General features: G+C 64.9%; 50 protein-coding genes, 1 tRNA gene and 1 pseudogene (2 of these 52 only partly in view). 27 read left to right on the forward strand and 25 right to left on the reverse strand.

The window, feature by feature from the left end:
• Together ACQR1H_RS16180 and ACQR1H_RS16185 are read left to right on the forward strand one after the other, a co-directional pair.
• Positions 1-260, forward strand: partial view of an aminotransferase gene (locus tag ACQR1H_RS16180; protein ID WP_434907836.1) — the end only. It extends 904 nt beyond the left edge of the window; 260 of the gene's 1,164 nt are visible here — the last part of the coding sequence; its start codon lies off the left edge, out of view; its stop codon occupies positions 258-260.
• 12 nt (positions 261-272) lie between these two features.
• Positions 273-1,379 carry a polyamine ABC transporter substrate-binding protein gene (locus ACQR1H_RS16185; protein WP_434907837.1) on the forward strand — a complete coding sequence of 369 codons (1,107 nt, stop codon included), beginning with the start codon at positions 273-275 and terminating at the stop codon, positions 1,377-1,379.
• A 102-nt stretch (positions 1,380-1,481) separates the two neighbouring features.
• Here ACQR1H_RS16185 and ACQR1H_RS16190 read toward each other — a convergent pair whose 3' ends face one another.
• From ACQR1H_RS16190 to ACQR1H_RS16220, 7 genes are all read right to left on the reverse strand, one after another.
• Entirely contained in the window at positions 1,482-1,859 is a 378-nt protein-coding gene (locus ACQR1H_RS16190) for a VOC family protein (protein WP_315803104.1), read from the reverse strand.
• Between the two features lie 158 nt (positions 1,860-2,017).
• Positions 2,018-2,950 carry a lipid A biosynthesis lauroyl acyltransferase gene (locus ACQR1H_RS16195; RefSeq protein ID WP_315803105.1) on the reverse strand — a complete coding sequence of 311 codons (933 nt, stop codon included), beginning with the start codon at positions 2,948-2,950 and terminating at the stop codon, positions 2,018-2,020.
• Positions 2,951-2,966: 16 nt separating this feature from the next.
• Entirely contained in the window at positions 2,967-4,241 is a 1,275-nt protein-coding gene (locus ACQR1H_RS16200) for a beta-ketoacyl-ACP synthase (protein WP_409997940.1), read from the reverse strand.
• 38 nt (positions 4,242-4,279) lie between these two features.
• Entirely contained in the window at positions 4,280-5,485 is a 1,206-nt protein-coding gene (locus tag ACQR1H_RS16205; RefSeq protein ID WP_315803106.1) for a beta-ketoacyl-ACP synthase, read from the reverse strand.
• The gene (locus tag ACQR1H_RS16210; RefSeq protein ID WP_315803107.1) at positions 5,482-5,952 is read right to left on the reverse strand and encodes a 3-hydroxyacyl-ACP dehydratase FabZ family protein; all 471 of its coding nucleotides are present in this window, start codon (positions 5,950-5,952) and stop codon (positions 5,482-5,484) included. Before ACQR1H_RS16210 ends, ACQR1H_RS16205 begins: the two co-directional genes overlap by 4 nt.
• A 9-nt stretch (positions 5,953-5,961) precedes the next feature.
• The gene (locus tag ACQR1H_RS16215) at positions 5,962-6,243 is read right to left on the reverse strand and encodes an acyl carrier protein (protein WP_006609130.1); all 282 of its coding nucleotides are present in this window, start codon (positions 6,241-6,243) and stop codon (positions 5,962-5,964) included.
• A 217-nt stretch (positions 6,244-6,460) separates the two neighbouring features.
• On the reverse strand, positions 6,461-6,811 hold the full coding sequence (locus tag ACQR1H_RS16220) for a hypothetical protein (RefSeq protein ID WP_315803108.1): 351 nt from the start codon (positions 6,809-6,811) through the stop codon (positions 6,461-6,463).
• 236 nt (positions 6,812-7,047) lie between these two features.
• Here ACQR1H_RS16220 and ACQR1H_RS16225 point away from each other — a divergent pair, with 236 nt between their 5' ends.
• On the forward strand, positions 7,048-7,674 hold the full coding sequence (locus ACQR1H_RS16225) for a ParB-like protein (protein ID WP_315803109.1): 627 nt from the start codon (positions 7,048-7,050) through the stop codon (positions 7,672-7,674).
• A 5-nt stretch (positions 7,675-7,679) separates the two neighbouring features.
• Here ACQR1H_RS16225 and ACQR1H_RS16230 read toward each other — a convergent pair whose 3' ends face one another.
• Together ACQR1H_RS16230 and ACQR1H_RS16235 are read right to left on the reverse strand one after the other, a co-directional pair.
• Positions 7,680-8,264 (reverse strand): peroxidase-related enzyme, encoded by a 585-nt coding sequence (locus ACQR1H_RS16230; RefSeq protein ID WP_434907838.1) that lies wholly within the window; start codon positions 8,262-8,264, stop codon positions 7,680-7,682.
• Between the two features lie 152 nt (positions 8,265-8,416).
• Complete coding sequence (locus ACQR1H_RS16235) at positions 8,417-10,171, reverse strand: ATP-binding protein (RefSeq protein ID WP_434907839.1); 1,755 nt, start codon at positions 10,169-10,171, stop codon at positions 8,417-8,419.
• Between the two features lie 487 nt (positions 10,172-10,658).
• Between ACQR1H_RS16235 and ACQR1H_RS16240 the strand changes: the two genes are divergently transcribed.
• From ACQR1H_RS16240 to ACQR1H_RS16250, 3 genes are all read left to right on the forward strand, one after another.
• Positions 10,659-11,180: an Hsp20/alpha crystallin family protein gene (locus ACQR1H_RS16240; protein ID WP_315714485.1), complete on the forward strand. Its 522-nt coding sequence runs from the start codon at positions 10,659-10,661 to the stop codon at positions 11,178-11,180.
• A gap of 170 nt (positions 11,181-11,350) precedes the next feature.
• On the forward strand, positions 11,351-12,268 hold the full coding sequence (gene hpaD / locus ACQR1H_RS16245) for a 3,4-dihydroxyphenylacetate 2,3-dioxygenase (protein ID WP_315827378.1): 918 nt from the start codon (positions 11,351-11,353) through the stop codon (positions 12,266-12,268).
• Between the two features lie 168 nt (positions 12,269-12,436).
• A complete protein-coding gene (locus ACQR1H_RS16250) occupies positions 12,437-12,955 on the forward strand; it encodes a hypothetical protein (protein ID WP_434907840.1) in 519 nt (172 codons plus the stop codon).
• Positions 12,956-12,981: 26 nt separating this feature from the next.
• Here the strand turns inward: ACQR1H_RS16250 and ACQR1H_RS16255 are convergent, their stop codons facing one another.
• Positions 12,982-13,137, reverse strand: a complete 156-nt coding sequence (locus tag ACQR1H_RS16255) for a hypothetical protein (protein ID WP_315803114.1) — start codon at positions 13,135-13,137, stop codon at positions 12,982-12,984.
• Between the two features lie 232 nt (positions 13,138-13,369).
• On the opposite strand from ACQR1H_RS16255, the gene ACQR1H_RS16260 reads away from it, so the two are divergent.
• The gene (locus ACQR1H_RS16260; protein WP_434907841.1) at positions 13,370-14,707 is read left to right on the forward strand and encodes a sulfotransferase family protein; all 1,338 of its coding nucleotides are present in this window, start codon (positions 13,370-13,372) and stop codon (positions 14,705-14,707) included.
• A 20-nt stretch (positions 14,708-14,727) separates the two neighbouring features.
• On the opposite strand, the gene ACQR1H_RS16265 is transcribed toward ACQR1H_RS16260, so the two are convergent.
• The 3 genes from ACQR1H_RS16265 to ACQR1H_RS16275 form a co-directional block, all read right to left on the reverse strand.
• Complete coding sequence (locus tag ACQR1H_RS16265; protein WP_434907842.1) at positions 14,728-16,956, reverse strand: tetratricopeptide repeat protein; 2,229 nt, start codon at positions 16,954-16,956, stop codon at positions 14,728-14,730.
• Between the two features lie 230 nt (positions 16,957-17,186).
• A tRNA-Gln gene (locus ACQR1H_RS16270) sits at positions 17,187-17,260 on the reverse strand.
• A 181-nt stretch (positions 17,261-17,441) separates the two neighbouring features.
• Positions 17,442-18,152, reverse strand: coding sequence for a TetR/AcrR family transcriptional regulator (locus ACQR1H_RS16275; protein ID WP_315803117.1), 711 nt, complete (start codon positions 18,150-18,152; stop codon positions 17,442-17,444).
• A 168-nt stretch (positions 18,153-18,320) separates the two neighbouring features.
• On the opposite strand from ACQR1H_RS16275, the gene ACQR1H_RS16280 reads away from it, so the two are divergent.
• Positions 18,321-20,600 (forward strand): sulfatase-like hydrolase/transferase, encoded by a 2,280-nt coding sequence (locus ACQR1H_RS16280; protein ID WP_434907843.1) that lies wholly within the window; start codon positions 18,321-18,323, stop codon positions 20,598-20,600.
• Between the two features lie 107 nt (positions 20,601-20,707).
• A pseudogene (locus ACQR1H_RS16285) lies at positions 20,708-20,926 on the forward strand (efflux RND transporter permease subunit); the annotation flags it as partial.
• Here ACQR1H_RS16285 and ACQR1H_RS16290 read toward each other — a convergent pair.
• From ACQR1H_RS16290 to ACQR1H_RS16300, 3 genes are all read right to left on the reverse strand, one after another.
• Positions 20,910-22,562: an anti-phage dCTP deaminase gene (locus tag ACQR1H_RS16290; RefSeq protein ID WP_434907844.1), complete on the reverse strand. Its 1,653-nt coding sequence runs from the start codon at positions 22,560-22,562 to the stop codon at positions 20,910-20,912. The pseudogene ACQR1H_RS16285 and the gene ACQR1H_RS16290 overlap by 17 nt on opposite strands.
• A 432-nt stretch (positions 22,563-22,994) precedes the next feature.
• Positions 22,995-26,138: a multidrug efflux RND transporter permease subunit gene (locus tag ACQR1H_RS16295; RefSeq protein WP_434907845.1), complete on the reverse strand. Its 3,144-nt coding sequence runs from the start codon at positions 26,136-26,138 to the stop codon at positions 22,995-22,997.
• Positions 26,135-27,316 (reverse strand): efflux RND transporter periplasmic adaptor subunit, encoded by a 1,182-nt coding sequence (locus ACQR1H_RS16300; protein WP_434907866.1) that lies wholly within the window; start codon positions 27,314-27,316, stop codon positions 26,135-26,137. Before ACQR1H_RS16300 ends, ACQR1H_RS16295 begins: the two co-directional genes overlap by 4 nt.
• A gap of 146 nt (positions 27,317-27,462) precedes the next feature.
• Between ACQR1H_RS16300 and ACQR1H_RS16305 the strand changes: the two genes are divergently transcribed.
• From ACQR1H_RS16305 to ACQR1H_RS16335, 7 genes are all read left to right on the forward strand, one after another.
• Positions 27,463-27,924, forward strand: coding sequence for a MarR family winged helix-turn-helix transcriptional regulator (locus ACQR1H_RS16305; RefSeq protein WP_315803121.1), 462 nt, complete (start codon positions 27,463-27,465; stop codon positions 27,922-27,924).
• A 376-nt stretch (positions 27,925-28,300) separates the two neighbouring features.
• Entirely contained in the window at positions 28,301-28,561 is a 261-nt protein-coding gene (locus ACQR1H_RS16310) for a hypothetical protein (RefSeq protein WP_316237838.1), read from the forward strand.
• A gap of 259 nt (positions 28,562-28,820) precedes the next feature.
• The gene (locus ACQR1H_RS16315) at positions 28,821-31,241 is read left to right on the forward strand and encodes a TonB-dependent receptor (RefSeq protein WP_434907846.1); all 2,421 of its coding nucleotides are present in this window, start codon (positions 28,821-28,823) and stop codon (positions 31,239-31,241) included.
• A gap of 2 nt (positions 31,242-31,243) precedes the next feature.
• On the forward strand, positions 31,244-31,933 hold the full coding sequence (locus ACQR1H_RS16320) for a Fe2+-dependent dioxygenase (protein ID WP_315803124.1): 690 nt from the start codon (positions 31,244-31,246) through the stop codon (positions 31,931-31,933).
• 11 nt (positions 31,934-31,944) lie between these two features.
• Positions 31,945-32,904 carry a tonB-system energizer ExbB gene (gene exbB / locus ACQR1H_RS16325; RefSeq protein WP_434907847.1) on the forward strand — a complete coding sequence of 320 codons (960 nt, stop codon included), beginning with the start codon at positions 31,945-31,947 and terminating at the stop codon, positions 32,902-32,904.
• Positions 32,905-32,910: 6 nt separating this feature from the next.
• Complete coding sequence (locus ACQR1H_RS16330) at positions 32,911-33,381, forward strand: biopolymer transporter ExbD (protein ID WP_434907848.1); 471 nt, start codon at positions 32,911-32,913, stop codon at positions 33,379-33,381.
• A 14-nt stretch (positions 33,382-33,395) separates the two neighbouring features.
• Positions 33,396-34,187: an energy transducer TonB family protein gene (locus ACQR1H_RS16335; protein ID WP_434907849.1), complete on the forward strand. Its 792-nt coding sequence runs from the start codon at positions 33,396-33,398 to the stop codon at positions 34,185-34,187.
• Between the two features lie 28 nt (positions 34,188-34,215).
• Here ACQR1H_RS16335 and ACQR1H_RS16340 read toward each other — a convergent pair whose 3' ends face one another.
• The 7 genes from ACQR1H_RS16340 to ACQR1H_RS16370 all read right to left on the reverse strand — a co-directional run bounded on the left by ACQR1H_RS16340 (position 34,216) and on the right by ACQR1H_RS16370 (position 40,690).
• Entirely contained in the window at positions 34,216-34,620 is a 405-nt protein-coding gene (locus tag ACQR1H_RS16340; RefSeq protein ID WP_316180740.1) for a hypothetical protein, read from the reverse strand.
• A 61-nt stretch (positions 34,621-34,681) separates the two neighbouring features.
• Positions 34,682-35,362: a site-2 protease family protein gene (locus tag ACQR1H_RS16345; protein ID WP_316180718.1), complete on the reverse strand. Its 681-nt coding sequence runs from the start codon at positions 35,360-35,362 to the stop codon at positions 34,682-34,684.
• A 54-nt stretch (positions 35,363-35,416) separates the two neighbouring features.
• The gene (locus ACQR1H_RS16350) at positions 35,417-35,806 is read right to left on the reverse strand and encodes a GFA family protein (protein WP_316180720.1); all 390 of its coding nucleotides are present in this window, start codon (positions 35,804-35,806) and stop codon (positions 35,417-35,419) included.
• Between the two features lie 97 nt (positions 35,807-35,903).
• Positions 35,904-36,650, reverse strand: coding sequence for an SDR family NAD(P)-dependent oxidoreductase (locus ACQR1H_RS16355; protein WP_434907850.1), 747 nt, complete (start codon positions 36,648-36,650; stop codon positions 35,904-35,906).
• A gap of 126 nt (positions 36,651-36,776) precedes the next feature.
• Positions 36,777-37,511: an SDR family oxidoreductase gene (locus ACQR1H_RS16360; protein WP_315803131.1), complete on the reverse strand. Its 735-nt coding sequence runs from the start codon at positions 37,509-37,511 to the stop codon at positions 36,777-36,779.
• 137 nt (positions 37,512-37,648) lie between these two features.
• Positions 37,649-39,472 (reverse strand): IlvD/Edd family dehydratase, encoded by a 1,824-nt coding sequence (locus tag ACQR1H_RS16365; RefSeq protein ID WP_434907851.1) that lies wholly within the window; start codon positions 39,470-39,472, stop codon positions 37,649-37,651.
• Between the two features lie 138 nt (positions 39,473-39,610).
• Complete coding sequence (locus ACQR1H_RS16370) at positions 39,611-40,690, reverse strand: LacI family DNA-binding transcriptional regulator (protein ID WP_434892526.1); 1,080 nt, start codon at positions 40,688-40,690, stop codon at positions 39,611-39,613.
• A 288-nt stretch (positions 40,691-40,978) separates the two neighbouring features.
• Between ACQR1H_RS16370 and ACQR1H_RS16375 the strand changes: the two genes are divergently transcribed.
• The 6 genes from ACQR1H_RS16375 to ACQR1H_RS16400 all read left to right on the forward strand — a co-directional run bounded on the left by ACQR1H_RS16375 (position 40,979) and on the right by ACQR1H_RS16400 (position 48,066).
• Positions 40,979-42,040: an ABC transporter ATP-binding protein gene (locus ACQR1H_RS16375; RefSeq protein WP_315803134.1), complete on the forward strand. Its 1,062-nt coding sequence runs from the start codon at positions 40,979-40,981 to the stop codon at positions 42,038-42,040.
• 69 nt (positions 42,041-42,109) lie between these two features.
• The gene (locus ACQR1H_RS16380; RefSeq protein ID WP_434907852.1) at positions 42,110-43,432 is read left to right on the forward strand and encodes an ABC transporter substrate-binding protein; all 1,323 of its coding nucleotides are present in this window, start codon (positions 42,110-42,112) and stop codon (positions 43,430-43,432) included.
• Between the two features lie 247 nt (positions 43,433-43,679).
• The gene (locus tag ACQR1H_RS16385) at positions 43,680-44,636 is read left to right on the forward strand and encodes a carbohydrate ABC transporter permease (RefSeq protein WP_315803136.1); all 957 of its coding nucleotides are present in this window, start codon (positions 43,680-43,682) and stop codon (positions 44,634-44,636) included.
• Positions 44,633-45,568: a carbohydrate ABC transporter permease gene (locus ACQR1H_RS16390; RefSeq protein WP_316180726.1), complete on the forward strand. Its 936-nt coding sequence runs from the start codon at positions 44,633-44,635 to the stop codon at positions 45,566-45,568. The genes ACQR1H_RS16385 and ACQR1H_RS16390 overlap by 4 nt, the downstream gene beginning before the upstream one ends.
• A gap of 271 nt (positions 45,569-45,839) precedes the next feature.
• The gene (gene denD, locus ACQR1H_RS16395) at positions 45,840-46,823 is read left to right on the forward strand and encodes a D-erythronate dehydrogenase (protein WP_434838998.1); all 984 of its coding nucleotides are present in this window, start codon (positions 45,840-45,842) and stop codon (positions 46,821-46,823) included.
• Positions 46,824-46,896: 73 nt separating this feature from the next.
• Positions 46,897-48,066 (forward strand): acetyl-CoA acetyltransferase, encoded by a 1,170-nt coding sequence (locus tag ACQR1H_RS16400; RefSeq protein WP_434872996.1) that lies wholly within the window; start codon positions 46,897-46,899, stop codon positions 48,064-48,066.
• Positions 48,067-48,291: 225 nt separating this feature from the next.
• Here the strand turns inward: ACQR1H_RS16400 and ACQR1H_RS16405 are convergent, their stop codons facing one another.
• Positions 48,292-48,855 carry a DinB family protein gene (locus ACQR1H_RS16405; RefSeq protein ID WP_434907853.1) on the reverse strand — a complete coding sequence of 188 codons (564 nt, stop codon included), beginning with the start codon at positions 48,853-48,855 and terminating at the stop codon, positions 48,292-48,294.
• A gap of 165 nt (positions 48,856-49,020) precedes the next feature.
• Here ACQR1H_RS16405 and ybaL point away from each other — a divergent pair, with 165 nt between their 5' ends.
• Positions 49,021-50,763 (forward strand): YbaL family putative K(+) efflux transporter, encoded by a 1,743-nt coding sequence (ybaL, locus tag ACQR1H_RS16410; RefSeq protein WP_434907854.1) that lies wholly within the window; start codon positions 49,021-49,023, stop codon positions 50,761-50,763.
• A 791-nt stretch (positions 50,764-51,554) separates the two neighbouring features.
• Here the strand turns inward: ybaL and ACQR1H_RS16415 are convergent.
• Positions 51,555-51,980 (reverse strand): GFA family protein, encoded by a 426-nt coding sequence (locus tag ACQR1H_RS16415; RefSeq protein ID WP_011926088.1) that lies wholly within the window; start codon positions 51,978-51,980, stop codon positions 51,555-51,557.
• A gap of 264 nt (positions 51,981-52,244) precedes the next feature.
• On the opposite strand from ACQR1H_RS16415, the gene ACQR1H_RS16420 reads away from it, so the two are divergent.
• The 4 genes from ACQR1H_RS16420 to ACQR1H_RS16435 all read left to right on the forward strand — a co-directional run.
• On the forward strand, positions 52,245-53,450 hold the full coding sequence (locus ACQR1H_RS16420; RefSeq protein ID WP_434907855.1) for a CaiB/BaiF CoA transferase family protein: 1,206 nt from the start codon (positions 52,245-52,247) through the stop codon (positions 53,448-53,450).
• A 4-nt stretch (positions 53,451-53,454) separates the two neighbouring features.
• The gene (locus ACQR1H_RS16425; protein ID WP_315803143.1) at positions 53,455-54,621 is read left to right on the forward strand and encodes an acyl-CoA dehydrogenase family protein; all 1,167 of its coding nucleotides are present in this window, start codon (positions 53,455-53,457) and stop codon (positions 54,619-54,621) included.
• A gap of 346 nt (positions 54,622-54,967) precedes the next feature.
• Positions 54,968-56,104, forward strand: a complete 1,137-nt coding sequence (locus ACQR1H_RS16430; RefSeq protein WP_315803144.1) for a thiolase family protein — start codon at positions 54,968-54,970, stop codon at positions 56,102-56,104.
• On the forward strand, positions 56,101-56,444 hold the 5' portion of the coding sequence (locus tag ACQR1H_RS16435) for a Zn-ribbon domain-containing OB-fold protein (RefSeq protein ID WP_315803145.1). The gene runs 13 nt beyond the window's last position; 344 of the gene's 357 nt are visible here — the first part of the coding sequence; its start codon is at positions 56,101-56,103; the stop codon falls past the right edge of the window. The genes ACQR1H_RS16430 and ACQR1H_RS16435 overlap by 4 nt, the downstream gene beginning before the upstream one ends.

Raw genomic sequence — 56,444 nt, forward strand, 5'->3', positions numbered from 1 at the left:
TCGAAAGCCTGGGCTTTCCCGTGCTGAAAGCGCAGGGGACGTACTTCCTCACCGTCGACCTTTCGCCGCTCGGCCTCAACGAGACCGACGAGCAGTTCTGCCGCCGCATCGTCCACGACTACAAGGTGGCCGCCATCCCGGTGTCGGCGTTCTACGAGACGGACGCCGTGACGTCCGTGGTGCGGTTCTGCTTCGCAAAGAAGGACGCCACGCTGGATACGGCGCTGGAGCGCCTCTCGGACGCCATCCACCGGCGCTAGGAGACACGAGTGATGACGCGCGGCTGCATGGGTTCGGCTCTGGCGCTGGCTGTCGCAGCGCTGATACTCACGGTGCCGGCCGGCCGCGCCGCGGAGCGCGTCGTCAACTTCTACAACTGGTCGAACTACATGGCGCCCGGTGTCCTTGACGATTTCACCAAGGAGACCGGCATCAAGGTGGTCTACGACACGTTCGACGCCAACGAGACCCTGGAGACGCGGCTGCTCGCCGGCAAATCCGGCTACGACGTCGTGGTGCCGACCGCGTACTTCCTGCAGCGCCAGATCAAGGCCAAGATCTTCCAGCCGCTTGAGAAGTCGAAGCTGCCCAATCTCGCCAATGCGTGGCCTGTCGTGACCGAGCGTCTGGCCACCTACGACCCCGGCAATCAGTTCGCCGCCAACTACATGTGGGGCACGACCGGGATCGGCTACAACGTCAAGGCGGTCGAGAAAATCCTGGGTCCCGGCGCGCGGATCGACAGCTGGGACATGGTGTTCAAGCCGGAGAACATCGCCAAGTTCAAGGACTGCGGCGTCCACATGCTGGATTCCGCCGACGACATCTTTCCGGCGGCGCTGAACTATCTTGGCCTCGACCCGAACTCGACCAGGCAGGCCGATCTGGAGAAGGCGGCCGAGGCGGTCGGCAAGGTCGCACCATCCGTGCGCAAGTTTCATTCGTCGGAATACTTAAGCGCGCTCGCCACCGGCGAGATCTGCCTCGTCGTCGGCTGGTCCGGCGACATCATGCAGGCGCGCAGCCGCGCGGAAGAAGCGAAGAACGGCGTCGAGATCGGCTACGCAATCCCGAAAGAGGGCGCGCAGATGTTCTTCGACAATTTTGCGATTCCCACTGACGCTCCGCACGTGGCCGAAGCCTATGCGCTGATCAATTATCTCTACCGGCCCGAGGTCGCGGCCAAGAACTCCGACTTCCTGTCCTATGCCAACGGCAACCTGGCGAGCCAGAAGCTGATCGATCCAAAAATCTTTGGCGACAAGAACATCTATCCGGATGAGACGACGCTGAAGAAGCTGTTCGTCATCACCGCCCGCGAGCCCGCGACGCAGCGCGTCATCAACCGGCTCTGGACGAAGGTGAAGACCGGGCGGTAGCCAGCGCTGCTGCCGGCATTGCGAACGCTGCGAAGCAATCCAGGGCTGAGAAGAAGATCTGGATTGCTTCGTCGCGTTGCTCCTCGCAATGACTCCGCGGGATTACCCCAGCCGATGCATCGCGCAGAGCTTGTTGCCGTCGAGGTCGCGCAGATATGCCAGATAGAGTTTGCCGGCGGAGCCTTCACGAACGCCGGGCGGATTTTCGCAGCTGGTGCCGCCGGCTTCGAGCCCGGCTGCATGCCAGGCGTCTGCCTGCTCAGGTGAGTTGCAGGCAAAGCCGATCGTGCCGCCATTGGCGTGCGTGGCCGGCTCACCGTTGATCGGCTTCGACACCCCGAAAATGCCGGTCGGCGTGATGTAGAAGATGCGGTGGCCGTCGACCCGTGCCGGCCTCACGCCGAGCGTTCCCAGCAGCTTGTCGTAGAAGGCCTTGGCCTTGTCGAGGTCGTTGGTGCCGATCATCACATGCGAAAACATTCGCGCTTGTCCTCCCTGGAGCTTCCGAACAGCCGTCGGATACGCGACCAAGGTAGCGAGCGTCGATGGATGAGGTAAGCGTTTTCTTTGAAGGGCCCGTCAGCGGTAAATGGTGCTGCAGCGCTGCTTCCCCGCAGCGGAATTTGTCCGGGCGCGGGCTACCGCCAGCGTCGATGCAGCCAGAGCCATTGCTCGGGATATTCGCGCACCCAACTCTCGACGACGTCGGTGATCGCCTGCGTCGTGCCCTGGATGTCGATCTGACCATCGGCCGTCCGGACCGGCTTCACCTCCTCCGAGACTTCGGCGCGGAAGCGGTTGCCGGGAAGGCGGATGATGCGGACGCCGTGCACGGGGCATTCGACCTGGCGTAACAGACGGGCCAGCATCGGATTGGCGCGGGTCTTGCGGCCGAAGAAGGTGACCTCGACGCCACCGGTCAGGTACTGATCGACCAGCATGGCAACGTGCTGGCCGTTCTTCAGCGCCTGTGCCAGCCGCAGCGGCGCGTCGCGGCCGGCCGGGACCAGTGTGCCCATCTTGACCTGCCGTATCTCCTGGATGATGCGGTCGGCGGCGGCGATGTTGGGCCGGCGATAGAGGATCGCCGTATCGAGCTTATGGGCGACCGCCGCCAGCGCCGGCATCTCCCAATTGGCGAGGTGGCTGGCAAAGATCAGCGCCGGCTTGCCGTCGAGACGGAGCTGATGAAACAGCTCATGGGTGCGCGGCGAGAGCTCGATCCGGCTGCGCTCCGGATGAGCCTCGTCGTAATCCCAGATCTTGTCGAGATGGGCGAACTCGGCGCCGACGCGGCCGAGATTGTCCCACACGCCGGCGAGGATTTTCTCGATCTCCTCGGGCGATTTCTCCGGAAAGGCCGCCGTGAGATTGTCGCGGCCGATGCGCTGCTCGCGCAGCCGCGGACCGATCCACTGCGCGAGGCGCGCGAAGCGGTCGGCCGTCTTCTGCGGATCGAAATAGCGCGTGGTCCTGAGCATGCCGACCGTCAGCGCGCCGACGGCGGACGCCCCGGCCGACTTCACGGCTCGGCGGATCACGAGCTTGGTCCGGAGGGGCAGGAGACTCATCGATGTGACAGGCGGATCAGGCCGGTTCGCGCGTCAGGATCAGCGAGGCGTTCTGGCCGCCGAAGCCGAACGAATTCGACATCACGGTGGTGACGCGCGCATCGCGGGCCTTGTTGCCGACGACGTCGAACAGGATCGCGGGATCCGGAATGTCGTAGTTGATGGTCGGCGGAATGCGCTGATGCTCGAGCGTCTGCAGCGAGAAGATCGCCTCGACCGCGCCGGCCGCCGAGATGGTGTGGCCGACCATCGACTTGTTCGACGACACCGGGATCTTGCCGGTGTGCTCGCCGAACACGGCGGAGACGCCGACATATTCCATCTTGTCGTTCTCGGGCGTGGCGGTGCCGTGGGCATTGATATGGTCGATCTGCTCCGGCGCCATGCCGGCATCGGCGAGCGCCTTGCGGATGCAGCCGATGATCGGCTTGCCGTCCGGCGAGGAGCGGGTGCGGTGGAAGGAGTCGGTCAGCTCGCCGCAGCCGGCGACGACACCGAGGATCTTGGCGCCGCGCGCCACGGCCGCGTCGTAGCTTTCCAGCACCAGCGCTCCGGCGCCCTCGGCCATCACGAAACCATCGCGGTTCTTGGAGAACGGCTTGGAGGCGGCCTGCGGCGGGTCGTTCTGGGTCGACAGCGCCGACAGCAGCGAGAAGCGCACGAGCCCTTCCGGATTGACCGAGCCTTCGGTGGCGGCGCATAGCGCGACGTCAGTCTCACCGCGCCGGATGGCTTCGACGCCGAGCTGGATCGCGGTCGCGCCGGAGGCGCAGGCAGTCGACAGCGAGATCGGCGAGCCCTTGGTGCCGAAGGTGTCGGACAGCGAATCGGCGACGGAGCCGAACAGGAAGCGGTGGTGATAGTTGACGAACTTGCCGCCGCCGCAGACCTTCAGCAGGTCGTCATAGGTGAACTGAGTGCCGCCAACCTCATGCGCGAGCTCCAGGCGCTGCGGCCACTCGATCTCGACGGGCGCCACGGCGAGAAACAGTGGGCCCGGGAAGTCGCCCTTGCTGCCGATTCCAGCCTGCGCGATGGCTTCCTCGACGGCCATGTGGCCGAGCCGCTCGGACAGGCCCGTCGACGTGAACGGCGCCACGGGGACGAAATCGACCGTGCCGGCCATGGTCGTCTTCAAGCCGTCGATCGGAAAGCGCGTGATGGTGCGGATGCCGGACTCGCCGGCCACGAGCTTGTTCCAATTATCGGACTTGCCGGCCCCAAGGGAGGTGACGATGCCCATCCCGGTCACGACCACGATGGGGCGTCCAAACTTGTCGCGTACACTCATGATGTCCCCCGTCGCGTCTTCTTAAGGCCGTACCGTGTTCACTTGACTGCTTCGACCAAGGCCATGCCTTCGCCGCGGTAGTGGCCGGCGCCGACCACCACGATCTGGGTCGGAGCCTCCTTCATCTCTGCCTCCACACCCGAGGCGTCGCCCGGTGCGAACAGGGCGCCGCGCGAGATCGAAAGTGCGGCAAGCGCCAGACCAAGCGCGAAATGCGCTTCCATCGTGTGGCCGAAGCGGGTCCCGCTCGAGCGCACCGCGAACGCCTTGTGATGGTCGAGGAAGGCGCGCTCCTCCGAGGTCACCGGCTCCGCACCGGTCGCGCCCGTGATGATGGCGCCGGGGGCCTCGTGGACGTCGAGCGCCGACCATAGACGGTCCAGCGTTCCGGTCACCGCGCCTGCCTCCTTGCGGCGGGCGCGGTCGGCGACGACCTTGCTGAGCCGCGCCAGCGGCTTGGCGCCGCGGGCTTCGGCATGCGGCTTGGATTCCAGCACCAGGAACGCGCCGGCCGATCCGAGCGCGAAGCCCGGATGGTCCTTGCGGGACCAGACCGGCTTGAATTCGTTCTTCAGATTGTAGTCGCCGAACTCGTACAGCACGAGCAGATCCTTGCGCTCGCCATTGTGCGAGCCGCCGACCAGCGCGATGTCGCTCTGGCGGCCGGCGATGCGGGCCAAGGCGATCTTGAACGCGTCGACGCCCGCAACCTCCTCGCCCATGAAGGTGCGCGAGGTGCCGCAGACGCCGTGCGAGATCGCGATGTTGCCGGCGAGCAGGTTGGACAACTGCGCCAGGAACAGGGTCGGGCGCAGGTCGCTCATCAGCCGGTCGTTCAGGAAGCCGGGCGTGCAATTGCCCTGGGCCTCCGCGTTGAGGATCGCGGTGTCGACGGAGATGTCGCGCTCGCCGCCGCCCGCGGCCACGATCATGTCCATCCGGGACAGGATGTCCTTGTTGCCCTTGAGGCCGGCGGAATCCAGCGCAAGCCCGGCGGCATAGGTGCCGATGCGCTGCCACGCCTCCATCTGGCGCTGCTCCTTCTTCGGGATCTGCGCTTCCAGATTCACCTTGGCCCAGGGATGCACGATGTAGGGTGCAAAACCCTGCTCGTCGACGTTGATCTGGCCGGCGTTGAGGGCCTCCCAGTTCGCATCGAGTCCCTCGCCGAGCGAGGTCGCAAGGCCGATACCGGTGATCCAGACTTCGACGGGCTCGGAGGTCACGGCTGTCGTCTCACTCATCGCTGTAGGACCTGTTGCGGAAAGCCGACGCGCTCGGCGACGGCGTCCATGTGTCCGCGCAGCTCCGGATTGGGGAAGGGGACGTGGCTGAAGGTGATCGTCGCGTTCGAGCGTAGCTTGCCGCCGACCTTCACGCGCGCTTCGGTCATGGCATAGCCGGAGCCCTCGTGCAGCACGTTGGCCTCGACGGTCAGCACCTCGCCCGGCGACACGAAGCCGCGCATCTTGGCCTCCTTGACCGCGGCGAGGAACGGCATCCGCTCGAACTTCATGAGCGCGAGCAGCAGCCAGCCCGATGTCTGCGCCATCGATTCGATCAGGAGAACGCCGGGCATGATCGGATAGCCCGGGAAATGCCCTTCGAAGATCGTGCTTTCGGTGGGGACCTTGGCTTCGACGGTGATGGCCTTCTCGTCCAGCCGAAGATCGAGAATGCGGTCGATGAGCAGGAAGTATTCGATCTGCATGGCAGGCGCTCACGCGCCCTTGGCGGCGACCAGCTCGTCGATGCGGGCGCACAGGTTCTTCAGCACGAAATACTGCTCGGTGCTGGCTTTGCCGTCGTTGACTTCCTGCGTCCACTTCTCGAGCGGCAGCTTGATCCCGAAGGCCTTGTCGATCGCAAACGCGATGTCGAGGAAATCGAGGCTGTCGATGCCCAGATCGTCGATGGCGTGGCTATCCGGCGTGATCGTGTCGCGCGGGATGTCGCAGGTTTCAGCGATGATCGTGGCGACCTGATCGAATGTTGAGGACATCACTAAGCCTTTGATATTTTGGAGCTAATCCGGTAGGTGGCGACGGGAGGACACCGCGCCCCCGGGGGCGTCTGATGCGAGCCCTTTTACCCCCGTCGCCCGGGGAGTCGTGTGCCCGTATATCGGAGCGACGCGGTGAGTTCAATGGAGCCGGACACGGCGGTTGTGGCGGGATTGTGATGCCCCGCCGGCCGCGGCAGCCGCGTCCAGCAGGGGATCAGGGCGTGTAGGTCTCGGTGATGATGCGGGCGCAGTCGCGCCGTCCGGTCAGCAGGCAGTCCTGGGTCTTGCGCAGGTCGGCAATGCTCATCGCCAGCCAGATGCCGATCGCGGTCAACGCGACCGTGAAGGCGATGGCGGCGATGTTGGCCAGGATGCGGTGGCGGAAGTCATCGGGCTCCTCACGCGGTTGCTCATACCGGGAGAGATCGAGTGTCGGCTGCTCGCGCCGGTGCAGCTGAATCGGCGGACTGCCGCCCTCGGCCGCGCGCCGCACCGGACTGCTGCGCGGCCGGAACGGCACCACGCGATGCTCTTCCTCCGCTGCAATGGGGCGCTGGGACTTCATGCCTCGACTCCGATGACCCCTTTTTAGCACGCGGGCCCAAGCTCTCACAAAGAAAGTTTGCCATAATTGAGCTGCATCAGCAAAACATCTCCCTCCTCGGATGCATCCAGTCGGCGCCCGCGCCGCCGGTGATTGGAACCTGCCGCGGCCGGTCCGAACGGCGTCGCAGCTACGGGCAGATGCGCTGGAACAGCTCGGCGGGCGTGGCATAATGCTGATCATCCCGGAGCCCAGCCATGGCCAATACCCGCGAGCCGCTGCTTCATCCCGTGCCGATCCTGTCGCTGCGCCCGACACAGATGACCGTCGGCATGCGCGAGGTGAAGGAGAAGCGCGAGCGCTGGCGCGAGCACAAGTCGAAGAAGAAGCAGGCCGAGCTGCTCGGCAAGCACATGATTCCAGTGGTGCTCGGTCCCGATGAGCGGCACTACGTCGTCGACCACCATCACCTCGCCCGCGCGCTCCATGACGAGGGCGTCAAGGACGTGCTGGTCACGGTGATCGGCGACCTTTCGATGGTCGATCGCGAGGCGTTCTGGGGCGTGATGGACAACAAGCGCTGGGTCTATCCCTACGACGCCAAGGGCGTGCGGCGGCATTTCAAGGACCTGCCGAAGACCGTCGCGAATTTGAAGGACGATCCGTTCCGCAGCCTGGCCGGCGAGCTGCGCCGCGCCGGCGGCTTTGCCAAGGACACGACGCCGTTCAGCGAGTTCCTATGGGCCGACTTCCTGCGCCGCAAGGTCAAGCGCAAGACGGTCGAGACCCATTTCGCCGCCGCCATGGAGCACGCGCTGGCGGCCGCAAAGAGCCACGACGCGGTCTATCTGCCCGGCTGGTGCGGGCCGGCGTCGGACGATTGATCGTCTCACTTGGTCTTCGGCAGCCGCCCCATCAGGTAGAACTCGTCGTTGGGCCGCATGCCTGTGACATTCGCCATCCGGTTCGACAGCGCGAAGAATGCCGCGATTGCGGCGATGTCCCAGATGTCGTCGTCGCTGAAACCGTGGCCGGCCAGCGCCTTGAAATCGGCGTCCCCGACGGTCTGCGCCTCGAGCGCCACCTTCATCGCGAAATCGAGCATCGCCCGCTGCCGCGGCGTGATGTCGGCCTTGCGGTAGTTGATCGCGATCTGGTCGGCGATCAGGGGACTCTTGGCGCGGATGCGCAGGATCGCACCATGCGCGATGACGCAATACTGGCACTGGTTGGCGCTCGAGGTCGCCACCACGATCATCTCGCGCTCGGCCTTGGTCAGCCCGCCGTCCTTCTCCATCAGCGCGTCGTGATACGCAAAGAACGCGCGGAACTCGTCCGGCCGGTGCGCGAGTGTCAGGAACACGTTGGGCACGAAGCCGCTCTTCTCCTGCACGCCGAGCAGCCGGGTGCGGATGTCGTCCGGCAAGGCGTCGATTGCGGGAACGGGAAAGCGGCTGATGGCGGGCTGGGTCATGGCAACGGGTCCGGCATGTGGGGCGGGAGGCGAACCTTAGTGGATCGCGGCGCAGGCGCAACGGTCCAGCCCATCACCTCGCCGGTGGCGGAGTGCCCGCAACGCCTCCTCGGAGGCGTCGTCGATCGAGATTTGAGTGGGGGGCCGCCGTCTTAGCGGAGCGGCTTCTTCAACAGCGAGAAGCGGTCCGGATCGAGGCCCATCGAGGGCTGCAGCATTGGGGCGTCCAGCGAGGCGGACAGGCTGCCGCGATCTCCGAGGTTGCCGGCGCCGCCGTCGCCGCTCGAGGCGTCCCGGCTCGAGGTCGCTCCGCGCCAGCGCTCCAGCACGGCACTGACGAAATGCATGTCGTGTCCGGCATTCACCGAGCGGACGGTGGCGATCGTCGCCTCGCTGCGCGGCAATTGATGCAGCGGCACCTCCTTGAAGCGCAGCCGGGTCGGCAGCGCGACGCCTTCGCCGAACGCCAGCACCTCGCGGGTGCCGAGCGAGGGGACGAAGGAGAGCAGGTTGGCGGCGGCGTCCGACACCGCCGAGCGCAGCAGCGACTGGTCGCGCTCGTTGGCGAGGCGCATCGTGAACAGCGTGTTGCACTGGGAGATGATGGTGGCGTCGAGCTCGGCCGGCCGCTGGGTGATCAGGCCGAGATAGACGCCGTATTTCCGGCCTTCCTTGGCAATGCGCGAGATCGCCTTGCGGGTCGGGCCGAAGCCGATCGAGCGGTCGGCGGAGGCGTAGCGGTGGGCCTCCTCGCAGACGAACAGCAGCGGCGAGACGCCGTCGCTCCACAGCCCGAAATCGAACGCCATGCGGCACACCACCGACACGACGGAATCGACAACCTCGGCCGGGAAGCCGGCGAGCTGCATCACCGTCATCGGCCGGCCATTGGCGGGCAGGCGGAACAGATGGCTGATGACCTCGGCCATGGTGTCGCCGCCGACATTGGCGTTGTCGAACATGAAGGCGTAGCGCGGGTCGTTGCGTACGGTCTCGATGCGCGAGATCAGCTTGTGATAGATGATGCGCGAGGAGCGGTTCTCGAGCTTGCCCATCCGCTCGTCGATCAGGTTGATCAGGTCGACGAGGCGGTAGGGCACCGGCGTATCGACGGTGTAGCCGACCATCTTGGGGTCGACGCGCTTGAGCCCGATGCGGTCCGTGTTCTGGTACTGGGTGTAGATGCCCTTCGCCAGCGGGATCACTTCGGCAAGGATGTCGAGCTCTTCCGGCACGCCCGGCCGGCCGCCGAACAGGACGTCGACGATCTCCTCGAAATTGAACAGCCAGAACGGCAGCTTCAGGTTGCGCGGGTTCAGCACCAGCGCTTTTTCACCAAAGCAGCGGCCATATTCGTTGTGGACGTCGAGCAGGAAGATGCGCAGGTTCGGCCGCGCCTTCAGGATCTCGTTGAGCAGCAGCGACACGCCGGTCGATTTGCCCACGCCGGTCGATCCAAGCACCGCGAAATGCTTCGAGAGCATTTCCTCGACATTGACACAGGCGCGCACGGAGGTGTCCTGCTGCAGCGCGCCGATGTCGATGTGGTCGCCGGCGGTCGGCGTGTAGATCGTGCGCAGCTCCTCGCTCGTGATCATGTCGACGGCGTCGCCGATGGTCGGGTAGTGGGTGACGCCGCGTTGGAACTTGGGCCGTTCGGCCGGCCCGAGAATCTCGCCGAGCAGGTCTACCGACGCCGTCGCGACGTATTCGCTGGCATGCGAGAGGTCCTCGCTGGTCACCTCGGTGATGATCGCAATGATCGTGGCGCTCGGGCAGCGAATGCTGATGAAACGGCCGACTGTCGCGCGGATATCGGAGACGTTCATCTGCTGTTTCGACAGAATGCCGACGCGGGCCTGGGAGCCCCGCACCGAGATCACGCGTCCGAAGGATGTCACGGTCATGAAACCTGTGGTGAATTGTTGAGCTGACACCTTCTCTGCTGGGACTGGAAAATTTGTTAAGCGGGCAATGTTTGTGAACGCGCCGGCGCCCGGTCCGGCCGTCGGAGGGGCGCGCGGAGCGTTGCGATCGCGCCTCCTCAATGGGGCCTAACACTTTGGAGTGTAAGGATTTCTGCATCCTTCCCTAAAGCGTTGCGCGAGCCGTTCGGGTTAACGTCCGGTTCACCATCTCCAAGGCTCTTCCTTCAGGGCTCTTCGGCGCTGGACGCCCCGACCCCGAAAGCAACCTGGATGGGTTGCCGCACCGATCCGAAAGCCGTCCGGCCGCTCAGCGATTTGATCGCAATCAATCTGGAACCCGGGCGTGCCGGCTATATCTTTCCCGTCAAGCGCGAGGGAGCGGATGCCGGCCGATCTCGTCGGATGACATTGGTCGCGCCGATGCCGTTGCAGACCTGATCCTCGCGTGAAGCAGGAGGATGATGTTATGGCTGAACCTACCAAGCTGCCCGTCAACACCGAGAAGGCAGGTGCGCCCTCCATGCAGGGATGGCGGCCGTTCGAGAACCTGCGCCGCGAGATCGATCGCGTGTTCGAGGACTTCCATGGCGGGATCTGGCGCACACCGTCGCTGTTCGACCAACTGCCGGGTCTGGCCCGCGCACGGTCCTTTGCCGTGGCGCCGGCGGTCGACGTCGCCGAGCACGACAATGCCTATGAGGTCACGGCTGAGTTGCCCGGCCTCGACGAGAAGAACGTCGAGGTGAAGGTTGCGAGCGGCGTGCTCTCGATCAAGGGCGAGAAGCAGGAGGACAAGGAGGAGAAGAAGAAGGACTATTACGTCCGTGAGCGCAGCTTCGGCTCGTTCGAACGCTCCTTCCAGATCCCCGACGGCGTCGACACCGACAAGATCGAGGCCGTGTTCAAGCAGGGGGTGCTCAAGGTCACCCTGCCGAAGAAACCCGAGGTACAGAAGGCCGCCAAGACCATCGACATCAAGGCGGCGTGACCGCATCCTGTGGCTTTCTGTCCCATGATCATGGGACAGACGATGGATCGGACGCCGAGGAAGGGCCGCGCGCGCGGCCCTTTTTTTCGCGGAGCTGCAGGGGTAATCTGCCTCCCAAGCAAACGGTCGGCGATGCCGGACCGGGGAACGACCGGAAGGGAGACGAGAGGATGGGCAAGCTCGCACTGGCGGCCAAGATCACGCATGTGCCGTCGATGTATCTCAGCGAGCTGGATGGTCCGGCCAAGGGCAAGCGACAGTCGGCGATCGACGGTCATATCGAGATCGGCCGGCGCTGCCGCGAGGCCGGCGTCGACACCATCGTCGTGTTCGACACCCATTGGCTGGTCAATGCCGGCTACCACATCAATTGCGCGCCGCATTTCGAAGGGCTCTACACCTCGAACGAGCTGCCGCACTTCATCGCCAACATGACCTATGAATACGACGGCAACCCGGAGCTGGGCCACATCCTCGCCGAGGGCGCCAACGCCCATGGTGTTGCCACCATGGCCCACGATGCGACGTCGCTGGCGCTGGAATACGGCACCTTGGTGCCGATGCGCTACATGAACCCCGACCGCCACTTCAAGGTCGTCTCCGTCTCGGCGCTGTGCACCTCGCATTATCTCGCCGACAGCGCCAAGCTCGGCTGGGCGTTCCGCCGCGCGGTCGAGGATCATTACGACGGCACGGTCGCCTTCTTCGCCTCGGGCTCGCTGAGCCACCGCTTCGCCCAGAACGGCACCGCCGACGAGTATCGCGACCGGATGTTCAGCCCGTTCCTGGAGCGGCTCGACCACGAGGTGATCCAGATGTGGGAGCACGGCGAGTGGCCGGATTTCTGCGACATGCTGCCGGAATATGCCAGCAAGGGCCATGGCGAGGGCTTCATGCACGATACGGCCATGCTGCTGGGCGCGCTCGGCTGGAACCACTACGACCGCGGCGTCGAGGTGGTGACGCCGTTCTTCCCGTCATCAGGGACGGGCCAGATCAACGCGGTGTTTCCGGTCTCACCGATGCCGCAGGCGCTGGACGACGTCGGCCGGCCGCGCGCCGCCGCGCTCGCGGGCGGTCGGCTGTAGCGCCGCTCACCAGACCTCCGGATGCCGGAGCATCTCGATGATGTCCTCCGGATAGACCTGATCGGCGGTCGCCGTGAGCCCGGCTGGTCGCCGCCATTTGCTCGGTGTTGAACCGCGGCGTCGGCGGCGCGACCAATGCGGGATGGACCGGAGGCCGGTGACCGCTCAATGCTGACGAGAATTCTGTTGCTGACCGCGATGCTCATCGTGCCGGGCATGGCGGCGGCGCAAGTGCCGCATCGCGAGGCCTGCAACGTCGAGGCCGACATCATCGACCGCGATCCGAACGGCGCCAATGTCCGCGCGGAGCCAGGCGGCGGCATCGTCAATGCCTTGAAGAACCCGACCAGCGACGGCTGGATCGTCGTGCATCTCGCCGCGCAGCAGGGTGACTGGTTCGAGATCGACCGGGCCGTGCTGAACGACGTCGAGCAAGGCAAGGAGACCGTGATCTTTCAGGGCAGGGGCTTCCTGCATCGGAGCATCGTCGGCGCCGGCGGCCTGCAGAACGGCGCGGCCATCTACCGCGATCACGCCACATCGAGCGCGAAGCTCGACCCGCATGCGAGCGGTGACCAGGCGGTCGAGCTGCTCGGCTGCTTCGGCGACTTCGCCAGGATCCGCGTCAAGAAAGGCGTCGGCTGGACGCGGCAGCTCTGCACCAACATGGTGACGACCTGCTCGTGAGCGGCTGCGCCCTCTGATGCGATCCTTCAGGCCGCGTGGCGTTGATGCGACAGCCGCTCGCGCTCGCACCGGCACTCGGCCGCGAACTGGCGCAGCCGCTCGATCGTCAGCGTGTCGGTGATGCTGCGCGCGAGTCGCTCGGCGCGTTCGATCTGGTCTTCGAGGTCCATCAGCTTGGTCATGTCCCGTCTCCCTGGCCAGACAATTTGAAGCAAATTGCATCGTTCCGGCCGGATGAGGATCGTGGTGAATGACGGGTTAATTCCGTGATCGGGCGCACCTTGGCGAGATCGTGAAGTCGAGGAGACGATGCGAGGCGGGGACCGGCAGGACAGCGTCGTCGACGCAGCGCAAGCGTCGCATTCAGCCTCGATCGCGGCGCCTCTGTTGTGATCGGGCGGGCCGTTCGCTAGCATGGACGCCTCACCGCGCCCAGGGAAGCGTTCCATGCCTCGCCGGAAAGTCGATTCCGACGAAACCATCGTCGTCGCTCCAGAGCTGCGCTCGCCCAAGGCTGTACAGCTCCTGACGAGGATGCTCTCCCTGGATCGCGAACTTGGCGCGAGGCAAGTGCTGGACGTCGATCAGTTGCTCGACCTGGCGCAAAGCCGCGTCGGCTCGGTGCCGCTGGGGACGCACAGCGAACTGCATCTCGAAGGGATCAGGCGCCTGGCAGGCTCGATCGCACGCGATACCCACTATGACGATCTCGGCCGCTACATGGCGAGCCACTACATCTATGGCTGGCTCGAGCGGTACCTTCAGTTCGAGCAGGATGTGGCCGACTTCCCCGACATCGTCGACGTGCCCGTTGCAAAGCCTCTGTTTCTCGTCGGTTTCGGCCGGACCGGAAGCACGTTTCTGCATCATCTGCTGGCCCTCGATCCCCAGGCGCGGGCACCGCGGCTCTGGGAGTTGCAGGAGCCGTCGCCACCGCCTCGTCGGGAGACGTATGAGACGGATCCGCGGATCGACCGGCTTCGCGTGCACGCCGATTTTAGGTCGGCCGTGATGCCGGATCTGCACAAGATCCATGAGTTCGCCCCCGCGGCCCCCGAGGAGTGCCAGCTCATGATGTGGCACGGCCCGCAGCACATGATCCTCGGGCTGAGGTCACCGGACTATTGGCAATGGTTCCGAGGGGTGAGTCCGTCAGAGTTGGACATGCTGTACGCCGGCTACAAACGTCAGGTTCAGCACCTGCAGCTGTTTCATCGCGGCGAGCACTGGGTCAGCAAGTCGCTGGCTCATGCGCAGTTCTTTCCGGTGCTGTTCAAGAGCTTTCCCGACGCGCGGATCGTTCGGCTGCATCGGGATCCCTGCCAGATCATTCCGGCCCTCGCCAGCCTGATCGGGCAGATGCAGATCGCCTATACGCCGCGCCTCGATGCCCACGACCTCGGCCAGCGCATGCTCGAGCTGTTCGAGCAGTCGATGGCCCGGATGATGCAGGCCGACGAGGAGGCGAGATCCGGCCAATTCATCGATGTCCTGTTCGAGGATTTGACTCGCGACCCGATCGCGACCGTTCGCACCATCTATGCGAAGTTCGGCTACGATTTCACGGGCGAGTTCGAGGCCCTCATGCGACGGCACTTGCAGGCGGAGTCCAGCAGCCGCCGTTTCAAGCATGTCTACTCGCTCGAGCAATTCGGATTGTCGCGGGCGCAGGTGCTAGCCCGGTCGGAAGAGTATCTCGCATGGGTGGAACGGCGCACGGGCGCGAGGCTCTGCCGGCCCGGTCGGTCCTGATCCAATCAAAACAGGAAACGCTAGCGGATCGGCGCTTGCCGGCAATAGTCGCGCCAGAACGTCCGATATCCCTGTTCCACATGCTGCGTGTAGAGCGCGCCGTTTCCGGCCGCTGAATGCGAGACCCTGGCCGGCAGCTCGGCGCGGAGCGCGGCAAGCTCGGCAGGCCGCGAGCAGAATTTCAGCGCTGTCGCGAGATAGCTTTCGTCGTCATCGGCGACCCACGCGTCCAGGCCCACTGCCTTGGCGATCGCGCCGCCCGCGCGGGCGGCAGGGCCGCTGCCGAGCTTGGTGACCACAGGCACGCCCATCTGCAGCGATTCCCAGGTCGAGATGCCGCCATTCTGCGGGAACGGATCGAGCGAGATGTCGATCTCGGCGAACATCGCAAGATGCTCCTGGCGCGTCGTCTTTCCTGCACAACGGACGCGGTCCGCGGTAATGCCGTGAGCGACGAAGCGTGCAACCAATCGGTCGCGCAGCAGGGGATCGCCCATCGAGTGGTTTTTGACGACGATGATCGAGCCGGGCGTTGCAGCCATCAGCTGCGACCAGAGTCTGAGAGCAGGTTCGGACATCTTTTCGATGCGATTGAACACGCCGAAGGTGACGTGGCCGTTACGAAGCATCGGCAGCGGCGATGGCGGAATGGGAGGCGGGGGTTCGATCGTGATCAGCGACGGCAGGTCGTAGATCTTTTCGGCGAACAGATGCCGGACCGCGGGTGGAATCGTCACCGGATCGGCCAGCAGATAATCCATGACGGGCAGGCCCGTCCCGGTGACGCTGCCGACGGCCGAGACCTGGACCGGGGCGGGCTTGCGCGCAAACATCGTGAGCCGGTGGCCGGCGGAATGCCCCGAGAGGTCGACGAGGATGTCGACCTTGTCGGCCTGGATCTGATCGGCGAGCTTGTCGTCGCCCCACAGCGAGGCGTCCACAAAGCGATCGACCAGCGAGCGGCACAGGTCGGTCTTCGCGTCCTTCATCGGCGAACAGGAATAGGCGAGGATTTCGAACTTGTTGCGATCGTGGTGGCGCAGGAGGGGGAGGAAGGCAAAGGCCGCTGAATGGTCGCGGAAATCGGACGAGACGTAGCCGACGACAAGCCGCCGGTCGGGGTCGATGTTTCGCACGCCGAGCGCGCGGCGCTCTAACCGCGAGCCGATCGCATCCCACCAATATCTCCGCGCTTCCTGAAGACGTTCCACCCCGGTGTCGGGCAGGAAATCCAGCGCGAAGATCTTCTTGGTGATCGCGTCCTCATGGTTCGGTCGGATCGCGAGCGCGCGGTCGTAATGTTCGATCGCCGTGGCGGTGTCGCCCTGCGCTGCAGCGCAGACGCCGAGCAGGGTCCAGGCGATCTCCGAGTCCGGGTTCTGTGCCAGCACCTTGTTGATAACGGAGATCGCGAGCGCGATATTGCCATGGACGAGAGTGACCGTGGCCTTGCCGCAAAGTGCTTCTTCCAGCAGCGGCTCGAGCGCGAGCGCGGCGTCGAAATCGGCTTCCGCCTGGTCGAACTTGCCCATCTCCTGATACGCCCGGCCGCGCTGGGCGAGCACGGCGGCAGCCTTCGGATTGATCGCCAGCGCCGCATTCAGCGCGGCCAGCGCGGAATCGAACTCCCGCAGGTTCATGCTGGCCACGCCCTTGCCGAACAGGGCCGTCAGCAACCGCGGCTGCAGCGCCAGCGCGCGATCGAAGTTCTGACCGGCCTCGTCGTTGCGGCTCGTGAACAGCAGCGCCATGCCGCGATTGGCGTAGGCCTCGGCATAGTCGGGCTTCAGGGCAATGGCGCGGTCATGCGCCGATATCGCCTCCTCGAAACGGAAGAGGCTCATCAGCGCGTTGCCCAGATGCGTGAGCGCGGCCGGGAAGTTCGGCCTGAGCGCGATGGCGCGCTCGAAGCGGGCGCGAGCGTCCTCGTGGCGGCCGAGCCGGGACAGCGACAGGCCGAGATCAGACTGTGCGTCGGCCGAGCGCGGGTCGATCTCGGTCGCGCGTGTCAGCACGCGCACCGACTGGTCGAAGCGGCCGCAGTCCCGTTCGGACACGCCGAGCAGACGCAGGGCGCCGAAATGGTGCGGCAGGTCCTGCAGGATCTGCTGGCACAGGGCCTGAGCCTCCGGATGCCGGCCCTCGCGGTAGGCCTTGACCGCCCCCGGCAGCAGCACGTCCGCCTGCTTCTTGGCCCGCTTTTGCAGCCTTGCGTTCTGGAAGGCGCGGGAGCCGACGCTGCTTTGCAAGTGCTTTCCTCCACGGAACCGGTCCATTGCTCGCAATGGTTGTTCCGTTCTCGCCGATTCGCAATGAGCAGACGTTAACGCGCGGGACCGCGCGCCGAAGGGGTGGCGGACGCCGCAGCGCGTCCCGCATGGGCATGCAATCTCGGGCGTAGGGCAAAACCGAGCCGGATGCTTCTCAGATCACAAGGACGAGGCGGTGGAGCTTCAAGCCGTCGCGGCAATGATCAAGCTGGCTGGGGAACCTGGATTCGAACCAAGACAAACAGAGTCAGAGTCTGTTGTGCTACCGTTACACCATTCCCCAACGGAATGCCCTGCAGTTTCAAGCAATTGCCGGACTGTTTGGCACCGTTCTGCGCGCCGGCCGGCAAAGCTCGGGCGGCGGCGACGCGTCCTTCTACCCGCATGTATCAGGCTTTGGCAAGCCGCTGGATGACGGATTTCCAACGTGCTCTGCCGCCCGTCGCGCCACGGGCTGGCCGGGTCTAGCGCTCGGCTCTCGCGGCCCGCGGCTTTCGCGGCGCGCCGTCCGGGCCGCCGCGCACCAGCAGGACCAGACAGGCGCCGAGCCGTTCCGCGATCTCGTCGTCGTCGATCGACAGCGGGCCGGGATCGTTGAGGATGGCGTTCACCAGGGTGCCGAGCACGACCTGGACGCCGAACGCGACCGTCTTTCGCGCGTCCGCTGTTCCCGACCGCGTGCGCGACGCCGCGCCGGCGCGCCCGCCCCCAGGCAGCAGCAGCGCCGCACGCTCCGACAGTGCCTGTGCCAGCTCCTTGAAGCCGCTCCAGTGGTTCGCGCCGCGCTCGCTGCGCACCAGCGCGGCGCGAAGCACGCCCTTGTGACGGCGCATCCACAGCACGGTGCCGCGCACCAGCAGGTGGCATTGCCGGTTCAGGTCGCCCGCGCGGGCGGGATCGGGCGGCTGGAGTCTCAAGAGCTGCTTCCGCCCGTCCGCCAGGGTGAGCGAGAGCAGGGCGTTGAAGTAGGCCTCCTTGCTGTCGAACCGGCTGTAGAAGGCGCCGACCGTTGCCCCGATATGCGCACAGAGGTCGCTGATCGACAGCTCCGCGAGGCCGCGCGTGTGCAGCAGCTCCGCGCCGGCCGTCAGCAGGGCAAGCGTCGTCTCGCGGCTGCGCTGCTGCCGCGACGGGGTGACGCCGGGCAGGTGGTCCGGCGCGATCCGCTGAGGCATGTCGCTGGCTCCCTCTAGAACAATAATCATAATTATGATTATGATCTGAGGCAAGCTTGGCCGTGCCGCCCCTGCCCGGGACGTCGCGGATCCCAGAGCCATCAGAACGATACAACTCGTGCGGGCTGCCAGGCGCGGCCGGGACGCGAGCAAGAGGGAGGACGAGGCATGAGCGAGCCCGCATTCGGTGGCACGATCGGCAGGACCATTGCAGGCTCCAGGCCGTGGTGGCCGGCGCCGCAGCAGCCGCCGAAGGGCGCGCCCAACATCCTGGTGGTGCTGTTCGACGATGTCGGCTTTTCCGATTTCGGCTGCTACGGCTCGCCCATCCGCACCCCCGCGATCGACGCGCTGGCCGCGCAGGGCCTGCGCTATTCGGGCTTCCACACCACCGCGATGTGTTCGACCACGCGGGCGGCGCTCCTCACCGGCCGCAACCATCATTCGGTCGGCGTCGGCTGCCTTGCCAATTTCGACTCGGGCTATCCCGGCTATCGCGGCAAGATCGCGCGCGAGGCAGGGACGCTGGCGGAGATGCTGCGCACCCATGCCTATCGCAACTACATGGTCGGCAAGTGGCACGTGACGCCCTTGACCGAGAGCGGCGCGACCGGGCCGTTCGACGGCTGGCCGCTGGGGCGCGGCTTCGACCGCTTCTACGGCTTCCTCGACGCCGAAACCGATCAATATGCGCCGGAGCTCGTGCTCGACAACACCCATGTCAGTCCGCCCGGCAGCTACGCCGACGGCTATCACCTGACTGCCGATCTGGTCGATCAGACCATTCGCTTCATCGCCGACCACACCGCCGACCGACCGGAATTGCCGTGGCTGACCTGGCTCGCCCTCGGTGCCTGCCACGCGCCGCACCAGGCGCCCCGCGAGATCATCGAGAGCTACGACCCGGCCTTTGCTCATGGCTGGGACGCCGAGCGCGCGCAGCGGCTGGCACGGCAGAAGGCGATGGGGCTGGTGCCGGAAAATACCGATCTGCCGCAGCGCAATGACGGCGTGAAGGCCTGGGACGCGCATTCCGACGACGAACGGCGCGTCTTCACCCGGCTGCAATCGGCCTTCGCCGGCATGCTCGATCATGCCGACCAGCATCTGGCGCGGCTGCTCGCCTTTCTCGACAAGACCGGCCAGCGCGACAACACGCTCGTGATCGTCATGTCCGACAATGGCGCCAGCCAGGAGGGCGGGCCGCTCGGCTTCGTCAACGCGATGGGACCATTCAACTTCAAGCCGGAGCCGGTCGCCGAGAAGCTCGAGCGGATCGACGACATCGGCGGGCCGGATACGCACTCGAACTTCCCGCATGGCTGGGCGATGGCGTCGAACACGCCGCTGCGCCGCTACAAGCAGAACACCCATGGCGGCGGCATCCGCGATCCCTTCATCGTCTCCTGGCCGCAGCGCATCGCGGCGCGCGGCGAAGTCCGCCACCAGTTCGTCCATGCCTGCGACCTCGTGCCGACCCTGCTCGACCTGATCGGCATCGATGCGCCGGCCACGATCGCGGGTGTGCCGCAGATGCCGCTCGAGGGCGTGAGCTTCGCCGCCTCCATCACCGATCCGTCCGCGCCGTCGAAGCCCGTGCCGCAATATTTCGAGATGTTCGGCCATCGCGGCCTCTGGCACGACGGTTGGAAGGCGGTGGCGTTTCACCCCACCGGTACGCCGTTCGACAACGACAAATGGGAGTTATTCCATCTGGCGCAGGATTTCTCCGAGACGCATGATCTCGCCGCCGCCGAGCCGGAGCGGCTCGCGGCACTGGTGAAGCTGTGGTGGGAGCAGGCGGAGGCGCACCAGGTGCTGCCGCTCGACGATCGCTTCGGCCCGCGCTTTGCCGAGAACGCCGCGCGTTTCCACGGTGCGCGTACGCGCTTCACGTTCCACGCCGGCATGGGCCATGTGCCGACCGACGTCGCCCCCGACGTGCGCAGCCGCGACTATCTGATCGAGGCCCATGTCGAGATCGATGCAGAGGGCGCATCCGGCGTATTGATCGCCCATGGCGATGCCACGTCAGGCTACAGCCTCTACGTCAAGGACGGCCATCTCGTGCACGATCTCAACATCGGCGGCCGCCACGAGATCGTCAGATCGGTTGGCCCGGTGCCGGCGGGATCGCATCGCCTGGGCGTGCGCGTCGAACGTCTGAGGCGGCAGACCGAGCCGGCCAAGGGCGCGCGCACCGGCCTGAGCCAGTACACGTTGCTGATCGACGGCGAGGAGGCCGGCGCGTTGACGACGCAGCTGGCCTTTCACACGCTGATCTCATGGTCGGGGCTCGACATCGGCCACGACCGCGGCAGCCCGGTGTCGGACTACGCGGCGCCGTTCGCATTCACCGGACAGCTGTCGCACGTGACCGTGACGATGCAGAACGAGCAGAGCCTGGACGGGGAGGCCGTGGGGCAGGCCGAGATGGCGCGGCAATAGGTGCGAGCGGGACGCGGCGGATTATTCCGCCGCTTCCTTGACATCACCCGCGGCCGCGGTCTCGGGCTCGTGGTCGATATGGGGGCGGCCCCAGCGGGCGAAGGCGTTGCACCGGCTCCGAGATCCGCCAGCCGCTTGGCTATGCGATGGTCGGCGGCCTCGTCGTGAGTTAGATGCTGACGCTGTTCACGACGCCGGTGATTTATCTCTATCTCGACAAGGTCAACAGCCGAGCATCAAGGGCACGCCGCCGAGCAGCGGCCGAGTGGTCGAACGGCCCTCCTGCGGAACGGCATGGGTTCTTGGTTGCTAACCGGCGTCGCTGATCGGGGGGGGTGAAGCTGCTTCAGCCGCCAAATGCTCGGAATTCTCGAATGATGCGGGCTCAATGTCGACTACTAGTTTGCCCCATTCGATTGCTTCATTCTCTATATAGGCCGTTGAGACACCCTCGATCATCGGAAATGGATACCCTTCAACGTAGTCGAGTGCGTCGCCGTGGCCGTCTTTTCGACGGCCCTTCTGGAAAATGTCCCTATAGCGGAATGGCGAGATGCCCAAAAACGGAATAAACGAAACCTTGCCTGGAGTATCTTGTTCGATACTAATTTCATTACTATGGAGTTCTTGAGCGCGGCTCTTTGGATATGGTTCGATGTAAATGACTCTGCGGATCCCTGAAGCGAGGATGTGTTTCGTACAATTATGGCATGGGAACGTCGTGACAAAGAGCGTGCAATTCCTCACGCTCCTTCCTAGCCTCGCTGCATCACAGATCGCGCACATCTCAGCATGAACTACGCGCCCGAACTCTGTAAGATTGAGCACAGCACAACTAGCCAATACCCCGTCGTCCTCGTCGCGTGCCTCGTCTTCCTCGTCGCGGCCCTTTGATTCTTTTCTTGTGAACTTTGCTACCATTTGAGCGGGGCTGCCAGCCTTCTTGGCCTTGTCGGAGAGAAGTCCGGCGCGATCCATTCGGTCAAATAACTCTCGAAGCAGTTCCTTTTTGATCACTTCGTTTGGGTCACGACGTAGTTTGACGTCGCGAAAATCGGGTGACTCAGTGTCCCAGTAAGTGCCGCCAAATGCTTTTGGAACCTCGTTGCAACCCTGAGTGATCATCTCTCCTTCGTCAGAAAATACGGCGGCTCCAACTTGTCGCGATAAGTCAGCGGATCGAAGTGATGCCGATTTCGCCGCATACATTCCGTACTCTGCCTTTGATGGGGCAATGTCGGTCTTGCCGAGTAAGGCTTGGACAAATCTGCTCAGCTTTAGATCCATCTCGCTTCGTACTAGCCCGTCGATGAAGACGTCCGCATGGTGGAACGTCTCTCTGACGTGTTGGCCGAGATCCTCTCCGTCTTCGCGCGCATCTTTGTCAATAAGCTCCGCCGCTTTGCAGACAATTTCATGGTGCGGGCTGCCGGGTATCAAAGTGTGCCTTAGCCGTTCCTCTAAGAGCTGCTGTCGCTGTCCTGCTGGTCCGTAGGCCGAAATGAGGATGAACTGTCGTCCATACACTTTGCGTAGGAGGACCACTTCATCCGGACGCTTGAGCTGACGAATGATATACGCGGTCGGCTTGCTCGGATTTACCTTGCTGCGGGAACCTGTTTTTATTTCCCGGGCGTCGCCGATAGCACGAAGCGCAATGCGTGCCATTGTTGCAGGGTCTTTAAACTCCTTGCATAGCGCATTCGCGTAGCTGATCTTAAAATTTACATCCGAATAGAAATCCGTCGTTGCCGGAGCGTGTACAGGAAAGTTTTGCAGAGTGTATCGGTCTTTCCGCAACATCTCCTTGGTTATGTGGATTACAGTGGATGTGTATTCGACAGCATGCAGGGCGACGATCAGGCTGTCACAAATTGCCTGGATATCGACGCCCATAGGCCCTACAATGCCAAACACCAACTCCGGAAAGTCTTTTTTCTTTGACTGTATCTTTGCGGCCATCGGAACTCGACATTAACTGGTGTAATCAAAAGATCGACGTAGATTCGATCGCTATCGGGAGAGACGGAAATGGCTAGGGTTTCTATACGGAAAGACGAGCTTGATCTCGTTTTGGAAACTGCCAGACGCGCTGCGGAGAGGACCAATTCGGTAGTGGTGGTTGCCAAGGATCGCCTCGACCTCACTGAGGAATCGGTGGGTCGATCCAATGAATCTCAAAACCAAAAGCCGGTAACACAGTTCAATTGATTCTTCAACCTGAAGGTGAATGCAGTAGAAAGGCGGTCGGCTTCAACCGACCGCCTTTCTACTTTAGTTTAGGTTTCCGGGGATTTACGGTGGTCGAGTTGCGCCTGCGAGCTGCTCGACTGGGATGAAGCGCGAGCGGAACTCCAGGGTAGCTGTGCAACATACGAGTGGCAGTGTCCTCGATTATTCCGCCGCTTCCTTTACCGGGCCAGGCGCGGCGGCCTTGGGCTCGTGGTCGATATGCGTGCGGCCCCAGCGCGCGAAGGCGTTGTTGACCTTGTCGAGATAGAGATAGATCACCGGCGTGGTGAACAGCGTCAGCATCTGGCTGACGATCAGGCCGCCGACCATCGCATAACCGAGTGGCTGGCGGATCTCCGAGCCGGTGCCGTTGCCGAGCATCAGAGGCACGCCGCCGAGCAGGGCTGCCATCGTCGTCATCATGATCGGACGGAAGCGCAGCAGGGCGGCTTGGCGGATCGACTGCTCGGGCGGCAGGTGCTGGTCGCGTTCGGCGGCAATGGCGAAGTCGACCATCATGATGCCGTTCTTCTTCACGATGCCGATCAGGAGAATGACGCCGATCAGCGCAATCAGGCTGAAATCGTAGCCGAACGCCATCAGGATCGCGAGCGCGCCGACGCCGGCCGAGGGCAGCGTCGAGAGAATCGTAATCGGGTGGATGTAGCTCTCGTAGAGGATGCCGAGGATCAGATAGACCACGACGAGGGCGGCGAGGATCAAGAGCGGCACGGTCGACAGCGACTGCTGGAACGCCTGCGCGGTGCCCTGGAAGCTCGAGTTCAAGGTTGCGGGCGCGCCGAGCTCGACCATCGCGCGCTGCACCGCATCGGTGGCCTGGCCGAGCGCGACGCCCTGGGCGAGGTTGAAGCTGATCGTGATCGACGGGAACTGACCCTGGTGGCTGATCGACAGCGGCCTCACCGGCACGTTGGTCCAACTGGCGAAGGTCGAGAGCGGCACCTGGTCGCCGGTGGTCGGCGATTTCACGTAGAGCTTGTTGAGCGTGTCGATATTGCCCTGCAGCTCAGGCAGGATCTCCAGGATCACGCGGTAGGAGTTGAGCTGGGTGAAGTACTGCGCGACCTGTCGCTGGCCGAACGCGTCATACAGCGTGTCGTCGATCAACTGCGGCGAGATGCCGTAGCGCGAGGCGGTGTCGCGGTTGATCGTGAGCTGCACGGTGGTGCCGTCGGCCTGCTGGTCGGTGGCGACGTCGCGCAGCTGCGGCAGCGAGCGCATCTTCTCCAGGATCTTCGGCGCCCACTCGTTGAGCTCGGAGAGATTGGAGTCCTGCAGCGTGAACTCGAACTGGGTTCGGGACGGCCGGCCGCCGAGGCGGACGTCCTGCGCGGCCTGCATGTAGAGCCGGGCTCCCTCGACCTTCTCCAGCTGCGGCCTCAGGCGTGTGATGATCTGCTGCGCCGATGCATCACGCTCGTCACGCGGCTTCAAGGTGATGAACAGATTGCCGGTATTGCCGGCGCGGCCGGAGCCGCCGATCGCCATTGCGACGCTGGCCACGCCCGGATCATCCTGCACGATCTTGGCCAGCGCCTCCTGGCGCGACTGCATCGCCTTGAAGGAGATGTCCTGCGACGCCTCCGACGCGGCGGTGATCAGGCCGTTGTCCTGCTGCGGGAAGAAACCCTTGGGGATCAGCACGAACAGGTAGATCGACAGGCCGAGCGTGGCGAAGAATACCATCAGCGTGGTGAAGCGCCAGCGCAGTGCGATGTCCAATCCCTTCTCGTAGGCCCTGAGCAGCGCCTCGAAGCCGCGCTCGCTCCATTGGTAGAATTTGCCATGAGCCTGGTGGCCGCCGCGCAGGAAACGCGAGGCCATCATCGGCGTCAACGTCAGCGAGACGAACATCGAGACGAAGATCGTCATCGCCAGCACGACCGCGAATTCGCGGAACAGGCGCCCGATGATGCCGCCCATCAGCAAGAGCGGGATCAGCACGGCGACCAGCGAGATCGAGATCGAGACAATGGTGAAGCCGATCTCCTTGGCCCCCTTGTAGGCGGCAGCCATCGGGGACTCGCCTTCCTCGACATAGCGAGAGATGTTCTCGAGCATGACGATGGCGTCGTCGACGACGAAGCCGACCGCGATCGTCAGCGCCATCAGCGAGAGGTTGTCGAGTGAATAGCCGACCCCCCACATCATCGCGCAGGCGCCGAGCAGGGCGAGCGGCACGGTGATCGTCGGGATCACCGTGGCCCAGAAGCTGCGCAGGAAGATGAAGATGACCATGACCACCAGAAAGATGGTCAGGAGCAGCGTGAACTGGACGTCCTCGACCGCGGCGCGGATGGTCGTCGTGCGATCCGACATCAGCTCGACCTTGATGGCCGGCGGGATCGCCGCAACCAGGCGCGGCAGCGTCGCCTTGATCTTGTCGACGGTTTCGATGACGTTGGCGCCAGGCTGCTTGAAGACCACCAGGAACACGCCGCGCTTGCCGTTGGCCCAGGCGGCCTGCTTGGCATCCTCCGGTCCGGTCACCGCCCGGCCAATGTCACGGATGCGCAACGGACCGCCATTGCGGTAGGCGATGATGACGTCGTTCCAGTCCTTCGACTCGGTGAGCTGGTCATTGGCGTAAATGGTGTAGGCCCGACGCTCGCCGTCGATGTTGCCCTTCGGGCTGTCCACCGTGGTGATCGCGATCTGGCTGCGCACGTCCTCCATCGAGAGGCCCTTGGCGACCAGCTTGGCCGGGTCGATCTGAATACGGATCGACGGCTTCTGCTGGCCGCCGATGATCACCTGGGCAACACCCGAGATCTGGCTGATCTGCTGCGCGAGCTGCGCATCGACGGAGTCGGAGACCGTCGTCAGCGGCAGCGTCTCGGACGTGGCGGACAAAATCAGGATCGGCGCGTCCGCCGGGTTGACCTTGCGGTAGGTCGGCGGCGACGGCAGGGTCTTGGGCAACTGGCCCGAGGCGGCGTTGATGGCGCCCTGGACGTCGTTGGCGGCGCCGTCGATGTTGCGATTCAGGTCGAACTGGATCGTGACCGATGCAGTGCCCAGGTAACTGGTCGACGTCATCTGGGCGATGCCGGGAATCTGTGCGAATTGCCGCTCCAGCGGCTGGGCGACCGAGGTCGCCATGGTCTCAGGGCTGGCGCCCGGCAGATTGGCGGTCACCTGGATGGTCGGGAAGTCGACCTGCGGCAGCGGTGCGACCGGCAGCAGCGGGTAGGCAACTAGGCCAATGAACAGGATACCTGCCATCAGCAGCGAGGTGCCGATGGGGTATTTGATGAAGGGTGCCGAGATGCCGCCGCCGTTCATTCCTGCCGGACCTTAGCTGGCGCCGGCTCCGAGCTGGCCACCGCGGTGGTCACGACCGAGCCTGGCTGCACTTTGAATTGACCGCCGGTAATCACCTGCTGGCCGGGCGTCAGCCCTTCTTCGACGACGGTCCGGCCATCGAGCGAAACGCCGACCTTCACCTTGCGCAGCTCGGCCTTGTTGTCCGGGCTCACCGTGTAGGAATACAGCCCGCTGGTCGAATGCTGGACCGCGTCGTCAGGAACCACCGTGGCGTCCTTCAGCGTCCGCACCAGGAGCCGCGTCGAGACCGACTGTCCGGGCCACAGCACGTGGTCCTTGTTGTCGAACACCGCTTTCAGCCGGATCGTTCCGCTGGACGTGTCGACCTGGTTGTTCACGACCATCAGCTTGCCCTCGGCGAGCTGCTTCCTGCCGTCGGTGGTGAACGCGATCACCTTCAACGGGGCGGTCTTCTGCGCCTCGTTGATGTAGGGCAACTGCTCTTCCGGCGCGGTGAAGATCACCGCGATCGGTTCGATCTGCGCGATCGAGACGATGCCGGTCTGGCTCGAGGCGTTGACGATGTTGCCGATGTCGACCTGGCGGAGGCCGGCGACCCCGGAGATCGGCGCCTTGACCTGGGTGTAGCTGAGCTGGGTCTGGGCATTGGCGATCGCGGCGTCGTCGGCGGCGATCTGCGCCGTGAGCTGTGCGACGGTGGCGCGCTGGGTGTCCTGCTGCTGCCGGGTCGCGAACTCGCCGAGCTTGGTGGTGCGCTGCAGGTCGAGATTGGCGTTGTTGAGATTGGCCTCGTCCTGCGCCCGCTTGGCCTTGGCCTGGTCGAGCGCGGCCTGGAACGGCCTCGGGTCGATCTCGACCAGCAGGTCGCCTTCCTTGACGAGTTGGCCTTCGGTGAAGGCGATCTTGTCGATCTGGCCGTCGACGCGGGTGCGGACCTGGACGGTGTTGAAGCCTTGCACGGTCCCCAGGCCGGTGAGGAAGACCGGAAAGTCCGTCTTCTCGACCGGCACGGTCGAGACCCGAACCGCCTGCGGTCGGGCCGATCTCTGCTCAGCGGTCTTCTTCGCTGCCTCGGCGCCCTGATGACGCTGCCAGCCATAATAGCCGGCGCCGCCGAGAGCCGCGACAAGCAGGATCCAACCGAGGGTTCGTGATGTCTTCATGCTGGCCCACATGCTGAGACGAACAGGATAACCGGTCTTTAAAACCATTCCCAGCATGCCAGATATAGTACGCACGCAATTAATGTGTAAACACACGAGCGCGTGGACAAACCTAAACAATCGGCAAGCTTCGAGGGATCGCAAGGGAGTTCACAGCCATGTCGCTGGATATGAGACGGCAGCTCGTTACGCAGCTTGTCGAAAGCTCGCGCATCCTGCGCAACTATATTGATCATCGTGCCAAACAGCGCGGCACGACCCGCGCCCAATGGGTGGTGCTGTTTCGGCTGCGCGCGCATGAGGGGATGTCACAGGTCGATCTCGCAGAAGTGCTGGAACTGCAGCCGATTTCACTGGTGCGTCTGCTCGACAGGCTGGTGGAGCAGGGGTTGCTGGAGCGCAGGCACGATCCGAGGGATCGCCGCGCGAATCGTCTCCATCTCACCGCCGCGGGACGAGAGCTCGTCGATGATCTCGACGAGCTGCGCGATGCGATCGCCGGCGACGTTCTGCACGACATTCCGGACGAGGCCGTCGCCACCAGCCTGTCGACGCTCAGGGACCTGAAGGATCGGATAAAGACGCTGTCCGATCCGAAAGCCGAGGTGGCGCTCAAATAGCCGAGGCGCAGCGCAGACCGGTCTCATCTTGAGTTGTGTCGTATCGTAAAACATCTTGAGTGCGAAAAGCCGCGGACAAGCTTGGCCTTGCCGCGCAGCGTGGCCTGCGCGAGAGCAGGGCGGTCTGTGGCGATCCTCTGCCGCCATCGTCGGGCAGCGCGCCGCTCCGGACCATTCGCGGGGCCGCGCGGGTCTCTCGTGCGAACGCCGCACTCCGACCTATTCTCGCCGTCTTGTCGCGCCCGATGGGAGCCGATTAGAAGCCGATGAGTCCGGCCGCCGTCATGGCGCCGTCGGGCAGCGGCAGGATTCAACCGGAGCGAGGCCGCGTCGTCCGACGATGCGCCGTGCGACGATAACGAATGGGGAGCTCACGATGGAAGAACTGAATGGAAAGATGCTCGCGTGCCAGATCCTGGTCACTGGCCTGATCGCGCGCGTCGCCAACGAGCAGCGCGATCCCTTGCGCTTCCTGAGCGATTTTCGCGATGAGATCAGGGCCGTCGTCAAGGGCGTGCGGATCGCGGGGATCGATGATTCCGACCGCGTGCGCCAGATCGCGGTGCAGACCGTAGACGAGCTGTTCTCGTTAATGAAGCCGCCGAGCAGCGACGAGCCGGCTGGCTCGTCGAACTGACCTGCGCCGGAGTTGCGCGCGACGCAGTGGTGATTCGACGACAGCGCGAGTCAAAATCGCGCTGTTTAGAACGATTTCAAGTTCCGTATGTTGTTAGTTGAGCATTTTTAGAATTGTTTTGATCTGGAACTATTCAAGGCCAAATTAGGGCTCCTCAAATTGACCCCCTGAAACGCGCCCGATACCAACGACCCATCGTCGCACTGCGAATGATCCGCGTAAGCGATGTGGAATGAAAATCTGGGGCGCGTGAAAATAAATGGGACAGGTGAGAGCACCGCGTTCGCTGCGCGGGGTCGCAGCGATGAAGTTCAATGACGGACGAGGAGAGGGGCCTTCCGTCACCAAGGTGTCGGCGGTGGCCGGGCTGATGGCGGTGGCATCGATGTCGTCGGCCGAGGCGCAGCCGGCGTCCGACCTGCCGCCCGTCAACGTCGATGCGCCGATCGCGCGGGCCAAGCCGACGTCCTCCAAGCCGACCGCCGAGCAGGTCCGCGCGCGCAATGCCCTGCGCCGCGCGGCGGCCCGCCAGCAGGCGGCGCAGCAGGCCGCGGTGGCGTTCCCGAACGCGGGCGGGCTGTCCGCGCCGGACGCCAACCCCTACGCGGACGCAGCCGAGCCCTACAAGGTCAACCGCGTGCAGGCGTCGGGCAAGTTTCCCGAGCCGCTGCTCAACACGCCGAAGACGATCACGGTGATGAGCAAGGAGGTGCTTGCCGACAAGCACGTCACGGCGCTCAAGGAGATCGGCCGCTCGACCGCCGGCGTCACGCTCGGCTCGGGCGAGGGCGGCAATGCATTCGGCGACCGCTTCTTCATCCGCGGCTTCGATGCCCGCAACGACGTGTTCATCGACGGCATCCGCGATCCCGCAGTATCGATCCGCGAGAACTTCTTCACCGAGCAGATCGAGATCCTGCGCGGCCCCGCGTCGTCCTATGCAGGGCGCGGCACGGCCGGCGGCGCCATCAACATCGTCACCAAGCAGGCTGGCGATACGAATTTCAAGCGGATGGATACCGAGTTCGGCACCGATCAGCAGAAGCGCGTCACGCTCGACGTCAACCAGGTGATCTCGCCGACCGTCTCGGTGCGCACCGGCGGCCTGTTCCAGGACTCCAACGTCGCCGGGCGCAACTTCGTCACCGACGACCGCTGGGGCGCCTTCCTCTCGACCAAGTGGACGCCGATCGACGATCTCAAGATCACGACCAACTACGTCCACACCGACCTGTCCGGCTATCCCGATTTCGGCGTGCCCTACTACAAACAGGGCAACGTGCCGGTGACGTCGGCCGGCATTCCGCGCGGCACCTGGTATGGGTTCCTCAACCGCGATTTCCAGACCGCGCGCCAGGATTTTGGCACCGCCGCGGCCGAGTACAAGGTCAACGAGGCCATCACGCTCAGCAGCAAGTTCCGCGGCGAGCACTCGCTGCTCAACTATATCGGCACGCTGCCGCAGAATCCGAACACGACCAACGCGAATCCGCTGCTCTGGACCACCACGGCCAGTGCGCAGAGCCGCTACCAGACGGTGGACGTCTGGGCCAACCAGAACGATGCGACGTTCAAGCTCGATACCGGCGGCGTCAAGCACACCGCCGTGCTCGGCACCGAGTTCTCGAACGAGAACATCTCGATCGACCGCTACACCGGACTGTCATCGGAGCTGTTCGGCGGCGGCTCGACCAGCAACGGCGCCGTCACCGGCGTCAACGTTTACTCGCCGCAATATACCTACATTCCGTTCAGCAACACACCGTCGCTGTCCGGCAACCCGACGCGCTACGGCGTCAACACCAACAGCGTCTACGCGATGGATACCGCCAATTGGCGAGACATCATCATTCTGAACGGCGGCGTGCGCTACGACGGCTACAACATGAGCTCGTCGACCAATTCGCCGAAATACCTCAAGATGAACGCCGACCTGGTCAACTACAATGTCGGCCTGGTCTACAAGCCGATGCCGATCGGCAGCATCTACGCGGCCTATGCGACCTCGGCCAATCCGTTCGGCTCCGAGCTCGACGCCACCGGTACCGACTACGGTGGCGTGCCCGCCAACACCGCCGTCCTGCTCGGGCCGGAGCGCAACAAGGCGGCCGAGCTCGGCACCAAATGGGAGCTGGTCGATCGCCATCTGCTGGTCTCAGCCGCGCTATTCCAGACAACCAAGGACAATGCCCGCGAGACCGTCGGCGGCCTGCTCACCTCGGGCGCGGCCTACCGCATCCAGGGCATCGACATCGAGGCGGAAGGCAAGCTTACCGATCGCTGGAGCATCTTCGGCGGCCTGGTGCTGATGCAGTCGAAGGTCACGCAGAGCGGCGTCGCCTCCAACATCGGCTTACAGCTCGCCAATATCGCCCACCAGTCGTTCAGCATGCTGTCGAAGTACAAGCTCGACAATGGCTGGGAGATCGGCGGGCAGGCGGTCTACCGCTCCAAGGTGTATGGCGGCACCTTCGCGGCCAACACCGGCAACGAGCTGCCGAGCTACTGGCGCTTCGACGCCTTCGTCGAGAAGCAGCTCGACAAGAACTGGACGATGAAGCTCTACGCGCAGAACCTGACCAACAAGCTGTACTACGACACGCTGTATCGGAGCGCGGTGCCGTTCGTCGCCGTGGCCCCGGGGCGCGCCTTCTACATCGTCACCACTGCGAAGTTTTGATCATGCTGATCTGCATCCCGGACGTTCTGTCGAAAGACGAGGTGGCCGACTTCCGCCGCATCATGGATGCGGCGGAGTGGGAGGACGGCCGCTCGACGGCCGGGGCGCAGTCGGCCATGGTCAAGCGCAACGAGCAGCTGCCGCCGGACGGCGAGGCGGCGCGGGTGCTGGGCCAGCGCATCATCACGGCGCTGACGAAAAATCCGCGCTTCCTGTCGGCAGCGATCCCGCTGCAGATCTTTCCGCCCTTGTTCAACCGCTACACCGCCTCGCGGGGCGACCATTTCGGCATCCATGTCGACAATGCCGTGCGTGGCGATCCCTTGACAGGCCTGCGCATCCGCACCGATCTGTCGATGACCTTGTTCCTGGCCGAGCCCGACAGCTATGACGGTGGCGAGCTTGTGATCGAGGACACCTACGGCTCACACGAAGTCAAGTTGCCCGCGGGGCACGCGGTGCTGTATCCGTCATCGAGCCTTCACATGGTCACGCCGGTCACGCGCGGCGCCCGGGTCGCCTCTTTTTTCTGGATGCAGAGCATGATACGGGATGCCCACGTCCGGAGCATGATCTTCGATCTGGACACGGCGATTCAGAGCTTGGCGGAACGCCTCGGGAGGGACGATCCCGATGCTGTCAAGCTGACCGGCATCTATCACAATCTGATCCGGCAGTGGGCCGAGGTCTAATGGGCCGAGATATGATGACATCGTTCCTCGTTAGGTTTGCAATCGTCCTGTCATGTCTGTCTGTTGCTGCGGGGCTACCTGCACATGCGCAGCAGGAGCCGGCCAGGTCCGCGCCGGCGGTCTCGACCGATCTCTCCGCGCCGGCACCGGGCACAGCGCAGACGATGGCTCCTCCTGCGTCGGGCCAGACGGCCGCAACGACCGCTGCGCCGGCGGGCAGTGAGAGCACCACCCGAGCTGGCAAGTCGGTGAGCACCGGGCTCGACGAGCTGTCACCGCTCGGCATGTTTCTCAAGGCCGACATCGTCGTCAAAGCGGTCATGATCATGCTGGCGCTGGCCTCGGTCGCGAGCTGGACGATCCTGATCGCCAAGAGCCTCGAATTTTCCGTCCTGCGCCGACGGCTGATCGGCGCGCTGCGCAAATTGTCCGCGGCGAAGTCGCTGGCCGAGGCCCAGCTCGCGCTCGGACAGAGCAAGAACGTCGCGACCGTGCTGCTGCAGGCTGCGATCGCCGAGGCGCGGCTGTCGGCCGGGCTCGGCAGTGACGAGGGCATCAAGGAGCGCGCGGCCTCGAGCTTCACCGAGATCGTCCGCGCCGAAGCGCGCCGCGTCCGCACTGGCATGGGCCTGCTCGCCACCGTCGGCGCGATCTCGCCGTTCGTCGGGCTGTTCGGCACCGTCTGGGGCATCATGAACAGCTTCATCGGCATTTCCAAATCGCAGACCACCAACCTCGCGGTGGTCGCGCCGGGCATCGCGGAAGCGCTGCTGGCGACGGCGATCGGTCTCGCTGCCGCGATCCCGGCGGTCATCATCTACAACCACTTCTCGCGGGTCACGAAGGGCTATCTCGAGCTCGTCAACCGCGCCTCCGGCACCACCGGACGATTGCTGTCGCGCGATCTCGATCGCGGCTCCCGCGATCTCGATCGCAGCCATGGCGGCCTTCACGTCCGGGCGGCGGAGTAGCCGACGATGGCCGTCTCGCTCTCCGAAGGCGATCTCGACGACGATTTCGACGAGACCCACGACATCAACGTAACGCCGTTCATCGACGTCATCCTGGTGCTGCTGATCATCTTCATGGTGGCCGCGCCGCTCTCGACCGTCGACCTGCCGATCGACCTGCCGTCGTCAACGGCGACGCCGCAGAAGAAGCCGGACAAGCCGACCTACGTCTCGATCAAGCCGGACCTGTCGCTCGCGATCGGGGAGACCCCCGTGAAGCGGGTCGACCTGCTGTCCGAGCTGAACAGGGTGATGGCCGATCACGCCGCGGACGACCGAACCGTGTTCCTGCGCGGCGACCGCGCCGCGCCCTATGGCGAGGTCATGGAGGTCCTGGAGCTGCTGCGCAGTGCCGGCTATAAATTCAAGCTGGTGGCACTGGAGCGCGTGCCGGGCGCGCCGGGTGACGCCGCTGCTACGCCGGCGCCACAACCCTGAGCGGCCGTTCTGAGATGAGTGACCTCGAGACCGGACTTTCGACTTCGCGGGTCGCGTGGTTCGCGGCCGCGATGGTGGCCGTCGCGCTCCATGTCGGCGGCGTCGCGGTGGCGCTGACCACGGCCCGTGGCGACGACGACGCCGGCGGACTCGGCACTGCCGCTGACGTCATCGATGTCGAGCTGGCTGCGCCGAAGGTCGAGGAGAACGACCTGCCCAACGGCGTCGATTCCGTCGCGGAGACGGCATCGGTCGCGACCCCCGAGCAGAAGGCTGAGACCGAGCAGGCGGATCTGCAGAAGGGCGTTCCAACCACCACGGAAGAGGCCGACCAGCAGGTCTCGCCGACCGAGGTCAAGAAGCCGACGGAGGAGGAGAAGGTCGCCGCCGTCGAGACCAACGCCTCCGAGGCGCACGACTCGGCCATCGACAGTTCGCGGAAGACGCTCGATGCGAAGGTGCCCGACGCCGAGCGGATCAAGGCGCCCGATCCGACCGGCATGGGCAAGGACCGGGATCCGCAGACCACGAACTGGCAGCGCAAGCTCAGCCTGATCGTGAAGAAGAACCAGAAATATCCGGCCGGCAAGACGCAAGGCGGCAGCGTGCGGGTGTCGTTCAAGCTGAACCGCCGCGGCAACGTGATCTCTGTCGACGTGATCCAATCGTCCGGAGATCCGGACTACGACCGCGAAGCCGTGGCGATGGTCCGCCGCTCCGATCCGTTCCCCAAGCCGCCGGCGCAGGTCTCCGACGACGAGATCCCCTTCAACATCGTCGTCAAGTTCCCGGCGACCAAGACCTGACGTCAGGACGAGCGGCCGGCCGCGAGCGTCACTGCCAATACAGTCTGATCCCGACATAGACCACGCAGAGCGCGGCGAAGATCAGCCCGACCGGCAGCTTGCGCGGAGCGGTCGTCCCGCTTTGCGCCGCCTTCGGCTTCGGCGGCAGCTTGCGGAAGGCGGTGACATTGTCGGTCACCGGCTCCGCTGTGACCGGCTTGACCTCGGGCGGGGCGCCGCCGCCGCCCATCTCGGCATAATAGGCCTTGTACATCTCGCGGATGGTGGCCTCGGTCGCCTCGTCCTCCGGCATGTCGCCAAGGCGGGCCTTGTAGCTGGCCAGGAATTCCTGCGCCGCCGGCGGCAGGCCGGAGGCGCCGTTCAGCTTGGCGATCATCTTCCAGGTCGCGAAATCGGCACGGGCGCGGGTGTCGGCGCGGCGTGCGATCATCATGTCAGCGGCTTTGACCAAGAGTGCCTCGGGGCTCGTTCGTTACCATCCCTGACGGGTAGATCTAGACATTACCCGTCAATAGCAGAAGCAGCTGCTTCAGAGAATCGGTCGTGGCGCGGAGCAGCCCCGACACAAGATCAAGATTGAGACCGAACTGGGAACCCGCCAGCGGCAGGAGGATCAGGCATCCGATCAGAATCAGCATGCCGTACGGCTCGAGCCGGGCCAGCGGCCGCGCCAGCACCGCCGGCAGGACACCGACCGCGACCCGGCCCCCGTCGAGCGGCGGTATCGGGAGCATGTTGAACACGGCGAGCAGAATGTTGAACGAGAAAATATTCCATAGATTGCTCGCCACCCACCGCGCGGCCTCAGGTGGAACCAGCGGAAGGGCGTGGAACGCCAGTCCCGCCGCCAGCGCGAGCGCGATGTTGGTGGCGGGTCCCGCCAGCGCCACCATCACCATGCCGGCGCGGAGCGGCTGCAGATTGCGAAAATCGACCGGCACCGGCTTGGCGTAGCCGAACAGGAACGGCGAGCCGGACAGCAGCAGCATGCCCGGCAGCAGAATCGTGCCGAACGGATCGATGTGCCGGACCGGGTTGAAGCTGACGCGACCGAGTCGCAACGCGGTCTCGTCGCCGAACCGCCAGGCGACGAAGGCGTGAGCAGCCTCATGAAAGGTGATGGCGATGATGATCGGCAGGATCCAGACGGAAATGCCGTAGAGCGAGATGTTCAAGGATCGGGTTTCCGGACGCGTTGTGCCCTACATAGGCACGATGGTTCCTTGATGCTACGCGGGATTTTCCGGAAATTGCGGCAGTCCGTCGCTGAGCTGCACCCAATCGATCTTTTCCGAGACCCAGATGTGCTCGGTCGGGGCAAAGGCGTTGCGGTCGTCGAAGCAGGCCAGGGCCACGCCGACCACCGGGCGCGTGGTGCGCCATGAGAACAGCCTGACTCCGCAGCGCGGGCAGAACATGCGGTCGAGCGCGTCGGAGGAGGGGAAGCGCGCGGTTTCGCCGGTGATCGTCAAAGCGTCGTGCGAGAACAGCGCGCGGGCGAAGAACGGCGCGCCCGTCGCCCGCTGGCAGTTGCGGCAATGGCAGACGCGCACATTGATCGGCTCGCCCGTGCATTGGAAGCGCACCGCGCCGCAGAAGCAGCCGCCGTGGTGGGTCATCAGGCAAGCTCCATGGATCGGGACATCCGTATCGCCAGCGAGACGAAGGTGGGCCCATCGCCGTCTGCGTTGGCACCTTTGCTCGCCCCGCCGCAAACTAATAGGTCGCGCGGCCGCCGGAAATGTCGAAGACGGCGCCGGTCGAGAACGAACACTCCTCCGAGGCCAGCCACGACACCAGCGCGGCGAGCTCTTCCACCAGCACGAAGCGGCCCTTCGGGATCTTCGACAGCATGAAGTTGATGTGCGCGTCCGTCATCTGGTCGAAGATCGCGGTCTTCGCCGCCGCCGGCGTCACCGCATTCACCGTGATGTTGTGCTGCGCCAGTTCCTTGCCGAGCGACTTGGTCAGCGCGATCAGGCCGGCTTTGGACGCCGAGTAGTGCGCGGCATTCGGGTTGCCCTCCTTGCCGGCGATCGAGGCGATGTTGACGACGCGGCCATAGCCCTGCTTCAGCATCACCGGCACGATCGCCTTGGCGCAGATGAAGGGACCGTCGAGATTGATGCGCAGCACCTTGCGCCACTCATCGAGATCGGTCTCCCACACCGTCCTGTTGATGCCGGCGATGCCGGCATTGTTGACCAGGATGTCGATGCTGCCGAACGCGGCCAGCGTCGCGTCGCGCGCGCCTTCGACCGCTTTGGTGTCGGTGACGTCGACCTGCAGCGCCAGCACCTCCGGACCGATCTCCTGCGCGGTCTTCTCCGCCAGCGCGATGTCGTGATCCCAGATCGCGACCTTGGCCCCGGAGGCCTTGAAGCGCTCGGTGACGGCGCGGCCAAAGCCCTGCGCGCCGCCGGTGACGACGGCGCAGCGATTGGCGAGATCGATGTGGTTCATGAAGAAAGACTCCTCTTTCGACCCTCATGGTGAGGAGCGCGGAGCGCGTCTCGAACCATGAGGCCCCTGACATCCGGGCCTCATCCTTCGAGACGCCGCTGCGCGGCTCCTCAGGATGAGGAGAAGCTACAGTGTCCAGCCGCCGTCGATGGTGTGCGCGACGCCGGTCGTGAACGCGCTCTCGTCGCTGGCGAGATAGACCGCGAGATGGGCGATCTCCTCCGCCGTGCCGAGCCGGCCCATCGGTTGGCGCGAGATGAACATCTCGAGCCCGTTCGGGCCGGCCGAGGCCGCCCGTCCGAGCATCGAGGGCGTTTCGATCGTGCCGGGGCAGATGCAGTTGCAGCGGATTTTCTTGCCGACGAAATCGGCTGCGACCGAGCGCGTCAGCGCCGCCACCGCCGCCTTGGTCGCGCCGTAGACGTAGCGGTTCGGTGCCGCCTTGAACACGCCGGCGGCGGAGGCGATGTTGACGATGGCGCCGCCGCCCTGATCGAGCATGTCAGGCAGGAAGGCGCGGATCGTGCGATGCATCGACTTGACGTTCAGGTCGAACGAGAAATCCCAGTCGTCGTCGGAGCAGTCGAGGATGGTGCCGTTGTGCACGAAGCCGGCAGCGTTGAGCAGGATCTCGACCTTGCCGACGCGATCGGCCATCGCGTTCACGGCCGCGGTGTTGCGCACGTCGAGCGTCGCGACCTCGGCAATGCCTTCGCTCTTCAGCGTGCTCAGGCCGTTCTCATCGATATCGGTGGCGAACACGGTCGCGCCCTGACGCGCGAAAGCGATCGCGCAGGCGCGGCCGATGCCGGCTGCGGCGGCGGTGACAAAGGCGCGCTTGCCCTTGAGGCGGTCGGACATGGGGTCTCCCTTGGGATGCTCGTTGATTCTTTCGTCATTGCGAGCGCAGCGAAGCAATCCAGGGCTGCGCGCGCGGCTCTGGATTGCTTCGTCGCTTCGCTCCTCGCAATGACGGTGGCCGGCTTTGCGCGGCGTGTCTAGTGATTATGCCTTGCCACGCCGACAGTGCCAGCGATGTTGTGATAGCGCGTGGCAAGCTCCATGCAGGCGCCGGTGGCCTGCTGGCCGACGGTGTTGCGATAGAGCTCCTGCCACGGCGTCTGGTTGGCGGGGTGTGGGAAGCCGCCCTTGGCCTTCAGCTCGGCGCGCCGCGTCGCAAGCTCCTCGTCCGAGATCAGGATGTTGGCCGAGCCCTTGTTGAGGTCGATGCGCACGCGATCGCCGGTCTTGAGGATTGCGAGCCCGCCATCGGCGGCGGCCTCTGGCGACGCGTTGAGAATTGACGGGGAGCCCGAGGTGCCGGATTGCCGGCCGTCGCCGATGCAGGGCAGGGACAGGATGCCGCGTTTGATCAGCGCTGCCGGCGGCTGCATGTTCACCACTTCGGCGCCGCCGGGATAGCCGATCGGGCCGGCGCCGCGGATGAACAGCACGCAGTGCTCGTCGATCTCGAGCGATGCATCGTCGATGCGGTCGTGATAGTCCTCCGGACCCTCGAACACGATGGCGCGGCCCTCGAAGGCGTTCGGGTCCTTCGGATTGACGAGATAGCGGTCGCGGAACTCCTTGGAGATCACGCTGGTCTTCATGATCGCGGAATCGAACAGGTTGCCGCGCAGCACCAGGAAGCCGGCATCCTTCACCAGCGGCTTGTCGTAGGACCAGATCACGTCGTTGTCCGGCTTCGGCGCCCCGCGGCAATTGTCGCCCATGCTGCGGCCGTTGACGGTGATGACGTCCTCGTGGATGCGCTTGTGCCGCATCAACTCGCCGATCACGGCCGGCACGCCGCCCGCGCGATGGAACTCCTCGCCGAGATAGAAGCCGGCCGGCTGCATGTTGACGAGCAGCGGTACGTCGTGGCCGACCTTCTGCCAGTCGTCGATGCCGAGCTCGACGCCGACATGGCGCGCCAGCGCGTTGATGTGGATCGGCGCGTTGGTCGAGCCGCCGATCGCGGAGTTGGCGACGATGCAGTTCTCGAATGCCTTGCGCGTCAGGATGTCCGACGGCTTCAGGTCTTCCCACACCATGTCGACGATGCGCGTTCCGGTCTCGTAGGCGATCTGGCCGCGCTCGCGATACGGAGCTGGAATCGCGGCGCAGCCGGGCAGGGACATGCCGAGCGCCTCGGCCAGCGCATTCATCGTCGAGGCCGTGCCCATGGTGTTGCAATGGCCGACCGACGGCGCCGAGGAGGCGACGATCTCCATGAACTCCTCATAGCCGATCTCGCCGGCGGCGAGCCGTTCGCGCGACTTCCACACCACGGTGCCGGAGCCGGTGCGCTGGCCCTCGTGCCAGCCGTTCAGCATCGGGCCGCCCGACAGCACGATGGCGGGGATGTTCACGGTCGCCGCGGCCATCAGGCAGGCCGGCGTCGTCTTGTCGCAGCCGGTGGTCAGCACCACGCCGTCGAGCGGATAGCCGAACAGGATTTCGACCAGGCCGAGATAAGCGAGGTTGCGGTCGAGCGCGGCCGTCGGGCGCTTGCCGGTCTCCTGGATCGGATGGGTCGGAAATTCCATCGCGATGCCGCCGGCGGCGCGGATGCCCTCGCGGACGCGGTGCGCCAGCTCGATGTGGTGGCGGTTGCAGGGCGAGAGATCGTTGCCGGTCTGGGCAATGCCGATGATCGGCTTGCCCGACTGCAGCTCAGCCCGGGTCAGGCCGTAATTCAGGTAGCGCTCGAGATAGAGCGCGGTCATGCCCGGATTGTGCGGATCGTTGAACCACGCCTGCGAGCGCAGCTTGCGGCTCTTGTCAGCGCCGTTGCCGGCATGCCCGTTCGAGTTCGTCATGTGTTTTCTCCCGCAGTGCAAACGTGGCGAGGCCGGTCCGTCGTCTGTGCGCCATCGGCCCGCTGTCGAGGATCGCCTACGTCTTTCGTTCAAGTCGTTGTTGGTTCGAGTGGTTCTAGTGCATGGTTTTTGGTTGCGCTACCATTTTGTTCCGGCAGCGCGCCCCGACGCAGGCTGCGGATTTGCGGTGCCGCGCTGCAAGGTCGAGCTCTGCCGTTCGATCACCTCGAAGCCGAGATCGACGACACGCTGCGCCACGGGACGGCCTTCCACGGCGTCCATGATCATCGTCGCCGCACGCCGACCCATCTCGTAGCGATTGGTGCGCACGCTGGTGAGCGTCGGAACCGCCGCGGCCATGAATTCCATGTCATTGAAGCCGACGATCGCGATCTGCTCGGGCACCGCGATGTGCCGGCGCTGGCATTCGAACAGCACGCCGAGCGCGAGATCGTCATTGGCGCAGAACACCGCATCGAGATCCGGCGCCTTCATCAGCAGATCGGAGAACAGGCTGCCGCCCATCGTGGTCGAGGTCGGAACAGGCGCCGTGACGATGAGACGCGGGTCGAACAAACCGGCCTCCTTCATCGCGTTCTGATAGCCCTGCAGCCTGCGCTGCACCCTTGGGTCCATGCGGGCGCCGATGAAGCCGATGCGGCGGCAGCCCTGCGCGAGAAGGTGTGAAATGGCTGCAAAACAGGCATCGACGTGCGAAAATCCGATCATCATGTCGATCGGCTCGGCGCCGAGCTCCATGATCTGCACGACGGGACAGTCCGCCGCCTGGATGATCAACCGGCTCTCCGCCGTCTGGTCGAGACCGGTCACGATCAAGCCGGCCGGCTTCTGCATCAGGAACAACCGCAGCAGGCGCTCCTCCTGCAACACGCTGTAGCGGGTGTTGGCGAGCTGGATGCTGTAGCGGCTGCCTTCGAACGCATCATAGATGCCGCGCAGCACGTCGGAGAACACGTTGTTGGTGAGGGACGGTATCAGCACGCCGATCACTTCGGTGCGCTGCGATGCGAGCGCGCGCGCGGCGAGGTTCGGCACGTAGCCGAGCTCCTTGGCGGCGCTCTCGATCCGCGTGCGGCGGCCGGCCGAGACCGTGGCGGGATTACGGAAGAAGCGTGACACCGTGATCGGGCTGACGCCCGCCAGTGCCGCAACTTCGGTCAGCCGGACTTTGCCCGGCTCGATGCGTTTCCGTCCCATGCCTCGCTCATAGCATAGGCGGTCTGGTACACAAGCGATATTGACAGCGCTATCACGCGGTTGCTAAGCGAGACATTGCGGAAGCGAACTGAACTGCGGACAATGCCAGCCGAGCTGGCCCTGTTTCGGAGCCAGTCGGAGCGACCGGAGCCAACAACAAGACCACCAAGAACAAGACTGCACGACCAGGACTACAAAACGACAAGCGGCCTGATCAAACGGCCGAGAACAACGGTCAGAATGCCGCCGGCAAGCAGCCAATGCTGTCGGTCTTTGAGGAGGAAATTGATGTCGTCGGTGCAAATTCGCGACGTGCGCAAATCATTCGGCGGATTCGAGGTGCTGCACGGCGTGACGATTCCGATCGAGGATGGCGAGTTCGTCGTGCTGGTCGGGCCGTCCGGCTGCGGCAAGTCGACGCTGCTGCGCATGCTCGCAGGGCTCGAGAACATCACCTCCGGAACCATCTCGATCGGCGAACGCGTCGTCAACAACGTGCAGCCGAAAGAGCGCGACATCGCGATGGTGTTCCAGAACTACGCGCTCTATCCGCACATGACCGTCGCCGACAACATGGGCTTCTCGCTCAAGCTGCGCGGCGCACGGCCCGAGGACATCAAGAAGGGCGTCGCGCGCGCCGCCGAGATCCTGGCGCTGACGCCGCTGCTCGACCGCTATCCGCGCCAGCTCTCCGGTGGCCAGCGCCAGCGCGTCGCGATGGGCCGCGCCATCGTGCGCGATCCGCAGGTGTTCCTGTTCGACGAGCCGTTGTCGAATCTCGACGCCAAGCTGCGCGTCGCGATGCGCACCGAGATCAAGGAGCTGCATCAGCGGCTCAAGACCACCACCGTTTACGTCACTCACGACCAGATCGAGGCCATGACGATGGCCGACAAGATCGTCGTCATGCATGACGGCATCGTCGAGCAGATGGGCTCGCCGCTCGATCTCTACGACAAGCCGGACAACCAGTTTGTCGCCGGCTTCATCGGCTCGCCGGCGATGAACTTCCTCAACGGCCACCTCAAGTCGAACGGCTCGGTCTATGTCGAGACCGACAACGGCGCCAAGCTGCCGCTGCTGACCGCGCCGGCCGCCTCCGACGGCCGCCCCGTGGTCTACGGCGTGCGGCCCGAGCATCTCGAGCTTGCCGATGACGGCATCGAGGCCGAGGTCGTCGTCGTCGAGCCGACCGGCTCGGAGACGCAGATCGTCGCCCGCATCGGCACCCAGGACATCATCGCGGTCTTCCGCGACCGCCACGAGGTCAATCCCGGGGAGAAGATCCATTTGCGCCCGCGCGCGTCGGCGGCGCATCTGTTCGACAAGGACAGCGGCCGGAGACTCTGATCCGGGCGCTCGAGGCGCAGAACTGACAACAAACAAAACAAGCAAATACTCAACGGGAGAAAACTTCAGATGACTCATTTCCCCACCGATCGCCGGTCCCTGCTCAAGGGTGGCGCGACCTTGCTGGCGGCCGCGGCGACGATGTCGGCCGACGAACTGCTCGGCTATGCCAGAGCCTGGGCGCAGACCTCGCCGTGGAAGCCGGAAGCCGGTGCCAAGATCAATCTTCTGCGCTGGAAGCGCTTCGTCGAGGCCGAGGACGTGGCCTTCATGAAGATCGTCGATGCGTTCCAGAAGGCCAACAACGTCACCATCAACGTCTCCAACGAATCCTACGACGACATCCAGCCGAAGGCCTCGGTCGCCGCCAACACCGGTCAGGGCCTCGACATGGTGTGGGGCCTCTACACCTTGCCGTTCCTGTTCTCCAACAAGGTCACCGATGTCAGCGACGTGGCCGACTATCTCGGCAAGAAGTGCGGCGGCTGGACCGACTCGGGCAAGGCCTACGGCATGCTCGACGGCAAGTGGATCGGCATCCCGGTGGCGGCCACCGGCGGCCTCGTCAACTACCGCATCTCGGCGATGGAGAAGGCCGGCCACAAGGAGTTTCCGAAGGATCTCGCGGGCTTCGCCGACCTTGTGAAGGGCATGAACAAGAACGGCACGCCGGGCGGCATGGCGCTCGGCCACGCCTCGGGCGACGCCAATGGCTGGCTGCACTGGGCGCTGTGGGCGCATGGCGGCAACCTGATCGACAAGGACAACAAGGTCGTCATCAACTCGCCGGAGACCGCCAAGGCGCTCGAATACGTCAAGGGCCTGTACGACAATTTCGTGCCGGGCACCGCGTCGTGGAACGACTCGTCCAACAACAAGGCGTTCGTGGCCGGACAGCTCTATCTGACGGTGAACGGCATCTCGATCTACGTCGCGGCGAAGAAGGACAATCCGGAAGTCGCGAAGGACATGAACCACGCGCATCTGCCGGCGGGCCTCGACGGCAAGACCCGCGAGCTGCATCTCGGCTTCCCGATCCTGATCTACAACTTCACCAAGTTCCCGCAGACCTGCAAGGCGTTCACGGCCTTCCTGCTGGAGCCGGAGCAGTTCAACCCGTGGATCGAGGCGGCGCAGGGCTACCTGTCGCATTTCCTCAAGGCCTACGACGCCAACCCGATCTGGACCGCCGATCCGAAGAACACGCCGTATCGCGACGTCGCGGCGACGGCTGTCACGCCGGCCGGCGTCGGCAAGCTCGGCGAGGCGGCAGCCGCCGCGATCGCCGACTTCGTCGTGGTCGACATGTTCGCGAACTACTGCACGGGCCGCGAGGACGTGAAGACGGCGATGGCGAGCGCCGAGCGCTCCGCCAAGCGCATCTTCCGCTGAGGTGATGACTGCGTAGGCTGGGCAAGGGCGCAACCCGCCGTGCTCGCCGTCATTGCGAGCGAAGCGAAGCAATCCAGGGCAGTGCGCTCGACTCTGGATTGCTTCGTCACGGAGCCTGCCCACGGGCTCGCCGACGGCGAGGCCCGGGGGGCATCTCGCAATGGCGGACCAGAACCATCCGTCCCGAACGCCGGTGGGCATGCTGCGGTTTGCCCATCCCAAGGTTCGAAGGGAGCTGCTCGATACGATGAGTACCATTCAGACTTCGCTGCCACGTGGCGCGGCCGTGACCGGCGAGCCCTCCGCGTGGGAACGCATCAAGACCAACCGCAACTTCGTCGCGCTCTGGTTCATGCTGCCGGCGGCAGCATTCCTGATCCTGTTCCTGGCCTATCCGCTGGGCCTCGGCGTCTGGATGAGCTTCACCGACGAGAAGATCGGCCGCGCCGGCGTCTTCGTCGGGCTGGAGAACTACGAGTGGCTGTGGGATGACGCGATCTTCTGGCTCGCGGTGTTCAACACGCTGCTCTACACGATCGTCGCAAGCGCCATCAAATTCGCGATCGGCCTCTATCTGGCGCTGCTGTTGAACCGGCGGATGCCGTTCAAGGCCATGGTCCGTGCGATCGTGCTGGTGCCTTTCATCGTTCCGACGGTGCTGTCGGCGATCGCGTTCTGGTGGATCTACGATTCCCAGTTCTCCATCATCTCCTGGTCGCTGATCAAGCTCGGCCTCATCAGCCAGAACATCAACTTCCTGGGCGACACCAACTGGGCACGCGCCTCCGTGATCATCGCCAACATCTGGCGCGGCGTACCGTTCGTCGCGATCACGCTGCTGGCCGGCCTGCAGACCGTCTCGCCCTCCCTGTATGAGGCCGCCACGCTCGACGGTGCCACCAGCTGGCAGCGCTTCCGCTTCATCACCTATCCGTTGCTGACCCCGATCATCGCGGTGGTGATGACGTTCTCGGTACTGTTCACCTTCACCGATTTCCAGCTGATCTGGGCGCTGACCCGCGGCGGTCCCGTCAATGCCACCCACCTGATGGCGACCTTGAGCTATCAGCGCGGCATCATCTCCGGCCGCCTCGGCGAGGGTGCAGCGATCGCCACCGCCATGATCCCGTTCCTGCTCGCGGCGATCGCGATCTCCTGGTTCGGCATGCAACGGCGCAAATGGCAGCAAGGATCCGACCAATGACCGAGACTGCTGCGCTGCAATCCAAGACGCAATCCAACGCCACGACGACGGCGGCCGCGCTCGCGGCCGACGACGACAGCGAGGGCATGAGCTATCTCGAGTCGCTGCCGCGACGGCTGATCACGCTGTATCTGCCGCTCGGCATCATTCTCCTGGTGCTGCTGTTCCCGTTCTACTGGATGGGGCTGACGTCGATCAAACCGGACGAGCAGCTGATCGACATGGAGAAGTACAACCCGTTCTGGGTGGTGCATCCGACCTTCAAGCACATCTCGAAGCTGCTGTTCGAGACGCAGTATCCGCGCTGGCTGTGGAACACGATGTATGTCGCGGTCGGCGCCACCACGCTGTCGATCTTCGCATCCGTGCTCGCGGCCTATGCGATCGTGCGGCTGCGCTTCAAGGGCGCCGACACGGTGGGCGTGCTGATCTTCTTCGCCTATCTCGTGCCGCCGTCGATCCTGTTCATCCCGCTGGCCTCGGTGATCCAGGCCTACGGCCTGTTCGACTCGCCGCTGTCGCTGATCCTGGTCTATCCGACCTTGCTGATCCCGTTCTCGACCTGGCTGCTGATGGGCTACTTCAAGACGATCCCCTTCGAGCTCGAGGAATGCGCCCTGATCGACGGCGCCAGCCGCTGGCAGATCCTGGTCAAGATCGTAGTGCCGCTCGCCGTGCCCGGCCTGATCTCGGCCTTCATCTTCTCGTTCACCTTGTGCTGGAACGAGTTCATCTACGCGCTGACCTTCCTGCAGTCGACGCCGAACAAGACCGTGCCGGTCGCCATCGTCAACGAGTTCGTCGACGGTGACATCTACAAATGGGGATCGCTGATGGCCGGCGCCCTGGTCGGCTCGCTGCCGCTGGTCATCCTTTACGCCTTCTTCGTCGAGCATTATGTGTCGGCCATGACCGGCGCGGTGAAGGAGTAGGGCGCTCGCACAGCACTTCAATCTCACCGCACGGGCGGTGCACCCTCTCCCCTTGTGGGAGAGGGTGGTGACGCGCGAAGCGCGCCGCCGGGTGAGGGGTCTCTCTCCGCGATGGCGGAGTTTGTGGGACCAAACCCCTCACCCAAGCGAGCGTGCGACACCGGCAGTGTAGCCCTCTCCCACAAGGGGAGAGGGCGCAGTCATGAGCACCGCTTTGCGTCGATGATCGTCGTCGCGCATGGTGAAACAACAAGAAACAAGGAGTATCCCCTTGCATATTCTCGTTCTCGGCGCCGCCGGCATGGTCGGACGCAAGCTGGTCGAGCGTCTGGTCCGCGACGGCCGCCTCGGCCAGGCGGCCATCACCCGTATGACCTTGCAGGACATCGTCGCGCCGGCGAAGCCCGACACGCCCATCGCGGTCGAGACCATCGCCGGCGACTTTGCCGTGCCGGGCTTCGCCGAGAAGCTGGTCGCCGCGCGTCCCGACGTGATCTTCCATCTCGCCGCGATCGTTTCCGGCGAGGCCGAGCTCGATTTCGACAAGGGCTACCGCATCAATCTCGACGGCACGCGGATGCTGTTCGACGCGGTCAGGCTGATCGGCGACGGTTACAAGCCGCGCCTGGTCTTCACCTCGTCGATCGCGGTGTTCGGCGCGCCGTTCCCCGACGCCATCGGCGACGAGTTCGTCAATGCGCCGCTGCTCAGCTACGGCACCCAGAAGGCGATCGGCGAGCTCCTGCTGGCCGACTACAGCCGCCGCGGCTTCTTCGACGGCGTCGGCATTCGCCTGCCGACCATCTGCATCCGCCCCGGCGCGCCGAACAAGGCCGCCTCGGGCTTCTTCTCCAACATCCTGCGCGAGCCGCTCGCCGGCAAGGAGGCCGTGCTGCCGGTGTCCGAGGACGTCCAGCATTGGCATGCCACGCCGCGTTCGGCGGTCGGCTTCCTGCTGCATGCCGCGACGATGGACACCGCGAAGATCGGCCCGCGCCGCAATCTCACCATGCCCGGCCTGACGGCCACCGTCGGCGAGCAGATTGCCGCGCTCCGGCGCGTCGCCGGCGACAACGTCGCGGCCCGCATCAGGCGGGAGCCGGATCCGTTCATCATCGGCATCGTCGCCGGCTGGCCGCGGACTTTCGAGGCCAAGCGGGCCCGCGAGCTCGGCTTCACCACTGAGGAAAAGACGTTCGACGACATCATCCGGATTCACATCGAGGACGAGCTCGGTGGTAAGTTCGTGGCCTGAGAACGCCACCTCAACCCTGGACCCGGATGGCTGAGATCACCATCTGGGCAGGGACATATTCGGGAGAGAGATCATGACCGCCAGCATCGTCGGATGGGCGCATACGCCGTTCGGAAAGTTCGACGCCGAGACCGTCGAGAGCCTCGTCGTCAAGGTCGCCAATGAGGCGCTCGCCGACGCCGGCATTGCGGCCGGCGACGTCGACGAGATCGTGCTCGGCCATTTCAACGCGGGCTTCTCGCCGCAGGACTTCACCGCCTCGCTAGTGCTGCAGGCTGATCCCGCGCTGCGCTTCAAGCCGGCGACCCGGGTCGAGAACGCCTGCGCCACGGGCTCGGCTGCCGTGCACCAGGGCATCCGCGCCATCGCTGCCGGCGCCGCGAAGATCGTGCTCGTCGTCGGCGTCGAGCAGATGACCCGCACGCCCGGGCCGGAGATCGGCAAGAACCTGCTGAAGGCGTCCTATCTGCCGGAGGACGGCGACACCGTCGGCGGCTTCGCTGGCGTGTTCGGCAAGATCGCGCAGGGCTATTTCCAGAAGTACGGCGACCAGTCCGACGCGCTGGCGCTGATCGCGGCCAAGAACCACAAGAACGGCGTCGCCAATCCCTATGCGCAGATGCGCAAGGATTTCGGCTTCGAGTTCTGCCGCTCCGAGAGCGACAAGAACCCCTATGTCGCCGGCCCCCTGAAGCGCACCGACTGCTCGCTGGTCTCCGACGGCGCCGCCGCTCTGGTGCTGACCGACAGCGAGACGGCAAAATCGTTCGCCAAGGCGGTGAACGTGCGCGCCACCGCGCACGCGCAGGATTTCCTGCCGATGTCCAAGCGCGACATCCTCGCCTTCGAGGGCTGCACCGTGGCCTGGCAGCGCGCACTGGAAAAGGCCGGCGTCACGTTGTCCGATCTCTCCTTCGTCGAGACCCACGACTGCTTCACGGTCGCCGAGCTGATCGAGTACGAGGCGATGGGCCTCACCCCGAAGGGGCAGGGCGCCCGCGCCATCAAGGAGGGCTGGACGCTCAAGGACGGCAAGCTGCCGGTCAATCCGTCCGGCGGCCTCAAGGCCAAGGGTCACCCGATCGGCGCCACCGGCGTCTCCATGCACGTCATGACGGCGATGCAGCTCACCGGCACCGCGCCCGAAGGCATGCAGCTCCCCAACGCCAAGCTCGGCGGCATCTTCAACATGGGCGGCGCCGCGGTGGCCAACTACGTGTCGATTCTGGAGCCGACGAAGTAGGCGAGGTCCGTCCTCCCTCATTCCGAGCACAGCGACGCAATCCAGGGCCGCGCATGCCGCCCTGGATTGTGTCGTCGCGGAGCCTGCCCTCAGGCTCGCCGGAGGCGAGACCCAGGGGCTCCTCGCAATGACGGTGGCGGGGCCACGTAGCCCGGATGGGCGGAGCGATATCCGGGTCCATCGCGAAAGCTCGTGTGACCCCGGATATCGCTGCGCTCATCCGGGCTACGGCTTCCACACCTTCTCCTCGCTGAAGCCGAGCTCGGCGAAGTCCTTCGCCCGCAAGGCCGCATCGTCCGCTGGGAAGAACTCATCCAGCTGCGGTGGCTTGACGGACGTCGCCGACAGCATCGCATGCGCCTGGCCGCGGTGATGGATGTCGTGCTGGAACAGATGCAGCAGCAGCCGGTCGCAGCGCTCGTTCTGCACCCGGCTCTCGCGGTTGATGCGGACGGTGTCGTCGAGCCGGGCCGGCGTCAGCGCCTCGCAGAATGCAATCAGCCGGCGGTCCATTGCGCCCTGCGCCTTGACGAGATCGGAGAGACGCGGGAACGGCACCTGGTTCTGCCACGCCATCGGGCCGAGCCAGCCGCCTTCCAGCGCGTCGACGTAGAACAGGTCGATGATGTAGATGTGGTTCAGCGTCTTCTGCAGGCTCGGGAAGAAGCCGGTGCGCTCGGCGGCGAACGCCTCGGCGCTGAGCTGGCCGCAGGAGGTCAGCAGCCGGTGATTGGCCCAGGCGTTGTTATAGGCGAAGGCGCGAAACGTCTGAACGAGATCGGCGGGCATTGGGACAGGGCACCCCGTGATGGCTCGCTTCACATCATACGGAACTGATGACGCCATTCACCACCGATTTCCGCAGCCGTCCGTGCACCATCCCCATGCGCATTTGCGGAACTCTGCCACAATTGGTCGCGGTGCATCGCTGCGCCTCCCGTGCAACAAGTTGAGATGCCGCACGACACACCCCTCATCGCGACCATCGTCGCCGGCCTTGGACTGGCCTTCGTCTTCGGAGCGCTCGCGCAGCGGTTCCGTTTCCCGCCGCTGGTCGGCTACCTCCTCGCCGGCGTCGCCGTCGGTCCGTTCACGCCCGGCTTCGTCGCCGACCAGGCGCTGGCGACCGAGCTCGCCGAGCTCGGCATCATTCTCCTGATGTTCGGCGTCGGCCTGCATTTCTCGCTCAAGGACCTGATGTCGGTGCGCGCCATCGCCGTGCCCGGCGCGATCGTGCAGATCACGGTGGCGACCCTGATGGGCATGGCCTTGAGCTGGGCGATGGGCTGGTCGATCGGCGGGGGCCTCGTGTTCGGTCTCGCGCTCTCGGTCGCCAGCACCGTGGTGCTGCTGCGCGCGATGCAGGAGCGCCGGCTGATGGACACCGAGCGCGGCCGCATCGCGGTCGGCTGGCTCATCGTCGAGGATCTCGCGATGGTGCTGGCGCTGGTGCTGATCCCGGCCTTTGCCAGCCTGCAGAACGGCAATGGCGACGTCGCCGCCGCCGATCCACTCGCCGCCCGCTTCGGGCTCGGGCTGACCGGCGTGCTGCTGCTGACCTTCGTCAAGATCGGCGTGTTCATGGCGGTGATGCTGCTGGTCGGCCGCCGCCTGATCCCGTGGATCCTGCACTACATCGCCCACACCGGCTCGCGCGAGCTGTTTCGCCTGGCGGTGCTCGCAATCGCGCTCGGCGTCGCCTTCGGCTCGACAAAGCTGTTCGGCGTGTCGCTCGCGCTCGGCGCCTTCTTCGCCGGCATGATGCTCGGCGAGTCCCCGCTGAGCCAGCGCGCCGCGCAGGAATCGCTGCCGCTGCGCGATGCCTTCGCGGTGCTGTTCTTCGTCTCCGCCGGCATGCTGTTCGATCCGGGAAGCGTGATCCGCGAGCCCTGGCCGCTGCTCGCCACTTTGTTCATCATTCTGTTCGGCAAATCGGTTGCCGCTTTCCTGATCGTGATCGCGTTCCGCCGTCCGGCTTCGACCGCGTTGACCATTTCCGCAAGCCTCGCCCAGATCGGCGAGTTCTCCTTCATCCTCGCCGAGATCGGCGGCGCCTCGAACCTGCTGCCGAAAGCGGGCCGCGATCTCATCCTCGCCGGTGCCATCATCTCGATCATGCTCAATCCGCTGATGTTCGCTGCGCTGGATTGGCTGATGCCCCGGCTGGAGCGCCGCCGCGCCGATGCCTCGACGCCCTCAGCAACACCGCCGGCCGAGATCCCGGTGACGCAACTGACGGAGCACACGATCATCATCGGCTATGGCCGCGTCGGACGCCTCGTCGGCGAGGCGCTGCAGCAGCGCGGGCATCCGTTCCTTGCGGTGGAAACGTCGGAGGACATCCTGAAGCAGCTGAAGAGCGCGGGTGTCGAGACCATCACCGGCAACGCCGCGCGCAGCAACGTGCTGCGGGCGACGAATCTGGCCGGCGCACATGCGCTCGTCATTGCCATTCCCGAGGCGTTCGAGGCCGGACAGATCGTCGAGCAGGCCCGCGCCGCCAATCCGGCGCTGCACATCGTGGCGCGCGCCCATTCCGATGCCGAGGTCGAGCATCTCAGATCCCTCGGCGCCGACATGGTCATCATGGGCGAGCGCGAGATCGCGCGCGGCATGATCGAGGAGCTGGACACGCGGCCGCCTGATCCAGCGCCGGAGCTGGCGCCGCAGCGAGCGGCGGAGAGTATCCCGATTTGAGCTGATCACGCCGGCGGGCGATGTCGCTACAAGTCTTCGGGACGCGGCTTTGCCAACAATGCCTTTTCCGCCGCGGCAACCTCACTCTCAGTGTCATTCCGGGGCAATCGTCAAGGCGCTTGCGTGTTGACGATTGAACCCGGAATCTCGAGCTGTTTGCACGAGATGCAAGACAAGATCGAGATTCCGGGTTCAAGGCCTGCGGCCTTGCCCGGAATGACGGTGGCTGTGGTTGCGCCGAGCGGCGAATTTTGCCTGCGCGATCAAGCTGATTTGGCGTGTCCAGTCCCTGAGCGAAAAATATAGTTGTTTCGCTTTTCCAGAAAGTATGGTTCACTCCCGCCATCCTGCTTCGCCACGAGGGGCGCTTCGCGATCGTCACGAACGTTGAGGCAGGGATGCGGTGGCCGCGACGTGTCGCAGCGCAGCTTGGCTCGCGTGGACGAACGGCAGGTTGCGGACGTGAAGTCGCGTGGTCCCGGCATCCCGACGCTGATGCCAAGCCTGCGGGTGATGATGAGCCCAAGGGCGACGGTGGCCAAAAGCCGGTGCACCGAGGAGAGCGCGAAATAAGCGTGAAGACCATCGCGCAGGGAGGGCCGGGTTGATCCGGCTGAACCTGTGGTTCTCTCCCCGTGCTTTCTTTCGCACGGGGGCCACGGGTGCCAGTCGGCACCCGGCCTTCCCTGCGCCCTCTTTTTCAAGAGAGGGCCACATCGATCAGCAGAGCTCGGACAAATCCTGTCGCGAGGCCGGTGATGCTTGCCCGCCTGTTGAAAGCGAACCTTGGCTCACTCCGGCATCATCTCGCCGGAGCCGCCGAACTCGGCCGGAAAATCCTTCAGCTTCGGCAGGCCGTCCTTGATGGGCAGCACGCTCTCCGCGTAGTTCACGTGGACGCCGGGCGTGAACTTCAAGGTCGGAATGGTCGCGGCATAGACGTCGATCATGCCGAGCGGCGGATGGTCGGTCATCAGATGACCGCCGCACTTGGTGCAGTACTTGCGGTGGCTCATGTCGGTCTTGTGATAGGTGCCGATCGCCTCCGCGCCCTTGGTGACCCGCACGTTCGAAGGCTTCCACAAGGTGAAGGCGTTGACGGGGCCGGCCGACCAGGAGCGGCAGGACGAGCAGTGGCAATAACCCATCGCCTCCGGCTCGCCATCGGCCTCGAGCTCGACCGTGCCGCAGAAGCATTTGCCCTGATACAGCGTCATGACAGCGTTCTCCCTCAATCGTCTTTTTGGATGTTGGACTGCCATGCTGACACAGCTGCCCGGCGAAAGGGAATCGCAGAATGCAGGTGTTGGCACGGAACATCTGGTGCGATGCAACGGCGGGCGTCCGGCAGTGATCCGCGCGGCGGAATGTTGCGACGGCGCAATCCCACGCATGGCCCCATACGCGCGCGCCCGCTTGCCCCGGAACCGGGTGTGCCGTTAGCTCTGTCCATAACGACGAACGAGGGAGCTGACGCCGCGATGGGACCGCTTGCCGGCATCAAGGTCATCGACATGACCACCGTGCTGATGGGGCCGTATGCCGCCCAGACGCTCGGCGACTACGGCGCCGACGTGATCAAGGTGGAATCACCCGACGGCGACGTCACCCGCAAGATCGGCCCCTGGCGTCATCCCGGCATGGGGCCGGTGACCCTCAACACCAACCGCGGCAAGCGCGTGATCTGCCTCGACCTCAAGAAGCCGGCGGGACGGGAAGCCGTGCTGCGCATGGTCAAGGATGCCGACGTCCTGCTCTACAACATCCGTCCGCAGGCGATGGCACGGCTGAACCTCGGCTACGAGGTGGTCGCCGCGCTGAATCCACGGCTGGTCTATGCCGGCGTGTTCGGCTTCGGCCAGAACGGACCTTATGCGGCCAAGCCGGCCTATGACGACCTGATCCAGGGCGGGGCGGCGCTGTCTCACCTGATGGCCGTCGCCGGCGACGGCACGCCGCGCTATGTGCCGAATGCCCTGGTCGACCGCATCGTCGGCCTGACGGCGGTCGGCGCAATCTGCGCCAGCCTTGTGCATCGCGACCGCACCGGCCGCGGCCAGCGCCTGGACGTGCCGATGTTCGAGACCATGTCGGCCTTCATCATGGGCGATCACATGGGCGGTCTCACCTATGAGCCGCCGCTGGACCGCGGCGGCTACGCCCGGCATCTGTCGCAGGACCGCCGGCCCTACAAGACCGCCGACGGCCACATCTGCGTGATCGTCTACAACGACAAGCAATGGGACGCATTCTTCGCGGCATCCGGCCGCACCGACCTGCGGGCTGATGACCGCTTCAACAGCTTCGCCCGTCGCGCCGCCAACATCGACATCGTCTATGCCGAGCTCGCGCGCATCTTCCAGACGCGCACCACGGCGGAATGGACCGCGCTGCTGGACAAGGCGGACATTCCGGTGATGCCGATGCACGATCTCGAAAGCCTGCTGAACGATCCGCACCTCGTGGCGACCGATTTCTTTCCCGTGGTCGAACATCCGACCGAAGGCCCGATCCGCAGCACCCGCGTTTCCGCGACCTGGTCCGAGACCAAGGCCGAGCCGCAGCGTCTGGCGGCGCGGCCGAACGAGCATGGCGCGCAGATCCTGCACGAGCTTGGTTTCTCGGACGAGGAGATCGCCGCGATGATCCGCGACGGCGTGACCACGCCGGCGCCTGCCAGGGAGTGAGACGATGGATTTCGCGCTCTCCGCCAACCAGGAATCGATCCGTGATGCGGTGGCCAAAATCTGCGCGCGCTTCGACGACGCCTACTGGCTGAAGAAGGACAAGGAGGGCGGTTTTCCCGCCGACTTCCACAAGGCGCTGGCCGAGGCCGGCTGGCTCGGCATCTGCATTCCCGAGGAGTATGGCGGCTCCGGTCTCGGCATCCTCGATGCCGCGATCATGATGCGGACCATCGCGGAATCGGGCGCCGGCATGTCCGGTGCCTCGGCGATCCACATGAATGTGTTCGGGCTCAATCCGGTCGTCGTGTTCGGGACCAAAGAGCAGTGCGCGCGGATGCTGCCGCGCATCGTCGATGGCAGCGAGAAGGCGTGCTTCGCCGTGACCGAGCCGAACACCGGCCTCAACACCACACAGCTCAAGACGCGCGCCGTGCGCAAGGGCGACCGCTACATCGTCAACGGCCAGAAGGTGTGGATCTCGACCGCGCAGGTCGCCGAGAAGATCCTGCTGCTGGCGCGGACCACGCCGCTCGAGGAGGTGCAGCGCCCGACCCATGGGCTCAGCCTGTTCTACACCGATTTCGATCGCGGCCGCATCAAGGTGCACGAGATCGAGAAGATGGGCCGCAAGCCGGTCGACTCCAACGAGCTGTTCTTCGAGGATTTTGAAATTCCAGTCGAGGATAGGCTGGGCGAGGAGGGCCGGGGCTTCGACTACATCCTGCACGGCATGAACCCGGAGCGAATCCTGATCGCGGCCGAAGCCGTCGGCCTCGGCCAGCTCGCGCTGTCGCGCGCGTCAGCCTATGCGCGGACGCGCAACGTGTTCAACCGCCCGATCGGCCAGAACCAGGGCATCCAGCATCCCCTGGCCAAGAACTGGATGGAGCTGGAGGCGGCCTGGCTGATGGTGCTGCAGGCCGGCTGGCAATATGACCAGGGCATGGCGTGCGGGCCAGCGGCGAACGCCGCCAAATATCTCGCTGCAGAGGCCGGCTTCCACGCCTGCGAGCAGGCGGTGATGACTCACGGCGGCTTCGGCTACGCGCGCGAGTACCACGTCGAACGTTACCTGCGCGAATCCCTGATCCCCCGCATTGCCCCAATCAGCCCGCAACTGATCCTGAGCTTCATCGCCGAAAAGGTCCTCGGCCTGCCGAAATCGTATTGAGGATGAATTGCACTGAGATGGCGAACGCAGGCGTGATGGACGCACAATGCCAGCATTCCCTCCCCCCTTGTGGGGGAGGGGCAGGGAGGGGGGTACCCCACAAAGACTCGTTGTGTGGCTACCCCCACCCCCAACCCCTCCCCGCAAGGGGGAGGGGAGCGCAGTTGTCCTCGGAGCATCGTCCTCGATCAAAAATAGACTCTGTACGTCAGACCTCGTCATTCCGGGGCGCGACGAAGTCGCGAACCCGGAATCTCGAGCTTGTCGTGCACGATCGTCTCTCATTTCGAGATTCCGGGTTCATCGCTGCGCGATGCCCCGGAATGACGGGGGAGCGAGTGGCACGATGACCTACATCACCGGCACCGGCCTCACCTCGTTCGGCCGTCACGACGGCCGCTCCTCGCTCGACCTGATGAGCCTGGCCGCGCAGCTTGCGCTCGACGATGCCGGGCTGACACGGCGTGACATCGACGGCATCCTGTGCGGCTATTCCACGGTGTCGCCGCACATCATGCTTGCCACCGTGTTCGCCGAGCATTTCGGCATCACGCCCTCCTATGCCCACGCCGTGCAGGTCGGCGGCGCCACCGGCCTCGCGATGGTGATGCTGGCGCATCATCTGGTCGAAGCCGGCGTCGTCAGACACATGCTCGTCGTCGCCGGCGAGAACCGCCTGACCGGGCAGAGCCGCGACGCCTCGATCCAGGCGCTGGCGCAAGTCGGCCATCCCGACTATGAGTTGCCGCTCGGGCCGACGATCCCTGCCTATTACGGCCTCGTCGCCTCGCGCTACATGCACGAATACGGCGTCACCGAACAGGATCTCGCGGAGTTCGCCGTCCTGATGCGGACGCACGCGCTGGATCATCCCGGTGCGCAATTTCACGAGTCCATCACGGTGGCCGACGTCATGGCATCGAAGCCGGTCGCGCGGCCGCTGAAGCTGCTCGACTGTTGTCCGGTCTCCGACGGCGGCGCCGCCATCATCATCAGCCGCGAGCCGACCGGAGCGACGGCGGTGCGCGTGCGCGGCTGCGCCCAGGCGCACACGCATCAGCACGTCACGGCGGCGCCGGCCCTGAGCGCGCTCGGCGCCGAGATTGCGATCGCGAAGGCGAAGGCAGCAGCGGGTGTGGACATCAAGGACGTCGACTACGCCGCCGTCTATGACAGCTTCACCATCACGCTCTGCATGCTGCTCGAGGATCTTGGCCTGGCCGGCCGCGGCGAGGCGGCGGCGCGGGTCAGGGCCGGTCATTTCGGCCGCGACGGCGCCGTGCCGCTCAACACCCATGGCGGCCTCTTGAGCTACGGCCATTGCGGCGTCGGCGGCGCCATGGCGCATCTGAGCGAAGCGCATCTGCAGATGACGGGGCGCGCCGGACCTCGCCAGGTCCGCGAAGCAGAGCTGGCGCTGCTGCACGGCGATGGCGGCGTGCTGTCGTCGCATGTCAGCATGTTCTGGGAGCGTGTGCGATGAGCGAATCGGCGGACTGGACCAGGGGTGTTGCAGCGATTCGCTTTCAGCGCTGCGCGTGCTGCGCCCACCTGCAGTATTTCCGCCGCGACTTCTGCGCGGCCTGCGGCTCGCTTGCGCTGACCGACCACGCGGCGACGGGTGAAGGCACCATCTATGCGGCATCACTCGTGTGCCGCGCGGCGACGCCGGAGACGCGCGCGCACGTGCCCTACAACATCGTGCTGGTGGATATGCGCGAGGGCTTTCGCATCATGGCCCATGGCGACCACGAACTTGCGATCGGCGATCCCGTCACAGCCCGCTTCGTCACCTTCGCGGGCGGCATCGTGCCTTACTTCGG

Origin of the sequence: Bradyrhizobium sp. HKCCYLRH2015 (assembly GCF_051168215.1) — a bacterium.
GTDB lineage: Bacteria > Pseudomonadota > Alphaproteobacteria > Rhizobiales > Xanthobacteraceae > Bradyrhizobium.

What these genes read in the sequence shown, in the direction of transcription:
- ybaL (WP_434907854.1), top strand. Translation starts at nt 49,021, where the DNA reads ATGCCGCACGACACACCCCTCATCGCGACCATCGTCGCCGGCCTTGGA.
- ACQR1H_RS16275 (WP_315803117.1), bottom strand. Translation starts at nt 18,152, where the DNA reads ATGCCTCAGCGGATCGCGCCGGACCACCTGCCCGGCGTCACCCCGTCG.
- ACQR1H_RS16235 (WP_434907839.1), bottom strand. Translation starts at nt 10,171, where the DNA reads ATGACCGTGACATCCTTCGGACGCGTGATCTCGGTGCGGGGCTCCCAG.
- ACQR1H_RS16250 (WP_434907840.1), top strand. Translation starts at nt 12,437, where the DNA reads ATGCTGACGAGAATTCTGTTGCTGACCGCGATGCTCATCGTGCCGGGC.
- ACQR1H_RS16390 (WP_316180726.1), top strand. Translation starts at nt 44,633, where the DNA reads ATGACCGAGACTGCTGCGCTGCAATCCAAGACGCAATCCAACGCCACG.
- ACQR1H_RS16300 (WP_434907866.1), bottom strand. Translation starts at nt 27,316, where the DNA reads ATGTGGGCCAGCATGAAGACATCACGAACCCTCGGTTGGATCCTGCTT.
- ACQR1H_RS16225 (WP_315803109.1), top strand. Translation starts at nt 7,048, where the DNA reads ATGGCCAATACCCGCGAGCCGCTGCTTCATCCCGTGCCGATCCTGTCG.
- ACQR1H_RS16255 (WP_315803114.1), bottom strand. Translation starts at nt 13,137, where the DNA reads ATGACCAAGCTGATGGACCTCGAAGACCAGATCGAACGCGCCGAGCGA.
- ACQR1H_RS16350 (WP_316180720.1), bottom strand. Translation starts at nt 35,806, where the DNA reads ATGACCCACCACGGCGGCTGCTTCTGCGGCGCGGTGCGCTTCCAATGC.
- ACQR1H_RS16230 (WP_434907838.1), bottom strand. Translation starts at nt 8,264, where the DNA reads ATGACCCAGCCCGCCATCAGCCGCTTTCCCGTTCCCGCAATCGACGCC.
- ACQR1H_RS16365 (WP_434907851.1), bottom strand. Translation starts at nt 39,472, where the DNA reads ATGACGAACTCGAACGGGCATGCCGGCAACGGCGCTGACAAGAGCCGC.
- ACQR1H_RS16220 (WP_315803108.1), bottom strand. Translation starts at nt 6,811, where the DNA reads ATGAAGTCCCAGCGCCCCATTGCAGCGGAGGAAGAGCATCGCGTGGTG.
- ACQR1H_RS16430 (WP_315803144.1), top strand. Translation starts at nt 54,968, where the DNA reads ATGACCTACATCACCGGCACCGGCCTCACCTCGTTCGGCCGTCACGAC.
- ACQR1H_RS16200 (WP_409997940.1), bottom strand. Translation starts at nt 4,241, where the DNA reads ATGAGTGTACGCGACAAGTTTGGACGCCCCATCGTGGTCGTGACCGGG.
- ACQR1H_RS16355 (WP_434907850.1), bottom strand. Translation starts at nt 36,650, where the DNA reads ATGAACCACATCGATCTCGCCAATCGCTGCGCCGTCGTCACCGGCGGC.
- ACQR1H_RS16215 (WP_006609130.1), bottom strand. Translation starts at nt 6,243, where the DNA reads ATGTCCTCAACATTCGATCAGGTCGCCACGATCATCGCTGAAACCTGC.
- ACQR1H_RS16185 (WP_434907837.1), top strand. Translation starts at nt 273, where the DNA reads ATGACGCGCGGCTGCATGGGTTCGGCTCTGGCGCTGGCTGTCGCAGCG.
- ACQR1H_RS16240 (WP_315714485.1), top strand. Translation starts at nt 10,659, where the DNA reads ATGGCTGAACCTACCAAGCTGCCCGTCAACACCGAGAAGGCAGGTGCG.
- ACQR1H_RS16280 (WP_434907843.1), top strand. Translation starts at nt 18,321, where the DNA reads ATGAGCGAGCCCGCATTCGGTGGCACGATCGGCAGGACCATTGCAGGC.
- ACQR1H_RS16260 (WP_434907841.1), top strand. Translation starts at nt 13,370, where the DNA reads ATGGACGCCTCACCGCGCCCAGGGAAGCGTTCCATGCCTCGCCGGAAA.
- ACQR1H_RS16360 (WP_315803131.1), bottom strand. Translation starts at nt 37,511, where the DNA reads ATGTCCGACCGCCTCAAGGGCAAGCGCGCCTTTGTCACCGCCGCCGCA.
- ACQR1H_RS16400 (WP_434872996.1), top strand. Translation starts at nt 46,897, where the DNA reads ATGACCGCCAGCATCGTCGGATGGGCGCATACGCCGTTCGGAAAGTTC.
- ACQR1H_RS16315 (WP_434907846.1), top strand. Translation starts at nt 28,821, where the DNA reads ATGGGACAGGTGAGAGCACCGCGTTCGCTGCGCGGGGTCGCAGCGATG.
- ACQR1H_RS16210 (WP_315803107.1), bottom strand. Translation starts at nt 5,952, where the DNA reads ATGCAGATCGAATACTTCCTGCTCATCGACCGCATTCTCGATCTTCGG.
- ACQR1H_RS16330 (WP_434907848.1), top strand. Translation starts at nt 32,911, where the DNA reads ATGGCCGTCTCGCTCTCCGAAGGCGATCTCGACGACGATTTCGACGAG.
- ACQR1H_RS16380 (WP_434907852.1), top strand. Translation starts at nt 42,110, where the DNA reads ATGACTCATTTCCCCACCGATCGCCGGTCCCTGCTCAAGGGTGGCGCG.
- hpaD (WP_315827378.1), top strand. Translation starts at nt 11,351, where the DNA reads ATGGGCAAGCTCGCACTGGCGGCCAAGATCACGCATGTGCCGTCGATG.
- ACQR1H_RS16295 (WP_434907845.1), bottom strand. Translation starts at nt 26,138, where the DNA reads ATGAACGGCGGCGGCATCTCGGCACCCTTCATCAAATACCCCATCGGC.
- ACQR1H_RS16405 (WP_434907853.1), bottom strand. Translation starts at nt 48,855, where the DNA reads ATGCCCGCCGATCTCGTTCAGACGTTTCGCGCCTTCGCCTATAACAAC.
- ACQR1H_RS16370 (WP_434892526.1), bottom strand. Translation starts at nt 40,690, where the DNA reads ATGGGACGGAAACGCATCGAGCCGGGCAAAGTCCGGCTGACCGAAGTT.
- ACQR1H_RS16375 (WP_315803134.1), top strand. Translation starts at nt 40,979, where the DNA reads ATGTCGTCGGTGCAAATTCGCGACGTGCGCAAATCATTCGGCGGATTC.
- ACQR1H_RS16340 (WP_316180740.1), bottom strand. Translation starts at nt 34,620, where the DNA reads ATGATGATCGCACGCCGCGCCGACACCCGCGCCCGTGCCGATTTCGCG.
- ACQR1H_RS16335 (WP_434907849.1), top strand. Translation starts at nt 33,396, where the DNA reads ATGAGTGACCTCGAGACCGGACTTTCGACTTCGCGGGTCGCGTGGTTC.
- ACQR1H_RS16415 (WP_011926088.1), bottom strand. Translation starts at nt 51,980, where the DNA reads ATGACGCTGTATCAGGGCAAATGCTTCTGCGGCACGGTCGAGCTCGAG.
- ACQR1H_RS16320 (WP_315803124.1), top strand. Translation starts at nt 31,244, where the DNA reads ATGCTGATCTGCATCCCGGACGTTCTGTCGAAAGACGAGGTGGCCGAC.
- ACQR1H_RS16195 (WP_315803105.1), bottom strand. Translation starts at nt 2,950, where the DNA reads ATGAGTCTCCTGCCCCTCCGGACCAAGCTCGTGATCCGCCGAGCCGTG.
- ACQR1H_RS16425 (WP_315803143.1), top strand. Translation starts at nt 53,455, where the DNA reads ATGGATTTCGCGCTCTCCGCCAACCAGGAATCGATCCGTGATGCGGTG.
- ACQR1H_RS16305 (WP_315803121.1), top strand. Translation starts at nt 27,463, where the DNA reads ATGTCGCTGGATATGAGACGGCAGCTCGTTACGCAGCTTGTCGAAAGC.
- ACQR1H_RS16420 (WP_434907855.1), top strand. Translation starts at nt 52,245, where the DNA reads ATGGGACCGCTTGCCGGCATCAAGGTCATCGACATGACCACCGTGCTG.
- ACQR1H_RS16310 (WP_316237838.1), top strand. Translation starts at nt 28,301, where the DNA reads ATGGAAGAACTGAATGGAAAGATGCTCGCGTGCCAGATCCTGGTCACT.
- ACQR1H_RS16385 (WP_315803136.1), top strand. Translation starts at nt 43,680, where the DNA reads ATGAGTACCATTCAGACTTCGCTGCCACGTGGCGCGGCCGTGACCGGC.
- ACQR1H_RS16190 (WP_315803104.1), bottom strand. Translation starts at nt 1,859, where the DNA reads ATGTTTTCGCATGTGATGATCGGCACCAACGACCTCGACAAGGCCAAG.
- ACQR1H_RS16205 (WP_315803106.1), bottom strand. Translation starts at nt 5,485, where the DNA reads ATGAGTGAGACGACAGCCGTGACCTCCGAGCCCGTCGAAGTCTGGATC.
- exbB (WP_434907847.1), top strand. Translation starts at nt 31,945, where the DNA reads ATGATGACATCGTTCCTCGTTAGGTTTGCAATCGTCCTGTCATGTCTG.
- ACQR1H_RS16290 (WP_434907844.1), bottom strand. Translation starts at nt 22,562, where the DNA reads ATGGCCGCAAAGATACAGTCAAAGAAAAAAGACTTTCCGGAGTTGGTG.